Annotated in this window: 51 protein-coding genes, 1 tRNA gene and 3 pseudogenes (1 of these 55 running past the window's edge); 13 read left to right on the top strand and 42 right to left on the bottom strand. The window is 60.3% G+C overall.

Features of this window, described 5'->3' with window-relative positions; translation table 11 throughout:
* The 3 genes in view from HYI44_RS27630 to HYI44_RS27620 are tightly spaced (at most 14 nt apart) and all read left to right on the top strand, a layout consistent with a single transcriptional unit that may run on beyond the window.
* A protein-coding gene (locus HYI44_RS27630) for an ABC transporter permease (RefSeq protein ID WP_225571035.1) crosses the window boundary here: on the top strand, positions 1–1319 show its 3' portion. It extends 277 nt beyond the left edge of the window; the window shows 1319 of its 1596 coding nt (coding positions 278–1596); its start codon lies beyond the left edge, outside the window; the stop codon is at positions 1317–1319.
* Positions 1316–2131 carry an ABC transporter ATP-binding protein gene (locus HYI44_RS27625; RefSeq protein ID WP_225571034.1) on the top strand — a complete coding sequence of 272 codons (816 nt, stop codon included), beginning with the start codon at positions 1316–1318 and terminating at the stop codon, positions 2129–2131. The genes HYI44_RS27630 and HYI44_RS27625 overlap by 4 nt, the downstream gene beginning before the upstream one ends.
* Positions 2132–2145: 14 nt before the next feature.
* The gene (locus tag HYI44_RS27620) at positions 2146–3756 is read left to right on the top strand and encodes an arylsulfatase (protein ID WP_225571033.1); all 1611 of its coding nucleotides are present in this window, start codon (positions 2146–2148) and stop codon (positions 3754–3756) included.
* 121 nt (positions 3757–3877) lie between these two features.
* Here HYI44_RS27620 and HYI44_RS27615 read toward each other — a convergent pair whose 3' ends face one another.
* The gene (locus tag HYI44_RS27615) at positions 3878–4951 is read right to left on the bottom strand and encodes a fatty acid desaturase (RefSeq protein WP_225571032.1); all 1074 of its coding nucleotides are present in this window, start codon (positions 4949–4951) and stop codon (positions 3878–3880) included.
* A 100-nt stretch (positions 4952–5051) separates the two neighbouring features.
* On the opposite strand from HYI44_RS27615, the gene HYI44_RS27610 reads away from it, so the two are divergent.
* Complete coding sequence (locus HYI44_RS27610; RefSeq protein ID WP_225571031.1) at positions 5052–6056, top strand: AraC family transcriptional regulator; 1005 nt, start codon at positions 5052–5054, stop codon at positions 6054–6056.
* Between the two features lie 2 nt (positions 6057–6058).
* On the opposite strand, the gene HYI44_RS27605 is transcribed toward HYI44_RS27610, so the two are convergent.
* Both HYI44_RS27605 and HYI44_RS27600 read right to left on the bottom strand, forming a co-directional pair.
* Entirely contained in the window at positions 6059–6424 is a 366-nt protein-coding gene (locus HYI44_RS27605; RefSeq protein WP_045059466.1) for a response regulator, read from the bottom strand.
* Positions 6425–6478: 54 nt separating this feature from the next.
* Positions 6479–7168 (bottom strand): Crp/Fnr family transcriptional regulator, encoded by a 690-nt coding sequence (locus tag HYI44_RS27600; RefSeq protein WP_225571030.1) that lies wholly within the window; start codon positions 7166–7168, stop codon positions 6479–6481.
* A gap of 84 nt (positions 7169–7252) precedes the next feature.
* On the opposite strand from HYI44_RS27600, the gene HYI44_RS27595 reads away from it, so the two are divergent.
* Positions 7253–7774: a DUF962 domain-containing protein gene (locus HYI44_RS27595; RefSeq protein ID WP_225571029.1), complete on the top strand. Its 522-nt coding sequence runs from the start codon at positions 7253–7255 to the stop codon at positions 7772–7774.
* A 101-nt stretch (positions 7775–7875) separates the two neighbouring features.
* Here HYI44_RS27595 and HYI44_RS27590 read toward each other — a convergent pair whose 3' ends face one another.
* The 6 genes from HYI44_RS27590 to dibA form a co-directional block, all read right to left on the bottom strand.
* The gene (locus HYI44_RS27590) at positions 7876–8865 is read right to left on the bottom strand and encodes a sulfate/molybdate ABC transporter ATP-binding protein (RefSeq protein ID WP_045059469.1); all 990 of its coding nucleotides are present in this window, start codon (positions 8863–8865) and stop codon (positions 7876–7878) included.
* Between the two features lie 3 nt (positions 8866–8868).
* A complete protein-coding gene (gene cysW, locus HYI44_RS27585) occupies positions 8869–9738 on the bottom strand; it encodes a sulfate ABC transporter permease subunit CysW (RefSeq protein ID WP_045059470.1) in 870 nt (289 codons plus the stop codon).
* A gap of 12 nt (positions 9739–9750) precedes the next feature.
* Positions 9751–10569, bottom strand: a complete 819-nt coding sequence (gene cysT, locus HYI44_RS27580) for a sulfate ABC transporter permease subunit CysT (protein WP_122840791.1) — start codon at positions 10567–10569, stop codon at positions 9751–9753.
* A gap of 138 nt (positions 10570–10707) precedes the next feature.
* Positions 10708–11721, bottom strand: a complete 1014-nt coding sequence (locus HYI44_RS27575; RefSeq protein ID WP_122840792.1) for a sulfate ABC transporter substrate-binding protein — start codon at positions 11719–11721, stop codon at positions 10708–10710.
* Positions 11722–11819: 98 nt separating this feature from the next.
* Positions 11820–12002 carry a sulfur starvation response protein OscA gene (gene oscA / locus HYI44_RS27570; RefSeq protein ID WP_008019113.1) on the bottom strand — a complete coding sequence of 61 codons (183 nt, stop codon included), beginning with the start codon at positions 12000–12002 and terminating at the stop codon, positions 11820–11822.
* A 227-nt stretch (positions 12003–12229) separates the two neighbouring features.
* Entirely contained in the window at positions 12230–14149 is a 1920-nt protein-coding gene (dibA, locus tag HYI44_RS27565; protein ID WP_225571028.1) for a phosphodiesterase DibA, read from the bottom strand.
* A 145-nt stretch (positions 14150–14294) separates the two neighbouring features.
* Here dibA and desA point away from each other — a divergent pair, with 145 nt between their 5' ends.
* Both desA and HYI44_RS27555 read left to right on the top strand, forming a co-directional pair.
* Positions 14295–15479 (top strand): delta-9 fatty acid desaturase DesA, encoded by a 1185-nt coding sequence (gene desA, locus HYI44_RS27560; protein ID WP_122840794.1) that lies wholly within the window; start codon positions 14295–14297, stop codon positions 15477–15479.
* Between the two features lie 280 nt (positions 15480–15759).
* The gene (locus HYI44_RS27555; RefSeq protein WP_122840795.1) at positions 15760–16749 is read left to right on the top strand and encodes a GGDEF domain-containing protein; all 990 of its coding nucleotides are present in this window, start codon (positions 15760–15762) and stop codon (positions 16747–16749) included.
* 225 nt (positions 16750–16974) lie between these two features.
* Here the strand turns inward: HYI44_RS27555 and HYI44_RS27550 are convergent, their stop codons facing one another.
* The 3 genes from HYI44_RS27550 to gabD all read right to left on the bottom strand — a co-directional run bounded on the left by HYI44_RS27550 (position 16975) and on the right by gabD (position 21236).
* The gene (locus HYI44_RS27550; protein WP_122840796.1) at positions 16975–18189 is read right to left on the bottom strand and encodes an HDOD domain-containing protein; all 1215 of its coding nucleotides are present in this window, start codon (positions 18187–18189) and stop codon (positions 16975–16977) included.
* Positions 18190–18330: 141 nt separating this feature from the next.
* Positions 18331–19608, bottom strand: coding sequence for a 4-aminobutyrate--2-oxoglutarate transaminase (gene gabT, locus HYI44_RS27545; protein WP_045059477.1), 1278 nt, complete (start codon positions 19606–19608; stop codon positions 18331–18333).
* 185 nt (positions 19609–19793) lie between these two features.
* Positions 19794–21236, bottom strand: a complete 1443-nt coding sequence (gene gabD / locus HYI44_RS27540; RefSeq protein ID WP_122840797.1) for an NADP-dependent succinate-semialdehyde dehydrogenase — start codon at positions 21234–21236, stop codon at positions 19794–19796.
* Between the two features lie 349 nt (positions 21237–21585).
* Between gabD and HYI44_RS27535 the strand changes: the two genes are divergently transcribed.
* Positions 21586–21662 (top strand) — tRNA-Arg (locus HYI44_RS27535).
* A 91-nt stretch (positions 21663–21753) separates the two neighbouring features.
* Here HYI44_RS27535 and HYI44_RS27530 read toward each other — a convergent pair.
* The 5 genes from HYI44_RS27530 to HYI44_RS27510 form a co-directional block, all read right to left on the bottom strand.
* Complete coding sequence (locus HYI44_RS27530; protein WP_225571027.1) at positions 21754–22023, bottom strand: hypothetical protein; 270 nt, start codon at positions 22021–22023, stop codon at positions 21754–21756.
* Positions 22024–22034: 11 nt separating this feature from the next.
* Positions 22035–22592, bottom strand: a complete 558-nt coding sequence (locus HYI44_RS27525; protein ID WP_122840799.1) for a hypothetical protein — start codon at positions 22590–22592, stop codon at positions 22035–22037.
* Complete coding sequence (locus HYI44_RS27520) at positions 22589–23170, bottom strand: RNA polymerase sigma factor (protein ID WP_122840800.1); 582 nt, start codon at positions 23168–23170, stop codon at positions 22589–22591. The genes HYI44_RS27525 and HYI44_RS27520 overlap by 4 nt, the downstream gene beginning before the upstream one ends.
* Position 23171: 1 nt before the next feature.
* Entirely contained in the window at positions 23172–24857 is a 1686-nt protein-coding gene (locus tag HYI44_RS27515; RefSeq protein ID WP_225571026.1) for a vWA domain-containing protein, read from the bottom strand.
* An 85-nt stretch (positions 24858–24942) separates the two neighbouring features.
* Positions 24943–25503 (bottom strand): YbhB/YbcL family Raf kinase inhibitor-like protein, encoded by a 561-nt coding sequence (locus tag HYI44_RS27510; protein WP_201148136.1) that lies wholly within the window; start codon positions 25501–25503, stop codon positions 24943–24945.
* Positions 25504–25642: 139 nt separating this feature from the next.
* Between HYI44_RS27510 and HYI44_RS27505 the strand changes: the two genes are divergently transcribed.
* Positions 25643–27172, top strand: coding sequence for an apoptosis inducing factor family protein (locus HYI44_RS27505; RefSeq protein WP_225571025.1), 1530 nt, complete (start codon positions 25643–25645; stop codon positions 27170–27172).
* A 125-nt stretch (positions 27173–27297) separates the two neighbouring features.
* Here HYI44_RS27505 and HYI44_RS27500 read toward each other — a convergent pair whose 3' ends face one another.
* From HYI44_RS27500 to HYI44_RS27450, 11 genes are all read right to left on the bottom strand, one after another.
* Complete coding sequence (locus HYI44_RS27500; RefSeq protein WP_225571024.1) at positions 27298–28803, bottom strand: YdgA family protein; 1506 nt, start codon at positions 28801–28803, stop codon at positions 27298–27300.
* 296 nt (positions 28804–29099) lie between these two features.
* Positions 29100–29735, bottom strand: a complete 636-nt coding sequence (locus HYI44_RS27495) for a hypothetical protein (protein WP_045059485.1) — start codon at positions 29733–29735, stop codon at positions 29100–29102.
* A gap of 93 nt (positions 29736–29828) precedes the next feature.
* Positions 29829–31277, bottom strand: coding sequence for an efflux transporter outer membrane subunit (locus HYI44_RS27490; RefSeq protein ID WP_225571023.1), 1449 nt, complete (start codon positions 31275–31277; stop codon positions 29829–29831).
* The gene (locus HYI44_RS27485; RefSeq protein ID WP_225571022.1) at positions 31274–32161 is read right to left on the bottom strand and encodes an HlyD family secretion protein; all 888 of its coding nucleotides are present in this window, start codon (positions 32159–32161) and stop codon (positions 31274–31276) included. Before HYI44_RS27485 ends, HYI44_RS27490 begins: the two co-directional genes overlap by 4 nt.
* Entirely contained in the window at positions 32158–32367 is a 210-nt protein-coding gene (locus HYI44_RS27480; protein WP_045059488.1) for a DUF1656 domain-containing protein, read from the bottom strand. Before HYI44_RS27480 ends, HYI44_RS27485 begins: the two co-directional genes overlap by 4 nt.
* Positions 32364–34436, bottom strand: coding sequence for an FUSC family protein (locus HYI44_RS27475; protein ID WP_122840807.1), 2073 nt, complete (start codon positions 34434–34436; stop codon positions 32364–32366). The genes HYI44_RS27480 and HYI44_RS27475 overlap by 4 nt, the downstream gene beginning before the upstream one ends.
* Positions 34433–34861: a MarR family winged helix-turn-helix transcriptional regulator gene (locus HYI44_RS27470; protein ID WP_045059490.1), complete on the bottom strand. Its 429-nt coding sequence runs from the start codon at positions 34859–34861 to the stop codon at positions 34433–34435. Before HYI44_RS27470 ends, HYI44_RS27475 begins: the two co-directional genes overlap by 4 nt.
* 115 nt (positions 34862–34976) lie before the next feature.
* Positions 34977–35258, bottom strand: coding sequence for a type II toxin-antitoxin system RelE family toxin (locus HYI44_RS27465; RefSeq protein ID WP_205893998.1), 282 nt, complete (start codon positions 35256–35258; stop codon positions 34977–34979).
* Positions 35248–35493 carry a type II toxin-antitoxin system Phd/YefM family antitoxin gene (locus tag HYI44_RS27460; RefSeq protein WP_045059492.1) on the bottom strand — a complete coding sequence of 82 codons (246 nt, stop codon included), beginning with the start codon at positions 35491–35493 and terminating at the stop codon, positions 35248–35250. Before HYI44_RS27460 ends, HYI44_RS27465 begins: the two co-directional genes overlap by 11 nt.
* A gap of 78 nt (positions 35494–35571) precedes the next feature.
* Positions 35572–35817 (bottom strand): DUF2789 domain-containing protein, encoded by a 246-nt coding sequence (locus HYI44_RS27455; RefSeq protein WP_045059493.1) that lies wholly within the window; start codon positions 35815–35817, stop codon positions 35572–35574.
* Positions 35818–35935: 118 nt separating this feature from the next.
* Entirely contained in the window at positions 35936–36397 is a 462-nt protein-coding gene (locus HYI44_RS27450; protein ID WP_122840810.1) for an aminoacyl-tRNA deacylase, read from the bottom strand.
* Positions 36398–36597: 200 nt separating this feature from the next.
* On the opposite strand from HYI44_RS27450, the gene HYI44_RS27445 reads away from it, so the two are divergent.
* Together HYI44_RS27445 and HYI44_RS27440 are read left to right on the top strand one after the other, a co-directional pair.
* A complete protein-coding gene (locus tag HYI44_RS27445) occupies positions 36598–37128 on the top strand; it encodes an NfeD family protein (RefSeq protein WP_225571021.1) in 531 nt (176 codons plus the stop codon).
* Between the two features lie 2 nt (positions 37129–37130).
* A complete protein-coding gene (locus tag HYI44_RS27440) occupies positions 37131–37889 on the top strand; it encodes a slipin family protein (RefSeq protein WP_225571020.1) in 759 nt (252 codons plus the stop codon).
* A gap of 179 nt (positions 37890–38068) precedes the next feature.
* Here the strand turns inward: HYI44_RS27440 and HYI44_RS27435 are convergent, their stop codons facing one another.
* The 11 genes and pseudogenes from HYI44_RS27435 to HYI44_RS27385 all read right to left on the bottom strand — a co-directional run bounded on the left by HYI44_RS27435 (position 38069) and on the right by HYI44_RS27385 (position 51322).
* A complete protein-coding gene (locus HYI44_RS27435) occupies positions 38069–40534 on the bottom strand; it encodes a TonB-dependent siderophore receptor (protein WP_225571019.1) in 2466 nt (821 codons plus the stop codon).
* A gap of 101 nt (positions 40535–40635) precedes the next feature.
* Positions 40636–41592, bottom strand: a complete 957-nt coding sequence (locus HYI44_RS27430) for a FecR domain-containing protein (protein WP_122840814.1) — start codon at positions 41590–41592, stop codon at positions 40636–40638.
* On the bottom strand, positions 41589–42098 hold the full coding sequence (locus HYI44_RS27425) for a sigma-70 family RNA polymerase sigma factor (RefSeq protein ID WP_122840815.1): 510 nt from the start codon (positions 42096–42098) through the stop codon (positions 41589–41591). Before HYI44_RS27425 ends, HYI44_RS27430 begins: the two co-directional genes overlap by 4 nt.
* A gap of 71 nt (positions 42099–42169) precedes the next feature.
* Positions 42170–43750 (bottom strand): efflux transporter outer membrane subunit, encoded by a 1581-nt coding sequence (locus HYI44_RS27420; protein WP_225571018.1) that lies wholly within the window; start codon positions 43748–43750, stop codon positions 42170–42172.
* Complete coding sequence (locus tag HYI44_RS27415) at positions 43747–44811, bottom strand: HlyD family secretion protein (RefSeq protein ID WP_225571017.1); 1065 nt, start codon at positions 44809–44811, stop codon at positions 43747–43749. The genes HYI44_RS27420 and HYI44_RS27415 overlap by 4 nt, the downstream gene beginning before the upstream one ends.
* Positions 44812–44836: 25 nt before the next feature.
* Positions 44837–46363 carry an MFS transporter gene (locus HYI44_RS27410; protein WP_225571016.1) on the bottom strand — a complete coding sequence of 509 codons (1527 nt, stop codon included), beginning with the start codon at positions 46361–46363 and terminating at the stop codon, positions 44837–44839.
* 195 nt (positions 46364–46558) lie between these two features.
* Positions 46559–47476, bottom strand: coding sequence for a LysR family transcriptional regulator (locus tag HYI44_RS27405; protein WP_122840818.1), 918 nt, complete (start codon positions 47474–47476; stop codon positions 46559–46561).
* 170 nt (positions 47477–47646) lie between these two features.
* On the bottom strand, positions 47647–48513 hold the full coding sequence (locus tag HYI44_RS27400; RefSeq protein WP_045059499.1) for an ABC transporter permease: 867 nt from the start codon (positions 48511–48513) through the stop codon (positions 47647–47649).
* Between the two features lie 20 nt (positions 48514–48533).
* Complete coding sequence (locus HYI44_RS27395; RefSeq protein ID WP_122840820.1) at positions 48534–49394, bottom strand: ABC transporter ATP-binding protein; 861 nt, start codon at positions 49392–49394, stop codon at positions 48534–48536.
* Between the two features lie 5 nt (positions 49395–49399).
* Positions 49400–50417, bottom strand: a pseudogene (locus HYI44_RS27390) (ABC transporter substrate-binding protein).
* Between the two features lie 17 nt (positions 50418–50434).
* Positions 50435–51322, bottom strand: coding sequence for a TauD/TfdA dioxygenase family protein (locus HYI44_RS27385; RefSeq protein ID WP_225571015.1), 888 nt, complete (start codon positions 51320–51322; stop codon positions 50435–50437).
* A 225-nt stretch (positions 51323–51547) separates the two neighbouring features.
* On the opposite strand from HYI44_RS27385, the pseudogene HYI44_RS29735 reads away from it, so the two are divergent.
* Positions 51548–51625: pseudogene (locus HYI44_RS29735) on the top strand (outer membrane lipoprotein carrier protein LolA); the annotation flags it as partial.
* Positions 51626–51650: 25 nt separating this feature from the next.
* Here HYI44_RS29735 and HYI44_RS27380 read toward each other — a convergent pair.
* The 3 genes and pseudogenes from HYI44_RS27380 to HYI44_RS29730 all read right to left on the bottom strand — a co-directional run.
* Positions 51651–53018 carry an HlyD family type I secretion periplasmic adaptor subunit gene (locus HYI44_RS27380; RefSeq protein WP_045059503.1) on the bottom strand — a complete coding sequence of 456 codons (1368 nt, stop codon included), beginning with the start codon at positions 53016–53018 and terminating at the stop codon, positions 51651–51653.
* Positions 53008–55164 carry a type I secretion system permease/ATPase gene (locus tag HYI44_RS27375; RefSeq protein ID WP_045059504.1) on the bottom strand — a complete coding sequence of 719 codons (2157 nt, stop codon included), beginning with the start codon at positions 55162–55164 and terminating at the stop codon, positions 53008–53010. The genes HYI44_RS27380 and HYI44_RS27375 overlap by 11 nt, the downstream gene beginning before the upstream one ends.
* A gap of 42 nt (positions 55165–55206) precedes the next feature.
* Positions 55207–55355 (bottom strand): annotated as a pseudogene (locus tag HYI44_RS29730) (channel protein TolC); the annotation flags it as partial.
* Positions 55356–55902: 547 nt separating this feature from the next.
* Between HYI44_RS29730 and HYI44_RS27370 the strand changes: the two are divergent.
* On the top strand, positions 55903–56810 hold a 908-nt coding region (locus HYI44_RS27370; protein WP_225571014.1), incomplete at its 3' end, for a retention module-containing protein.

The raw sequence follows: 56810 nt of genomic DNA, 5'->3' as shown, positions 1-56810 counted from the left end.
CTGCCGGCGCTGCATTGGGTGCCGCGCTGGGATTCAGTCAACGTCTTGAGCGCTTGGTGTTCCCGACCTTCGCAGGTCTGGCACAAGTCCCGACCCTGGCGTGGATCCCGCTGTTCATGGTGTTTTTCGGGATTGGCGAGGTACTGAAACTGGTGGTGCTGATCAAGGCCATCGTGGTGCCGGTGACGCTGCACACGCTGGTGGGTGTGCGTGATGCCCAACCCAAATTACGTGAAGCCGCTGCCGTACTGCGATTACCCCCCCGGCTACTGATCCGTCGCCTGGTGCTGCCTGCCGCACTGCCGGCATTCATGGCGGGCGTACGCCTGGCACTGGCCGCCGGGTGGACGTCATTGCTGGCGGTTGAATTGCTCGCCTCCAGTGAAGGAATTGGTTACCTGATGGTGTGGGCACGGCAGTTGTTCATGCTCGACATCGTGTTTGTCTGCATCGTGGTGATTGGCCTGATTGGCGTGATCATGGATCGCGGGATCGGTCTGTTGGACAAGAAGCTGGTCCACTGGCCGCACCCGGCCACGGCGGAGATCCGCAGGGGTCCGAGGTATCAGGGCTGGCAACGTCTACAACCATGGTTGCTGCCTTTTGCGCTAGTGGCCTTGTGGCAATTGACCACGGAACAACAGTGGGTCGACGCCAACATCCTGGTCAGTCCGCTCGAAGTTCTAGCCACAACCGTTAAGGGTTTGCTCGACGGTACGCTGATCAGCGGCATGGCCCTGAGCCTGGGTCGAACACTTGGCGGCCTGGTGCTGGGCGGCGGGCTGGGATTTGCGCTCGGTTTGCTGCTGGGCCTGTCGCGCAACAGCGAACGCGTGCTCGGCCCGACCCTCGCCGCGATCCGCCAGATTGCGATTTTCGCCTGGGTGCCGTTGCTCACCGCGTGGTTCGGTCTCGGGGAATCGGCGAAGTGGGTGTTTGTCGCCCTCGCCGCGTTTTTCCCGCTGTTTATCGCCACTCAACGCAGCGTCGCCAATCTCTCGCCGCAACTCAATGAAGCCGCTCAAGTGCTGCGCCTGAACCTGCGCCAACGCTTGCGTCGACTGATATTGCCGGGGGCTGCGCCGGGGATTTTCGCCGGGCTCAGACTGAGCCTGATTTACGCCTGGCTCGGCACCATCGGCGCTGAATACTTCATGCCGTCCAACGGCGGTATCGGCAGCCAGATGATCGGCGCACAGCAACTGCTGCGCATGGACCTGATCATGGCGGGCATGCTGCTGGTCGGCCTGACCGGTGCGCTGCTCAATCTCATTGGCCAACGCCTCGAAATACGCGCTACTCGCTGGAGACACGCATGAACGCACCGATTGTCAGCTTCAACAACGTAGGCAAAACCTTCGATGTCGACGGCGTCGAACTGGAGGCCATTGGCGAATTCAACCTGGACATTGCCGAGGGCGAATTTGTTGCCATCGTCGGTTCCAGCGGCTGCGGCAAATCCACGTTGCTCAGGCTCCTGGTGGGCCTCGACACGCAGTTCCGGGGGCAGATCAGCGTGGACGGAAAAGCCGTGACCGGCATCGGTGGCGAGCGCGGCATTGTCTTCCAGGAACATCGCCTGTTTCCGTGGTTGACGGTGGCCGACAACATCGGCCTCGGCCTGGTCAACGAACCACTGAGCACCGAACAGAAGCAAAAACGCATCAATGACTTTATCGAGTTGGTGGGCCTGACCGATTTCACCCGCGCTTATCCGCATCAGCTGTCAGGCGGCATGGCACAGCGTGTGGCCATCGCCCGCGGACTGGTGGCCAGCCCGCGAATCCTGCTGCTGGACGAACCCTTCGGCGCCCTCGACGCGCTGACCCGCCAGCAGATGCAGGACGAGCTGTTGACGATCCGCACCCGGGCCAGAATCACCACCATTCTGGTCACTCACGATGTCGAGGAAGCGATTTTCCTCGCTGACCGTGTCGTGGTCATGGAGCCCCGTCCCGGGCGGATCAAGCAAGTGGTCGACATCGCCCTGCCGCATCCGCGCCAGCGCAGCAGTTTCGACTTTCATCAACTGCGCGAAGAACTGCTCCACGAACTGACCAGCGACGGCCATTACCAACCACCCGTACCGGTGCAGGTACGCGACCTGCCGCTGTCCTTCATTGCCTGCTGAACAGGAGATTTTCGATGCCGCAACGTCCCAATTTTCTAGTGATCCTGGCCGATGACCTGGGCTTCTCCGATATCGGAGCCTTCGGCGGCGAGATCGCGACACCGAACCTCGACGCCCTGGCCAGCAACGGCCTGCGCCTGACCGATTTTCATACCGCACCCACCTGTTCGCCGACCCGTTCGATGTTGCTGACCGGCACCGACCATCACATCGCTGGCATTGGCACCATGGCCGAGGCGCTGACCCCGGACCTGATCGGCAAACCGGGTTACGAAGGCTATCTGAATGACCGAGTCGTGGCAGTGCCCGAGCTGCTGCGCGAGGCGGGTTACCAGACCTTGATGAGTGGCAAATGGCACTTGGGCCTGACCGCAGAGCTGGCGCCGCACGCACGGGGTTTCGAGCGCTCGTTTTCACTGCTGCCCGGCGCCGCCAACCATTATGGCTTTGAGCCGACCTATGACGAGCAAACCCCTGGCCTGCTGAAGTCCACCCCGGCGCTGTACATCGAGGACGACATGTTCATCGACGAATTGCCGAAGGATTTCTATTCCTCCGATGCCTTCGGCGACAAGCTTTTGCAGTATCTCAAGGAACGTGACCAGACCCGGCCGTTCTTCGCTTACCTGCCATTTTCCGCGCCACACTGGCCGTTGCAGGCACCGGTCGATGTGGTCGAGAAGTACCGCGGCCGCTATGACGCAGGCCCCGAGGTACTGCGCCTGGAACGACTGGAAAAACTCAAGGCCCTGGGGTTGATTGAGCCGGATGTCGAGCCCCATCCGTTAATTGAGCTGAGCGCGCAATGGGATGCGTTGAGCGACGAGCAACGACAGATCTCCGCACGGGCCATGGAGGTCTACGCGGCGATGGTCGAGCGCATGGACTGGAACATCGGACGCATCGTCGACTACCTGCGCCAGCAAGGGCAACTGGACAATACGTTCATCCTGTTCATGTCCGATAACGGTGCCGAAGGTGCGTTGCTGGAGGCGTTTCCAAAATTCGGTCCGCAATTGCTGACTTATTTGAATCAGCATTACGACAACAGCCTGGACAATATCGGCCGTGCCAACTCCTACGTCTGGTACGGGCCGAATTGGGCGCAGACAGCCACTGCCCCTTCGCGCCTGTTCAAGGCCTTCACCACTGAAGGGGGAATTCGTGTGCCAGCGCTGGTGCACTATCCGCAACTGCCACTCAAGGGCCAGATCAGTCATGGGTTTGGCACGGTGATGGACATCACGCCGACCATTCTCGACCTGGCTGGCGTTCGCCATCCCGGCAAGCGCTGGCGTGGCAAATCAGTGGCAGAAGTTCGCGGCAAATCGTGGCTGGGATTTCTGTCGGGCGAGACCGCGCAGGTCCACGACGAGCACACGGTGACGGGATGGGAGTTGTTCGGGCGCCGGGCTATTCGGCAGGGGCAGTGGAAAGCGGTTTTCATTCCGGGGCCGGCCGGGCCGGCGACCTGGCAGCTGTATGATTTGGGCAGTGATCCGGGGGAAATTCATGATTTGGCGTTGCTTCAGCCAGAGAAACTGAACGCCCTGATCGAGCATTGGCAGAAGTATGTCGATGAAACCGGGGTGATATTGAGTGAGTCGCCTTTCCAGCCGGAGTGATTTGTTGCCTGACGCACCGCTATCGCTGGCAAGCCAGCTACCACAGTGGATCTCGATCGTTCACAGATTGTGTGTTGACCACCGATTCACTGTGGGAGCTGGCTTGCCAGCGATGAGGGCTTCAGACCCGCAGACCCTCCACGGTTTGCCCCTGAACTTCTTCCTTGCGCACAAACCGGTTAGCCCGTTTGAACGTCCCGAAATCATTGAACCGCACCCCCATCTCGCGCATGACCTTATGCGCCACCGGCACCGTCATCTGGCGAATGTAGAAAGGCTCCTTCACCACAAAATGATGAACCCCGTGACTGCTGCCGAAGTTGAAGCAGAACGCCTGCATCGGCCACATCCACCAGGGATTCAGTACCTGTGTCTGCTGCATCACATTGCCCGGCTCCACATCGCCGTAGTAGTGCATGTTCGAGCTGACGAAGTGCAGGCAAAAAGTACGCAGTACGTTCGGCCCGATGATCACGACAGCGGCAATATCGATCACCTGCATCACTGACAACGTGGTGGCCGACCATTCAATGGGGGCGCCCGTCAGATGTGCGACGCCATTGGCTGCATGAAACCCGAGAAACACGTACCAGGCGCCCCAGTGCACCAACGCCAGCGGCGCATACACCTTCAGCGTGCGCTTGATGATGCTGGATTTATGCGCCCAGGTTTTGGCCCGCAGCATGCGAATGAACGCCGACATGATGTTGTCGCCGATCATCAGGAGTCGCGCGAAACCCCAAGGCTCGCCGTTGGTGATGGCACGCTCTTCCATATCGGTTTCCGTACCGGACACCTTGTGGTGATTGAGGTGCAGGTGGCGACGGATCCACGGGTTGATCGTGCTCGGCCGCGCCAGCCACACCAGAGCCATCATCAGGTTGTGCGGGATGCGCTTCTTGCGAAAATACATGCTGTGGATCAGGTCGTGTTCCAGTTCGTGGGTCAGTGAAGCGAAAAATGCGTTGAGCAGCAGGCACACCCACCAGGCCATATGACCGTTGATGTACAGCGCTGCAGAACCGATCATCCCGGCCAGGGCAAAGGCCAGAATGCCCGCGCCCAAGGCGTCTTGATGCTGGAGAATCGGATAGCGCTGACGCAATTCGACGCCCTTGGCCAACACCACTTCGCGTATGTGCGCTGATCGTTGGGATGCATTCAGTCGCTGGGGACTTGCAGAAGTACGGTCCATGCTTCCATCCTCTGGTTATCGATGTTCGCATCCTGCCTTGCGAACCCTCGCAAGGCGGTAGCCGTGAACGCCAACCTGTTGATCGGAAGCGCCAATCAGCATGACTGAACCGACCTCCCTCGCCAGTTGGACCCGTGCCCTGCGCAAGCAACTGGACGCATTGGGCCTCGACAGCACCGCCCTGTGTCACCAGGCGGGGCTCGACCCGCTATGGATGGACGACCCTAACGCCCGTTATCCGTTGTCCGGCACCACTCGGCTGTGGGAACTCGCCGTGCAGGTCAGTGGGGACCCGGCGATCGGCCTGCGGGTTTCACGCTTTGTCAGTCCCACCACCTTTCACGCACTCGGGTACGCGCTGGTGGCCAGCGGTAGCTTGCGCGAAGTGTTCGAACGCATCGTGCGCTATCACCAGGTGGTCAGCGATGCCCTTGAACTCGAATTGACCCGTGGCGAGGATCGCTATCGCTTCCGCCTGAAAGTCCCGCCGGGCAGCCCGGCGCCGGCCTATGAAGCCATCGATGCCTTCACTGCGATTTATGTGCGCACCTGCCGTAACCGGCTGGGCCGCGAATACGCGCCGATGGCGGTGTACCTGCGGCGCCCGGAACCGGCTGATGCGCACCAATGGCACAAGGTTTTCCGCTCACCGGTGCACTTCGCCGCCGACGAGGATCGCCTGGAGTTTTCCCTGGAGGACTTTGAAAGCCATCTGGACGACGCCAACCCGGAGCTGGCCGAGCACAACGAAACCGTGCTCAAGCGCACCCTGGCGCAACTCAAGCCGCTGACCTGGGAACGCAAGGTCCGTGACGCCATAGAAGAACAATTGCCCGAAGGCGAGCCCAGCGCCGAACACATCGCCCACACCCTGCACTTGAGTTTGCGCAGCCTGCAGCGGCACCTGGCAGATGAAGGTTGCCGGTTTGACACGTTGCTCAACGAAAGCCGCGAGAACCTGGCGTTGTTGCACCTGCGGGACCCGCAATGCTCATTGAGCGAGATCAGCTACCTGCTGGGGTTCGCCGACACCAGCAGCTTCAGCCGCGCCTTCAAGCGTTGGACCGGGATGACACCGGGGCAGTTTCGCGATGGGTTGCGGTGATGTTAACGCCCACGATCCCGGCGCAACAATTTGCGCACCCGCGCCACCAGGTCACTCACCTTGAAAGGCTTGAGCAAGTAGTCTTCTTCGTGCAGTTCCAGCCCTCGCAGGCGGTCTTCGATGCCGTCCCTGGTGGTGAGGAATAACACCGGCGTGTCGCCGAGTTTGCGGATCTGTTGCTGCAGCTGCCAGCCGTTGAGGCCCGGCAGCATGACGTCGAGGATGATCATCTCGTACGCGCCGGACTCGATAAAACGTCGGCCGTCCATCCCGTTCAGCGCTACATCGACCGTATAACCCGCTTCACCCAGGCCGTTGGCCAGGAGTTTGGCGGTCTCCGGCTCGTCTTCTACTAACAGCACACGCATGGCACACCTCATTTGTCGTCGCTACAGGCTATGCGCGTTCGGGGACAAAACCCACTAAAAGATGACCGCCAATGCCCGCAGCCGCTCGGCATCGGTAATTTCTATCTCGCCGTACCTCAAGCTGACGATGCCCTGTCCTTCCAGCTCCTTGAGCAACTGGTTGGTCGTCTGGCGCGAGAGTGACAACATCGACGCCAACTGCTCCTGTGGCAGCTGCAGCACACGACGTGGCGGATCGATTTCGCCATAGCTGTCGGCGATCATCAGCAAGCGGTGCGCCAGGCGTGCCGGGGCCGGCAGCAGGCTCAGCTGTTCGAGGTTGATAAAGGTCAGGCGCAATTTCTGGCTCATGAGCAATGCCAGTTGCCGCCAATACAGTGGCTGCTCATCGAGCATCGCCAACAGCGCCGCCTGGGGGATATGCAGCAGGGTGCACTGGCCCAGGCCAAAAGCGTCGTGGGTGCGCGCCTGCCCATCGAACAGGCAGATTTCACCGAACCAGTGCGGCTGCTCTACCAGACTCAACAGCGCTTCCTTGCCCTGCTCGTTAACCGCGCCGATGCGCACGGCACCTTCGAGCACCGCGTACAGCCCGCATGGCGGGTCACCACGTTTGAACAATCGCTGCCCCGCAGACAAGCGTCGCAACCGGGCCGCTGCCAGCAGACTATCCTGTAGAGGAACAGGCAGATGACTGAACCACTGGCCGTTCAGCAAACGCGCACGCCAGACCTGCATGTCCATGAAAACTCCTCGAGATTGTCGCCTGGCTGACAGAGCAAAAAATCCAACCGGTGGATGATCACTCACCCTACAGGAGGAATAACAATGAAAAAAAGCCTGGTTGACCACCTCAGTCAATATGCCGCTTATCACCGCGACCCGAGAAACATCGCCAGTCATTTCATCGGAATTCCGCTGATTGTGGTCGCGGTAGCGGTGTTGCTGTCCCGCCCGCAATGGGCTGGAGGCTGGCTTTCGCCGGCGGTGCTGGTGTCGCTGGCGTCGGCTTGGTTCTACCTGCGCCTGGAACTGCGTCTCGGGCTACTGATGACGGTACTCCTGGGTTTGTGCGTCTGGGCCGGTCATGTGTTGGCCCAGCAAAGCACCCTGGTGTGGCTGGCCAGCGGCATCGGCATGTTTGTGGTGGGATGGGCGATTCAGTTCGTCGGCCATCACTACGAAGGACGCAAACCGGCCTTTGTCGATGACGTGACGGGGTTGATTGTCGGGCCGCTGTTTGTGGTGGCGGAGTTGGCATTTTTGCTGGGGCTGCGACATGGCCTGAAAGAGCAGATCGAGACGCGTGCGGGGGGTGTGCGTCTGCGTCAGAAAAACGCGGCGGCGTAGATCGCTTTCGCGAGCAAGCCCGCTCCCACAGTGGATTGGTGTTGAACACAAACTTGTGACCAACCTCAAACCCTATGGGAGCGGGCTTGCCCGCGATGCTTTTAGATGTTGGCGAGTTTCTGCCAGACCTTCGGCTTGAAGAACAGCGTCTCCCCCTTCGCCAACCCGGTCAGGCTGTCGTGGTCCTTGACCACTTCCGCTTCGATCAGCTCGCTCTGGCCTTCGACTTTGAGCGTCACCCGGGTCGTCGCACCCAGCGGGCGGATATCGCGCACTTCGGCCGCATGGTGATCCTCCAGCTCATGGCGCGACAGCGACACTTCGTGGGGACGGAACAGCACGTGATTGTCTTCGCCCAGGTGCAACCGGTTCGAATCCCCCAGGAAGTGGTACACGAAATCGCTGGCCGGGTTCTCGTAGACGTCACCCGGTGAGCCGATCTGCTCGATCACGCCCTTGTTCATCACCACGATGCGGTCGGCCACTTCCATCGCTTCTTCCTGGTCGTGGGTCACGAACACCGATGTCAGGTTGATATCCTCGTGCAGGCGCGCCAACCACCGCCGCAGTTCCTTGCGGACCTTGGCATCGAGGGCGCCGAACGGTTCGTCGAGCAGCAGGACTTTGGGCTCTACCGCCAGGGCGCGGGCCAGGGCAATACGCTGGCGCTGACCTCCGGAAAGCTGTTCCGGATAACGATCCGAGAGCCAGTCCAGCTGCACCATGTTGAGCAATTCGTGAACCTTGACCGCGATCTGGCTTTCGCTCGGACGCTGGTTTTTCGGCTTCATGCGCAGGCCGAACGCGACGTTGTCGAACACCGTCATGTGGCGGAACAGCGCGTAATGCTGGAACACGAAACCGACGTTACGGTCACGCACGTCGTGGCCGGAAACGTCTTCACCGTGGAACACGATATTGCCCTGATCCGGCGTCTCCAGGCCGGCGATGATCCGCAGCAGCGTGGTCTTGCCGCAACCGGAGGGGCCGAGCAGCGCCACGAGCTCACCGCTCTGGATGTCCAGACTGATGTTGTCCAGCGCCTTGAACGCGTTGAAATTCTTGCTGACGTTACGCACTTCGATCGACATGAATTATTCCTCCGCGGCGCTGGCGCGCAGGCGGTTAATACGATTTTCGCTCCACTGCTTCAGCAGCAGGATGAAGAGCGCCATGATCAGCAACAGGCTCGCTACCGCGAACGCGGCCACGTGGTTGTATTCGTTGTAGAGGATCTCGACGTGCAACGGCAAGGTGTTGGTCACCCCGCGAATGTGCCCGGAGACCACCGACACCGCACCGAACTCACCCATGGCCCGTGCAGTACACAGCACCACGCCGTAGATCAGGCCCCACTTGATGTTGGGAACGGTGACGTGCCAGAACATCTGCCAACCATTGGCCCCCAGCAGCCTGGCGGCTTCTTCTTCCTGGGTGCCTTGCTCCTGCATCAGCGGGATCAGTTCGCGCGCCACGAATGGCACGGTGACGAAGATCGTCGCCAGCACAATGCCCGGCAAGGCGAAGACGATCTGGATGTCATGATCCTGCAGCCAAGGCCCGAACAGGCCTTGGGCGCCGAACATCAGCACGTAGACCAGGCCGGCGATCACTGGCGAAACCGAGAAAGGCAGGTCGATCAGGGTCACCAGCATGCTCTTGCCACGGAATGAGTATTTGCTCACGCACCACGCGGCGCTGACACCAAACACGACATTCAGGGGTACGGAGATCAATACGGCAATCAGGGTGAGCTTCAGCGCGGAGAGCGCATCAGGCTCGAAGATCGCGGTGAAGAATGCACCGATACCCATTTTCAAACCCTGGGAGACCACGATGATCAGCGGCAGCAACAGGAACAGGGCGAACACCAGCCAGCCGAGACCGATCAGCACCCGACGGGAACTGGCACTGCCACGACGGGCAGCGTTCGAGGAAGCAGCAGCAATAGACGATTGGGACATGTGTGCGCCTCCTTATGGGGTTTCGATACGGCGTTGCAGCAGGTTGATCAGCAGCAACAGGACGAAAGAAACCACCAGCATCAACACACCGATGGACGTGGCGCCGGTGTAATCGTACTGGTCGAGCTTGACCATGATCAGCAACGGCAGGATTTCAGTTTTCATCGGCATGTTGCCGGCGATGAAAATCACCGAGCCGTATTCGCCAACCCCACGGGCAAAGGCCAGGGCAAAGCCGGTCAGCCAGGCTGGCAACAGCGCTGGCACCAGGATATGGCGAAATACCTGCAGGGGTTTGGCACCCAGGCACGCCGCAGCTTCTTCGACTTCACGAGGGATATCGGCCAATACCGGCTGTACCGTACGTACCACGAATGGAAGCGTAACGAATGTCAGCGCGAGGGTGATGCCCAGAGGGGTGTAGGCGATCTTGAAGCCGAGGTCTGCCGCCAGTTGGCCAACCCAGCCATTCGGCGCGTACAGGGCAGTCAGCGCGATGCCGGCGACGGCGGTCGGCAGGGCGAAGGGCAAGTCGATCATCGCATCGATGATCTTGCGCCCCGGGAAGGTATAGCGCACCAGCACCCAGGCCAGCAGCGTGCCGATGATGCCGTTGATGATCGCGGCATAGAGCGCAGTGCCGAAGCTCAGCTTCAACGCCGCCAGCACTCGAGGCGCGGAGATGATTGCCCAGAACTGATCCCAGGTGAGTTGAGCGGCGTGCACGAACATCGCCGCCAGTGGAATGAGCACAATCAGGCTGAGGTACACCAAGGTGTAGCCCAGCGTCAGCCCGAAGCCGGGTATGACGGGGGAGATACGACGCGACATAAAAGTCCTTGGTTAAAAACGCATCAATGTGGGAGCGGGCTTGCTCGCGAAGAGGAAGAATCAGTCAACATCCCTGTCACTGAAATACCCTTCGCGAGCAGGCTCGCTCCCACATGTTGGGGCTCGTTTCGAGTGAGATTACTGCGCCTGATAGATCTGGTCGAACACCCCGCCATCATTAAAGAATTTCGGTTGGGCAGTTTTCCAGCCGCCGAAGTCTTTGTCGATGGTCACCAGCTCCAGTTTCGGGAACTGCTGGGCGTACTTGGCGGCGACTTCCTTATCACGTGGGCGGTAGAAATTCTTCGCTGCAATTTCCTGGCCGGCCGGGCTGTACAGGTGCTTGAGGTAGGCTTCGGCGATCTGCTCGTTGCCCTTTTTCTCGGCGTTCTTGTCGACTACAGCCACTGGAGGTTCGGCCAGGATCGACAGCGAAGGCACGACGATCTCGAATTTGTCGGCGCCGCCATCTTCCTTCAGAGCCAGGAACGCTTCGTTTTCCCAAGCCAGCAACACGTCGCCCTGACCGTTGTTGACGAAAGTGATGGTCGAACCGCGAGCGCCGGTGTCCAGCACAGGGACGTGCTTGAACAGCGTCTGCACATATTCCTTGGCCTTGGCTTCGTCACCGCCGTTGGCTTTGAGGCCATAAGCCCAGGCCGCGAGGAAGTTCCAGCGAGCGCCGCCGGAGGTTTTCGGGTTCGGGGTGATCACCGACACATCATTTTTAACCAGGTCGCCCCAGTCCTTGATGCCTTTCGGGTTGCCCTTGCGCACCAGGAACACGATGGTCGAAGTGTAAGGGGTACTCGCCTCCGGCAGACGCTTCTGCCAGTCGGCTGGCAGGGTCTTGCCAAGCTTGGCAATTTCGTCGATGTCGCCGGCCAGGGCCAGGGTCACAACGTCGGCACGCAGGCCGTCGATGACCGCACGGCCCTGCTTGCCCGAGCCACCGTGGGACTGCTGGATTTTCACCGAATCGCCGGCGTGGTCTTTCTGCCAGAATTTGACGAATTCCGCGTTGTACTCCTGATACAGCTCGCGAGTCGGGTCGTACGACACGTTAAGCAGTTCGTAATCCTTGGCAACCGCGGAACCAGCAAAAAGGGCACTGGCCAGGGCGGCCAAAGCGAAATGACGAATCGACGACATGGTGAAAGCTCCTGGAATTCTGATTGTGTTGGCTTTTTTTGATTTTCTGGAATCGCGGTACGGCTTAAAGATCGTTCGGCCAAGCGGGTGATCGGTGATCAGCCCGGCTTGTTGCCCGGCTGCTGCAGACGGAATTTTTCCTTGCGTTCGATCTGCACGACCTGAGCGTTATGCACAGTGATTTCCACTGCCCCGAACCGCAGGTCGCGCAGTGCGCTCTGGATCTCGCGCAAGATGGCTGCTTCGTCCTGGCCGTCAACGCTACGTAGGGATGCGCTCATGGTGCTGCTCCTTCGACTGAGAGGTTGCCTGGCAGTGGCGGCACTGCTTGCGGCGTGGGACCAATAGTAGATAGGTGCGGATATTCTTAAAAAGACTATTTAAGAATGTTTATATAACCAGAAGTGAACTTCATGAACAGCGCCCATCCTCCGCCCCGTAGGAGCTGGCGAGTGAAACGAGGCTGCGATTGATGCTGCGCGATCTTTCAAGCAGACCACGAGAGGGTTTAACCGATATGCGGCGCCCGCGCCCAGTCGAGCTGCGCAGCAGGCATCGGTCGCGCGAACCAATAGCCCTGGCCCAGATCGCAGTCGTGCTCGAGCAGGAAACTGGCCTGCTCGACCTGCTCGATCCCTTCAGCGTGTACCTGCATGCCCATGCTCTTGGCCAACGCGATTATGACCCGCACGATCGCCACGTCGTCGTCGTCCCACGGCAGCCCGGCAACGAAACCCTGGTCGATCTTGAGTTTCTGTACGGGCAAGCGCTTGAGCCGCAGCAAGGATGAATAGCCGGTGCCAAAATCATCGATCGCCAGGCGCACGCCCAGCTCACGCAAGCGATGCATCTGCTCCAGCGCCACTTCCGGGTCATCCATTACCGCGCTCTCGGTCACCTCCAGCTCCAGATACGCCGGGTTGAGCCCTGTGTCGCGTAGCACCTGCGCCACCTGCTGGTACAGCTCACGGCGGGCAAACAGTCGCGCAGACACATTCACCGCAACAAACGACAACACAACGCCAGACTGCTGCCATTGGCACATCTGCTGACATGCCTGCTGCATGACCCAGGCATCAATTTCGGCGATCAAGCCGGTACGCTCGGCGATGGGAATGAACTCGGCAGGCGAAACCAACCCCCGCAGAGGGTGCTCCCAGCGCACCAGCGCCTCGACGCCGACCAGGCGACTGGTCTTCAGGTCGTGGACCGGCTGGTAATACACCCGCAGCTCATCCTGCTCCAGCGCCCTGCGTAACTCGAACGCGGTCTCGACCCGCTGCTGGGCCTGGGCCGTCAGTTCTTCGGTATAAAGCGCATAGCTGTCGCGGCCTGCATTTTTCGCCTTGGACAATGCCGCGTCCGCATTACGCAGCAACTGCGCAGCACTCAGGGCGTCGCTAGGGAACAGGCTGATGCCCACGCTGGCGTTGATGAACAGCTGATTGCCGTCGATCACGAAGGCTTCCTTGAAGCCGTCAATGATCCGCTGGGCCAGGGCCGCCGCATGGACCAGTTGCGGGCACCCCTCCGCCAGGACTGCAAATTCATCGCCCCCGAGGCGGGCCAGGGTAATGCCTGGCCCGAACATCGCCAGCAGCCGCTCGGCCACGGCCTTGAGCATCTGATCGCCCACGGTGTGACCGAGGCTGTCGTTGATCATCTTGAAGTGATCCAGGTCGATCACCAGCAGCGCGCAGCCACGCTTGTGCACCTGTGCCGATGCCACGGCCTGCTCGGCGCGGTCGGTGAACAGCAGGCGATTGGGCAAGTCGGTCAATGGGTCGTGATGGGCAAGATGGGTCAGCACATTCTCGGAATTCTTGATTGCGCTGATGTCGGAGAATACCGCCACGTATTGGCTGACCCGTCCATCATCGTCGCGAACGATACGGATCGTCTGCCATTGCGGATAGATTTCCCCGCTTTTGCGCCGATTCCAGATTTCACCGCTCCACTCGCCAACACTGTTGAGCGTCTTGAACATGGCCTGGTAGAAGCTCGCCGGATGGCGACCGGATTTGAACAGGCTCGGTTGCTGGCCCATCACTTCTTCGCGCTGATAGCCGGTGATCTGCATGAACGCCCGGTTAACGTGAACGATCAATCCTTTGTCATTTGTGACCAGCACGCCTTCGCGGGTGCAATCAAACACGGCTGCGGCCTGACGCAGCCGCTCTCTATCCGCAGAACGCTCAGCCAACTGCGCACCAATCCCAAGGCAGCGGAACAAACGCGTGCGGGCAATGAAAATAATTCCCGCGCTCAGCAATAGCCAGATGTAACCGTTGATCGTTTGCCAGTGCAACGCCTCGGCCGAATCATCGAAGAAACTGTTTAATGCAAAACCGCTGAGCGAAACCCAGAGGACGGAAAGCAGCAGATACAGCAGTGCTGCACGCAGGGCATCGCGATAGGTAGCAGGCATTCGGTCGTCCATGTCCCTCAAAATGATTGGAATTATAGGGCAAAGAAACATTCAGCCACTCTTATCTGAAAGGGTGACTGGTTTTATCTGTGAGCTTGGTGATAATGCGAGGGCTGTTTTTTCTTTATCGAGGGCCCTACAGCCTATGTGGTACGAAGGTTTTCTTGGCTTGTCGCCTTGGTCACTGGTGGCAGTCACCCTGCTGATGACCCACATCACAATCATCGGCGTCACTGTCTATCTGCATCGCTATTCAGCCCATCGCTCCCTTGAGCTCAATGCCGGCCTGAAACATTTCTTCCGCTTCTGGCTGTGGTTGACCACGGCGCAGAACACCCGTGAGTGGACCGCTATCCACCGCAAGCATCACGCTAAATGCGAAACCGTCGATGACCCGCACAGTCCGGTCGTCAAGGGCCTGTCCACCGTTTTGCGCAAAGGTGCAGAGCTGTATCGCGCCGAAGCGGAAAATCCGGAGACCCTGCGCATCTACGGCAAGAACTGCCCGGAAGACTGGATCGAACGTAACCTGTATAGCCGCTTTCCGCTACTGGGCGTGGCAATCATGGGTGTCATCGACGTGTTGCTGTTCGGCACCATCGGCATCACCATCTGGGCCATCCAGATGATGTGGATCCCTGTGTGGGCGGCCGGCGTGGTCAACGGCCTGGGCCATGCCATCGGTTATCGCAACTTCGAATGCCGCGATGCGGCCACCAACCTGGTGCCTTGGGGCATCCTGATTGGCGGCGAAGAACTGCACAACAACCACCACACCTACCCCAACTCGGCAAAACTGTCGGTAAAGAAGTGGGAGTTCGACCTCGGCTGGGCCTGGATCCAGGTTTTCAGCTTCCTGCGCCTGGCCAAGGTTCAGCGGGTCGCGCCAATTGCCCATCGGGTTGAAGGCAAAGGCAACCTGGACATGGATACCGCCATGGCGATCCTCAACAATCGTTTCCAGATCATGGCCCAGTACCGCAAATTGGTCATCGCGCCCCTGGTCAAGCAAGAGCTGGAAAAGGTCGATCACTCCGTTCGCCACCAGTTCCACCGGGCCAAGCGCCTGTTGTCGCGTGAAACCAGCCTGCTGGATGACAAACATCATGTGCGGATCCAGACCATGCTCGAGCACAGTCATGCACTGAAGGTCATCTACGAGAAGCGCCTGGCTTTGCAGCAGATCTGGGTCAAGACCAGTTCCAACGGTCACGACATGCTGGCAGCCATCAAGGACTGGATTCACGAGGCTGAAGCCAGCGGGATTCAATCCCTGCGTGACTTCGCCGACCAGCTGAAAACCTACTCCTTGCGCCCCGCCAACGCCTGAGCCCAGGCAGAGCACCTCGCCCGAGGTGCTCTGCCATAGCAAGCCGCGCTCCTGTGGCGAGTAAGCTTGCTCCCGCTCGCTTTTTGCGCAGCACACGCCCCCTGAACAACCGCTGTACGCGATAAACCCCTTCGCTTACCGCCCGGCGGGCGCATCCCCCTGCTCTCCCCGCCCCGGGAACTTAGTTCCAAATCCCCTATCTCAAAAGCACTTCGCCACCCTGGCGGTCTTCGTTGCAGCCGCTGCCGAACTCGCGGCACGCTCTTTGAGATTAGTGTCGATGGTCGATAAAAACCTGCAGGATTCTTCCCCGCCGCAATGGCCAGAGGCCGCGCAGACCCTGATGGCGCTGATGCAGGCCCGAGGCGAGGTCGCGCGCTTGAGTGAACGCGAACAGCTGTTGAGCTCGCTGCTGGTGAGCGTCAATGCGGTGCTGTGGGCATTCAACTGGGAAACCCGCGAGGTGCTCTATGTCAGCCCGGCCTACGAACGGATTTTCGGGCGCCCCACCGACCCGTTGCTGGCCGACTACAACCAGTGGCGCGACAGCGTTTACCCGGATGACCTGGAAGAAGCCGAGCGCAGCCTGGCCTCCGTGCTGGACAAAGGCTCGGTCGAAGACCGTGAATATCGAATCGTTACCGCCGACGGCCAGGTACGCTGGCTGAGCGACAAGTGCTTTATCAACCGCCAGGGCGAGCCGGGCCAGCCTTTGATCATCGTCGGCATTGCCGAAGACATCACCGAAAAAAAGCACCTCGAAACCGAATTGCAACGCCTGGCCACTACCGACGAATTGACCGAGAGCAGCAACCGCCGGCATTTTTTCGAATGCGCCAACCACGAGTTCGAGCGGGCGCGAACCCAGGGCACCCCGCTGTCGTTCCTGATGCTGGATATCGATGATTTCAAGACCGTGAACGACACCTATGGCCACCAGGAAGGCGACAACGTATTGCAACGCATCGCTGAGTGCGGTCGCGCCGCATTGCGTCGTGGTGACGTGTTCGGGCGCATCGGCGGAGAGGAGTTTGCGGCAGTTTTTCCAGGCTGCGAGCCCGGGGTGGCCATGCAGGTGGCCGAGCGCCTGCAACGGGAAATTCAACAACTGAGCTTCAGCCACGACAGCCGGACTTTCACCATCACCATCAGCCAGGGCCTGACCAGCCTCTTGCCTGAGGATGACAGTGTCGACAGCCTGTTCTCCCGGGCGGATGCCGCGATGTACGAAGCCAAGCGACAGGGCAAGAACCGGATCATCCCCGGCTGATTCGCCCACTGTAGGAGATGCCGAGAGAAACGAGGCTGCGATCTTTTGATTTGGGGCTAACCAAAGANGCCAAGCGACAGGGCAAGAACCGGATCATCCCCGGCTGATTCGCCCACTGTAGGAGATGCCGAGAGAAACGAGGCTGCGATCTTTTGATTTGGGGCTAACCAAAGATTACAAGATCAAAAGATCGCAGCCTTCGGCAGCTCCTACGGGCGGGGGCGGCTATTTTTTGCGCAACCGCACCAACTCCGGCAGGCCGATCTGCAGTAACCTCGCCGTGCGCCCCTTGGCCAGCGCCTCAAGCCCCTCATCCTCGCCCAGGCCCGCCAGTTGAGCCGCCATGTTCATCACCAGCGCTTCGCGGGAATAAACCCCGCCACCGAGCTGATAGACCGCCGCGATCAGCTCTCGCAGTTCCAGCGGCAGGCGCCAGCGGGTGCGCAGCGCCGAACCGTAAGCGGCCGCAAATCCACTCAGCGCCTCGTCGACCTGAGCCAACTCGTCAAGCTCGCCGCCGGCCTGCTTCCATTCCTGCAAACAACGCAGCAAGGCCAGGTCACCCAGCCGATGCAGCATGCCCGCGCAATAACAGCGCTCCTGGTCCAGGTCGAGAAGACGGGCCAGGGTCCGCGCGTATTCGGCGGTATGCAGCGACAAGTCCCAATAACGCTCGGCGTAATCCGCCAGGTACGGGTCGCTGAGCCGCGCGCTGCGCTTGAGGGTCAGCCCCAGAATCAGGTTCATGCTCTGCCCGCAGCCCAGGCGATGCAGGGCCTGGGCCAGGGTTTGCACGGCAGCGCCGCGGTGTTGGGCGGCGCTGTTGGCGGCGGCGATCAGCACGGCGGTAATCTGCGGATCGGTACGCGTTTCCTCTTCGAGGACGGTCAGGTCAAGCCCCCCGGGGTTAAGGCTGCGTTTGACCGCTACCTCCACATCGGTCATCAGTGGTGCACCGTCAGCCAGCGTCCGTCGGCGCTCCAGATACACCGCCAAGGTCATGCCCGCCGCCAGGGCCGGCACTTCACAAAAAACTTCCTGCCCGGCATCAAGCAGCAGATCCTGCAATCGCTGGGTCAGGTTTTCCATGTTCAACGGCTTGGTCAGGTAAGCCGTAGGCGCCAACGGTAAGGCTTCGCGCACGCTGGCGCTGTCATTGCGGCTGCTCATCAGAATGAACGGCAACGGCGGATTGCGCTTGCGCTGGCGAACGCTGCGCAACACATTCAAGCCATCCACACCAGGCAACGCCCAGTCGACGATCACCAGGTCGTAGGCGTTTTCCGCCAGTCGCGACAACGCGTCCTGGCCATCGGCACAGAGATCGATGCGAGCATCGCAGCGCACGTTCAGCAGTACTTGCTGGAGCAAATCCCGCGACCAGGGATCCGCCTCGGCAATCAGCACTCGAGGTACAGCGGGTAACTCAACGGCTCTCATGCAAACAGGCTCTCCTCTCAATGCATGCACCATAGTCAATGCAGGCCACAGGAAACAGCGCTGTGGGTTTCATGTACAAAAAAACCCGCCGAAGCGGGTTTTTTTGTCGATCAGCTCACACTTTCATAAGAGCACTTTAGATCAAAGCTCCGAGAAGCACTCTTCGATGATTGCCAGACCTTGGTCCAGTTGCTCATCCGGCGAAGTCAGTGGTACCAGTACGCGCAGAACGTTGCCGTAGGTGCCGCAGGACAGCAGGATCAGGCCTTTGTCGCGAGCCTTGGCCACAACGGCAGCGACTGCCGGTGCGTTTGGCTTGTGGCTGTCGCCGTCTACGAACAGCTCGACCGCGATCATCGCGCCAAGGGCACGTACTTCACCGATCACTGGATACTTGGACTGGATGGCTTTCAGGCCAGTGACCAGACGCTCGCCGACTGCCTTGCAGCGGTCCAGCAGGTGTTCTTCTTCGAACACTTCCATCACTGCCAGCGCAGCAGCGCACGCGATCGGGCTACCGGCGTAGGTACCGCCCAGGCCGCCTGGAGCAATGGCGTCCATGTATTCAGCCTTGCCGCACACACCCGCCAGCGGGAAGCCGCCAGCGATGGACTTGGCGAAGGTGGTCAGGTCGGCAGAAACACCCATCTGTTCCATGGCGAAGAACGTGCCGGTACGGCCAGCGCCAGTCTGCACTTCGTCAGCGATCAGCAGGATGCCGTGCTGGTCGCACAGGGCGCGCAGACGCTTCATGAACTCTTTAGGCGCGACGTAGAAACCGCCTTCACCCTGAACCGGCTCGATGATGATCGCAGCGATGTCACGCGGCTCGGCATCGTTCTTGAAAATGCGTTCGATGCTGGCGATCGAGTCGTCGACGCTCACGCCGTGCAGTTCGTTCGGGTACAGCGCGCGGAATATGCCGCCTGGCATCAGGCCCATGCCGGCCGAGTAAGGCACGACTTTACCGGTCAGGCCCAGGGTCATCATGGTGCGACCGTGGTAAGCGCCAGTGAACGCGATCACGCCGGCACGGCCAGTGGCGGCCCGGGCGATTTTCACGGCGTTCTCTACGGCTTCGGAACCGGTGGTCACCAGCAGGGTTTTCTTGGCGAAATCACCAGGCACCTTGGCGTTGATTTTTTCGCAAAGCTCTACGTAAGGTTCGTAGGCCAGCACCTGGAAGCAGGTGTGGGTCAGCTTGTTCAGCTGCGCGGTCACGGCGGCGATGATTTTCGGGTGCACGTGACCCGTGTTCAGTACTGCGATACCGCCGGCGAAGTCGATGAACTCGCGACCTTCAACGTCGGTAACGGTTGCGTTTTTCGCGGACTCGGCGAAGATCGGGTGAATCTGGCCAACACCGCGTGGTACAGCGGCTTCGCGGCGTTTCATCAAAGAAGCGTTAGTCTTGCTCATAAAGTCCTCATTCGCCGCTCATCGGGCGGCGTGGTTCAAGGAAAATGCGGCGGGGAGGCAACTACGGCAGCATGCGATGATCGACTGCCATAGCTTTCCCGGCCACAGAGAAAATTCCGGTTGAAACGCAGAAAGGGTCAGCGCTCTCGTGCCCTTTCCGCTTATTGCATTCCCGTCTGCCGAGCTTAGATGCCCAGGCAGAGGTATTTGATTTCCAGGTAATCTTCGATGCCGTACTTGGAGCCTTCACGGCCCAGGCCGGAAGCCTTTATACCGCCAAAAGGCGCGACTTCGTTGGAGATCAACCCGGTGTTGACGCCGACCATACCGTATTCCAGGGCTTCAGCCACACGGAATACACGGCCCAGGTCACGGGCATAGAAGTACGACGCCAGGCCGAACTCGGTGTCGTTGGACATCGCGATCACTTCGGCTTCGTCTTTGAAGCGGAACAGCGGCGCCAATGGGCCGAAGGTTTCTTCCTTGGCCACGGCTGCGTTGTTAGGCACGTTGGTCAGGATGGTCGGCTCGAAGAAGTTGCCTTCGATGGATTTGCCACCCGACAGCACGGTGGCGCCTTTGGCCACGGCGTCGGCAATGTGTTCCTTGACCTTGGCCACGGCTTTTTCATCGATCAGCGGGCCAGTGGTGGTGCCGTCTTCCAGACCGTTGCCGATCTTGAGTTTGGCCACGGCCACTTTCAGTTTTTCAGCGAACGCATCGTAGACCGAGTCCTGAATGTACAGGCGGTTGGCGCAGACGCAGGTCTGGCCGTTGTTGCGGTACTTGGAAATGATCGCGCCTTCGACGGCCTTATCCAGGTCCGCGTCGTCGAACACGATGAACGGCGCGTTGCCACCCAGCTCAAGGGACACTTTCTTGATGTCCTTGGCGCATTCAGCCATCAACTGGCGACCGATTTCAGTCGAGCCGGTGAAGGACAGTTTACGCACGATCGGGTTGCTGGTCAGCTCGCTGCCGATGTCGCCGGCGCTGCCGGAAACAACGCTGAACACGCCAGCAGGAATGCCGGCACGCTGGGCCAGCTCAGCCAGGGCGAACGCCGAGAACGGAGTCTGCGAAGCAGGCTTGAGCACCATGGTGCAACCGGCGGCCAGGGCCGGGCCGGCTTTACGGGTGATCATCGCGGCCGGGAAGTTCCACGGGGTAATTGCCGCGGTCACGCCGATAGGCTGCTTGATCACGATCAGGCGCTTGTCTGGCTGGTGGCCCGGAATCACGTCACCGTAGACGCGCTTGGCTTCTTCGGCGAACCACTCGATGAAGGAAGCGGCGTAGACGATTTCGCCCTTGGCTTCGGCCAATGGCTTGCCCTGCTCCAGGGTCATCAGGCGAGCCAGGTCGTCCTGGTTTTCGATGATCAGTTCGAACCAGCGACGCAGCTTGTTCGCACGGTCCTTGGCGGTCAGTGCACGCCAGGCCGGGAGCGCCTTGTCGGCGGCTTCGATTGCACGACGGGTTTCGGCAGCGCCCATTTTCGGCACGGTGCCCAGAATTTCGCCCGTTGCCGGGTTGTTGACCTTGATCGTCTGACCACTGTCCGCATCGACCCAAGCGCCATCGATGAAGGCTTGCTGGCGGAACAACTGGGTGTCTTTAAGCTGCATGTCGGCTTTCCTTAACAGCACCGCGCCGGGCGCGGAGCAAATTATGATTGTAGAAAGGCGCCTTATAGGCTGCCGTCAGGGAAATCATTCACCGGGCTGAAGCACATAAATAGCGCACGGATTGGACTCGCGCGGTTCAGCACCCAGACAAGAGCGTTTGAAATCTCAAACGAATCCTAGGATCAAAGGGGGTAAAGGACAATAGCCTGTTCGAAAAAAAGAACGAAAACCGTTCATTTGCCCATTTTTTCTGATCAACGTGACAACCGTCCGTTCGGCGGCCAAAAAAACACAGGCGATTCAGCAGCATGGACGCCCGCAGCGCTTATGAGTATCATGGCGCCCGCTTGCACCAGTAGCTCAGCTGGATAGAGTACTGCCCTCCGAAGGCAGTGGTCGTGGGTTCGAATCCCGCCTGGTGCACCATAGTAGAAACGAAAAAGCCCCAGGCCTTAAGGTCTGGGGCTTTTTTTGTGGGTGGTGTCTCGACCTGAATCAGGTTTACCCCGCAGCTCCTTCACTCCGTAGTCCAATCAAACTCATCATATTCATCATCCCCCTCCTCATCCTCGAACACCTCATCATCAAGGTCATCCTCCTCCAAGGCCTGCTCCTTCTCCTGAGCCAACAGGAATTCCTTGCGGCTCTCGGTCACTGCCCGCCTTAGTTCCTCTCCCTTCACCGGGCAGTTGAGCATTTGGGCGATGCGGTCGATTTTTTTCGCCATGGCTTCCTCCAACGCATCGGCTATGGCCCGATAGTGCGCGCTTTCAGGGTTGGTTGCCAAATGGCGGACCGTTATCGGTGCTGGTTTTTCTGCAGTTCCTTGAGCCGGTCGTCCAGGTTTTCGTTGGAGAAACGTTGTTTCAGCGACTCTAACAACTTGTCCGCCGCTGGTTTCTGACCGATTTGCTGCAGGCGCATGACCTCAAGCAACTGCTCATCCAGGCTCTTTGCCGGCGCTGCCATGCGTTTGCTGACTTTGGCTTCGTCGGCCATTTGCGCCCGCATGGATTCACGCTGCGCAGGCGCGGCGAGTTCGGCCATCGGCGCTGCAGGTGCCGGGGCGGAGGCTTTGGGGGTTGGCGCGAAGTCGTAGGCGGGCTCCCGCTCGGGACCGGGTTGTACCAGCGCCAGCATCAGCGCGACGCCGACCAGGCTGGCGAATGCGACTTGCCAGCGCGGCTTTTGGCAGGCTTGCGACCACCGCTGCCAGAGGCTTGCCTTGGGTGCCGGGGTTTCTCGATGCGCTGCGGCGAGGATGAACGCATCCAGGTGTGCCGGTGGCTCGTCGGTAGACTGTTCACGAAAGTGTTTTACCACTTCCTCTTCGGGTGATTTACGGGCGTCAGTCATGTCAGTACCTCCTCGGCCAGCAGCCGACGCAGTTTTTGCTGGGCGTAACGCAAGCGACTCTTGACGGTTTCCAGCGGTGTTTCAGTGAGGGTGGCGATCTGTGGCAAGTCGAGATCGCCGTGGGCACGCAACAGGAACACTTCGCGCTGGTCCGCGGGCAGGGTTTGCAGGGCGGTTTCCAGGCGCTGGGTGTCGCGGCTCAGGCTCAGTAATTGCGCGGGATCGGCGGCGTCATCAGGCAAGGCGTGGACCTGTTCGTCATAGCTGTCGTGCAAAGGGTTACGAATTCCGTGTTTGCGCCAGTGGTCGATCAGTCGATTGCGGGCAATCTGGTACAACCATGTACGAAAATTCGCCCGGCCTTGTGGCTGGCTGGTGCTGCGGATCAGACTCAGCCAGGTGTCCTGGTACACCTCTTCGGCCAGCTCGGCTTTGCCGCTGAGGCCAAGAAGGAATCGGTACAGTCCCTGGCGGTGGCGGGCGTACAGGATCTCGAACGCCGCGCTTTCGCCAGAGCGATAGCGCGACAGCAGCGATTCGTCGCTGCTGGTGGCCGAGCTTGGAGGCGGGGCAGTCATGTCAGTGGTTCTCTTGGATCATTGCCTGATGTTCGGTGGTTTGCAGGCTTTGCGCCAGCTCGACCAACTGCACGAACTCCGCTCGCAGGCCAAACCGGTCTTCGCCCCGAGCGCCACGGGCCAGTGCCTCAGTGTCTTTCAGACTGAAGCTGGCGGTATAGCGCCCGTCCTTCAGCTGCTGGGAAAAAGCTGCCACGGCTGCGGCGAATCGCAGATCGTCAGAGGCGGCTTCGGCTTGGCCTGCAACGATCGGGCGTTCAATCAAGCGACTATTCCCACCTTGCGGCAGCTGATAACGCACGCGCAGCATGGCCATTTCCGTTGTCTTGGCGGCATCAATGCTGGCGGCCTGGCTGTAGCGCAGCGGCTCCAGCCAACCTTTCTCCCCCTTTGGAACAATTTCGTACAGGGCGGTTACCGTATGGCCTGCGCCGATTTCGCCAGCGTCGACCTTGTCGTTGCTGAAATCTTCGCGTTTCAAGGCGCGATTTTCATAGCCCAACAGGCGGTACTCGCTGACCTGGGCCGGATTAAATTCCACTTGCAGCTTCACGTTTTTCGCGACGACCGCGAGGGTTGAACCGAGCTGGTCCACCAGGACCTTGCGCGCCTCGCGCAGGTTGTCGATATAGGCGTAGTTGCCATCGCCCGCGTCGGCCAGTTGTTCCATCAGGTGTTCATTGTAGTTATCCACTCCGAAACCCAATGTGGTCAGGGAAACACCGGACTTGCGCTTGTCCGCCGCCATTTGCTTGAGGCTGTCGAAGTCGCTGATGCCGACGTTGAAGTCGCCATCCGTGGCCAGCAGGATGCGGTTGATACCATTTGCAATGAACGCCTGCCGTGCCATCTGGTAGGCCAGTTCGATGCCTGATGCGCCCGCGGTCGAGCCGCCCGCCGATAACTGATCGATGGCGGTACGAATTTTCGCTTTTTCCCGTCCGGATGTCGGCTCCAACACCACACGAGATTCACCAGCGTACACCACCAGCGACACGCGATCCTGGTCGCGCAGTTGATCGACCAGCAGTTTCAGCGTGCTCTTGACCAGCGGCAGGCCTTCGCGACGGTCCATCGACCCGGAGACGTCGACCAGGAAGACCAGGTTCGCCGGGGCCAGGTCCGCCACGGCACGGTCCGACGCCTTGATGCCGATGCGCAGCAACCGGGTGTGCGCATTCCAGGGGGTTGGCGCCAGCTCCGTGGTCACGCCAAAGGGCGAGCCGTCGGTGGGCAAGGCGTAGTCGTAGGGAAAGTAGTTGACCATTTCTTCCAGGCGCACCGCTCCTTCGGGCGGCAGGCGCCCCTGGTTGAGCAAGCGCCGGACATTGGCGTAGGCGCCGGTGTCGACGTCGGCACTGAAGGTTGAGAGCGGCGTTTGAGCCACGCTGTGAATCGGGTTATCGGCCAGCGCCTGATACTGCTCGCGCTGCTGGTCCTGGTAGCCCGCAGGGGATGCTTCTGGTACTGGGGCAAAAGTCGCCAGCGGCGCTGCTCGCACAGTGCGCTTGGCCGCGGCAGCATCGCCAAGGACCAAGGCTTCGGTCTTCAACTCAGCTTGCGCGGGTGCTGAGGCAATCGAAGCGGAATCTGGCGTGGACGAGACACCGCAGCCGGCCGTCGCCAGCAGCAGGCCCGCGGCGAAACCATGGGCGGCCGGGCGGAGGAAATGCAGAGGGAGGGACATGGGGGCTGACCTCAAGGAAGATGATCCATTCATCCTTTGAGACGGGCAGCCCGGCAGGTTCGGGTTAACTCACCGGAAAAAATATTCAGCGGTGATAACGGCGCACTACGCTGCTGTTCTTCAGCACATGCCCTTTGATCTTTTCCAGCAACTGGGTACGCGTCAGGCCGGCGGGCAAGGCGTCGGGAGCGAGGTCCAGGGCGTAAAGCTGGATGATGTAGTGGTGGGCGCTGTCGCCGACAGGCGGACAAGGACCGACGTAGGCCTTGGTGCCCTTGCTGTTCAGGCCACCGACTCCGTCGAGCGTGGACTTGGTGCCCGCACCTTCGGCAATCTGATGGGTAGAGGCCTTGATGCCGTAATGCAGCCAATGATCGACGCCCTGGCCTTTTTGCCCGTCGGGGTCATGCATCACGATCGCGTAGCTCAAGGTGCCGGCCGGGCCGGCATTCCAGCTCAGTGCCGGGGAAACGTTGTGGCCGCCGCAGCCTTCGGCGTCGCTGGCTGCCGCGGCAGTGAACAGCCGGTCATCGGAGACGCCCGGGATGTTAACGGTGAAACGCTCCTGGGCCTGGGCCGGCAGTTGTACGCAAAAGGCAACTGCAAGGGCCGCCAGCCAAGGGGTCAGAGAGGTCAATCGGGTCATTGCGGAGCACCTGGTGCGGGTGGGGCCAACGTCGGCTTGCGAACTATAGCCGCACCGTTCGCGCCGTGGCAGAGGGATTTGGCTGAACCTCGCGATCGGCCGCCCAGTCTTAATGGAAATGCCTGCCTGGAGAGCGATCATGGCCTTGCAACGCGTCGCCCAATTCGCCGATATACCGGAACACCGTGGTCTGGAAGTCGAGGTCGCGGGGACGAAAATCGTTCTGCTGCGGGTTGGCGATCAGTTGCGCGCCTACCAGGGCGAGTGCCCGCATGCCGGGGCGCCACTGGCGGAGGGAGCGCTGTGCAACGGGCGGCTGATTTGTCCGTGGCACAAAGCCGCGTACCGAATGGAAGATGGCGCCCTCTGCGAACCGCCTGCCCTCGACAGCCTCAAGCGTTACCCGCTGCAAATGCGCGATGATCAGGTGTGGGTCGATGATCAACCGCTACCAGCCGCCAATACCCCACCCGCCGACGATGAGCGAACCTTCTTGATAGTCGGTGCGGGTGCCGCAGGGACAGCGGCTGCGGCTGCGCTGAGGGAAAAAGGCTTCGGTGGCCGAATCCAGCTGGTCGATCGCGAAGAAGAAGCGGGCTACGACCGGACGGTGTTGAGCAAATTTGTGTTGTCCGCTGAAATGTCGCCGCAAGAAGTCCCGCCCCTGCGCGACGAGCACTTCTACCAAGAGCAGCGGATCGAGCGATTGACCGGCGAAGTAGCACGCCTGGACGCCGACAACCAGACTCTGGAGCTCACAAACGGACAGACCCTTGCCTACGACGCCGCCTTGCTCGCCACCGGAGGCACCCCCAATCCGCTCAAGCTGCCCGGCGCCGACCTGCCACAGGTCTTCGTCTTGCGCTCCAGAAATCAAGCGCAAGAGATCATGCAGTCGGCAAAACCCGGACAGAAAGCCGTGATCATCGGCGACAGTTTCATTGCCCTGGAGTGTGCAGGGGCCCTGCGTGAATACGGCCTGGACGTAACGATTCTGGCCCGCCATACAGTGCCCTTCGCCAGGCAGTTCGGCGAAACTGTCGGCAAAGCCATTCGCGCCCGACATGAGGCCCACGGCGTGCGCTTTCATACCGACGGTGAAGCTGCCGGAATCGAAGGCAGCGAAAAAGTCGAAGCCGTGCTGCTGGACAACGGCCAGCGCTTACCCGCAGACCTGGTCCTGGCGGGGATTGGGGTGACTCCCGCGACCGAGGCATTTTCAGATCTGCCCAGAGCCGAAGATCAGTCTTTGCTAGTCGACGGCGGCATGCGCCTAACCGAGGGTCTATGGGCAGCCGGTGATATCGCGACCTTCCCGCTCAACGGCCAGCCCCACCGCATCGAGCACTGGCGCCTGGCCCAGCAACAGGCGCGCATCGCCGCCGCGAACATGCTCGGGGGTGCTGAGCATTACCTCGACGTCCCGTATTTCTGGACCTGGCATTTCGGCAAGAACTACGACTACCTCGGGCACGCTGAAACGTGGGACGAGGTGGAGTTCAAGGGCGACCCCTACCATCCGCCGTTTATTGGGCTGTTTGGTAAAAACGGAGTGGTCGCGGCTGCGGTTGCGTGCGATGAAGAGCGGGCGATGGCGATGCTGGCGGAACGTATGAAACAGCCATTGTCCCTGGATGAGGCCTGGCGACTGATTCGCGATGCTCATTAAATTAGTTGCTGCAACATTCCCCGTAGGAGCTGCCGAAGGCTGCGATCTTTTGACTTACAAGATCAAAAGATCGCAGCCTTCGGCAGCTCCTACGGGGTCAGCGGTTCATCCGCCAGCGCGGGAGCTTACTCGACGGGTGCCGGAGCGCTGATTTTGCTCATGATGAAGCCGACAAACTCTTCAACAGTCATCTTCTGGCCATTGAACTCCACCAGGTTGTTGGCGTAGTGCAGCTTGGTGACGATGTTGTTGCCATCGAGTTTGGCAAACTCGCTGCCCACCGCCATGCTGCCGAACATGTCCGCAGTGGCCGTGGCCTGGTCGGCGATCAGCTTGGCATCGGTCTGGCCATCGATTTGTGACTGCACGCTGAACAGGTCAACCAACATCGGCTTGGACACTTGCACGTTGAGGTCCAGCAGAGCGATCAGCTGCTGAGTCAACTGATCCGGCGGCAGGTCCATCGATTTCGGCTTGGTCAGGTCAAGCACCAGGTTGGCCTTGCTTTCGCCGTTGGCGGTTTTCAGCGAGAGGTTTTCCAGTGCAACCTGCGGCCCGGCGGCCAGCAGTTTTTCCAGGCCGGTTTTTACCTGGGCCTCTTCAGCCGGGGTCAGCACCAGCTCCGGCGCCGGCAAACCTGCCGCTGCTGCTTCAGCTGCGGCCTTTTCGTAAGGTTGCAGTTTGGTCTGGTAAACCTGCATCAACGACATGGTCGCCGGAATATCCAGGTTCTTCAGGCTCATGGCCATCTGCGCGGAGCCGATGGTCTTGCCGTTCAGCGACACCTCGCCCACCTTGTAATCGGCACGGCCTGAAGCGCTGGTGCCCGATTCTTCGGTCTGGTTCTTCATTTCAAACTTCTTCAGGCCCAATACTGACTGGCCGGCGCCGAAGGTGGTCTTGTTGTCGGTCAGCTCGACGGTGTTTTCGCCGACGTAATACCCGTAGCTACCCTTGGTCAGGTTGCTGGCGAAGGTCAGGCCGCCGAGTTCGACTTTAACCGGCGTCAGGTCCTCAGCCACGGTCGTGAGGGTCAGGCTGTCCATGTAACCGTTGGCCTTGACCTTTTTCGCCTGGGCGCTGGCATCGACGTCGACGTTCAATCCGGAAAACTTCAGCTGGGACTTGTCGTCAAGGGCGACGTCCAGCGGCAGCAACTGGAGGTTACCGTTGGTGGATTTGTCGTAGCCGATGTTGACCACGCCGGTGAGCGGGGATTTGTCCTTGGCCGCGGCGAACCATTTGGCGGTGAGTGGGGTTTTTTCCAGTTCGTAGTGACTGGTGGCCATGACTGGCAGCCACTTCAAAGACACGAGGCGGGAGAATGGCAGAGGGCCGTGCTCGATGTGGTCGACGAACAGTAGCTCCACCGGGGCTTCACCGAACATCTCGCCTTCACCCTTGAGGCGGTAATGCGCGGTGCTGCTGAATATGTTGCGCTCCAGCGATACCAGCTCCAGCAACGCGGTGCCGTTGGAACCTACCAGCGCGGCTTGCAGCTCCTTGTTGGCATCGGCGATCGAGGTATTGAGCACGCCTTCAAGCTTGGTGCCGGTGTACCAGGCACCCCCTGCGCTGATTGCACCGATTGCCACGACAATTCCCAGAAGCACGCCTGCTGATTTATTCATGAATTACCCGATCAATGTCCGTTGTTTGAAGGTGTGTCGTCTTCCCTGAACCCGTGACGGGTTACGGACACGACTAAGCTGAAAGTGCGATGGAGATTAGCACCGGGCGCACTGGGTGGCCCAATGATTAAAGGTTAAAGAGTGTCCATGGGACTGTGCAGGGGGTGGAGAGTTTCGGCGCACATTAGATTGCCTTCGCGAGCAAGCTCGCTCCCACAGGTTCAAAGCGGTCGCTGTGGGAGCGGGCTTGCTCTGGGCGGCTTTCCGACGAAGACGTTGGTCCGGCCACCACTGAATCAGGAATACTGCACTTCAATTTCATCGAGCTGATGGTCAAAACTCTTCAGCCGCGCGGTCCAGGTATACACCAGCACCTCAAAATCCCGATTGATCACCGCCCCACCCGTCACCTCCGCGCGCGGGTCGCAGAAGTCCAGCTGGTAACGCTCCCGGGCCATGGCGGTGGCGACATCGGAGAGCTCGCGGGCGTTGCTTAGCCAATGCCGCTCCTCGTCCGACACCTGCTTGTCCAGTGCCAGGCACTGCTTCTTCAAGGTTTCCAGGCTTTTTTCCAGCGGCGTGCCGGTCAGCTCGCCCATGACTTCCTGGAAAGTGCGGCCGGGTTGCCAGTAGCTGCCCCAGAAATAGCGGTCGAACACGGTTTCAACCCGGCGCAAAGCCACCTTGGTGTCCCAGATGAGCACCAGCGTCTTGCCTTGTTCGAGGTGTTTTTTCTTGATACGGGCGCCCTGAACAGAAGCCCAGGCGACCACCACAATCGACAGCACGGCGATCAGCGCCGAGGCACTGTCGAGAAATATCAGGGCCTTGTCGATCTGGTGGGCCAGCATGATGCCGTAGAAATAGGTGGCTGACAGCAGGACCAGTGCGGCTATAGCGCACCAGAAGCCGGGAGCATAAGGGTTTTTCATTATTTTAGTCCCCATGACCAACGCGAGCCTTGATCAGTGGACTGGCGTGGCTCGTGGCGCGTCAGCCCAACAAATCAAAGCATAGCAACGGCCTCAGGGTTTGCTGGAGTTCGAACCTTGCGTTCGTCCGCTTTCCCATCCGCCGCCCAGCGCCAGGAACAAATCGATCTGGCTCATGGCAACCTGGGTGTTCGCGGCGGCCAACTGCGCCCGTACGTCGGTGTAGGTCCGGGTGGCTTGCAGGTCCGCGAGGAACGACGCCCGGCCGGCCTGGAAGAAGCGGTGGGTCTGGTCTGCTGCCTGTTGCGCCGATTGTTCCGCCTCGGCCAGCGCATCGCGACGTTGCAGCAACGCGGAGTATTGGGCCAGGCCGGTCTGGGTTTCGCGAATGGCGTTGAGCACTACCCCATCGAAATGCGCCAGAGCGCCCTGGGTGGTCGCTTCGGCCTCACGAATGCGCGCCCGCGAGCCGTTGGACGGTACGGTCCAGCTCAGTAACGGGCCGAAGCCCCAGCGATTGGTCGCCGGCTTGCCGAGGTTTTCCAGGATGCCGACGGTTCCAACCGACGCGCCGATGCTGATGTCCGGGTACAGCTCGCCCGTGGCGATGCCAATGCCGGCGGTGGAGGCCGCGAGTCGCCGCTCGGCCTGCCGCACGTCGGGGCGGCGCTTGAGCAACGTGGCACCGTCACCCACAGGTAACAGTTGGGTCATTTTTGGCAGCTCGGAGCAAGTCGCCGTCCCGGCGGGCAATTGATCCACTGGCTGGGCGAGTAACATCGACAGGCGGAACAAGCCCGCCTGACGGGCCGCCTCGTAGCGCGGCATTTCGGCACGCAGGGATTTGAATTGAGTTTGCGAGCGGGTCACCTGGGTTTCATCACCCCGTCCCGCATCGCGCAGCCGCTGTACCAGCGTGGTGCCCTGGGCTTGCAGATCCAGGGAATGCTGGGCGATTTCCTGCTCTTCGTTGGCCGCGCACACCTGGGTGTAGGCCCGCACCACATCGGCCACCAGGGTGATTCGTGCAGTATCGGCTGCCGCTTGAGTCGCATCGGCATTGGCCTTCGCCGCCTCGATACCGCGCTGCAAGGTGCCGAACAGGTCGAATTGGTAGGAGGTGGTGATGCCAATATCGCCCACATTGGCCACCGGCACCTTGTCCGCCAGCAGGAATGCTTCGCCGGACTCCTGCAAACGCTGGGCGCCGATTTTCACACCGCCGCTCCAGCCGCCTGCGGCTTGCGCTTCGTCGACCTGTGCCCGGGCCCGGGAAATGTTCGCCGCTGCCATTCGCAGATCGGTGTTGGTGACCATGGCCTGCTGCACCAGTTGATCCAGGCGCGGATCCTGGTACAACCGCCACCAATCACCGGGCACGGGCGCGGAAACGACATTCTTGTCGTTCACCGCCAGCTCGCCCTGCAAATCATCACGGTGCAGGGCGGCTTCGTCCGGCAGGTGGTAATCCGGCCCGACCACCTGGCAGGCCGACAGCAACATGCCCAGGCCGATCACCGCCAAACCCGAAGCCTTGCTCATTGCGCGGGCTCCTGTTGCTGATCCTCGATGATCGATACGGTGGCGGTACGCCCGGCGATCATGCGAAAGTCCGCAGGCACGTCATCGAATGCAATGCGCACCGGAATCCGCTGGGCCAACCGTACCCAGCTGAATGCCGGGTTGACGTTGGGCAGCAGGTTACTGCCGCTGCTGCGGTCGCGGTCTTCGATACCGGCAACGATACTTTCGACATGCCCACGCAATCGCGCGCGGTCACCCACCACCCGGATATCGACGCTCTGGCCGACGTGAATACCGTCGAGCTTGGTCTCTTCGAAATAGCCGTCAATGTGGAACGAGTTGCTGTCCACCACCGACAACACCGGGCGCCCGGCGGTTACGAATTCCTGATGGCGTGGCGCGCGGTCGTTGACGTAGCCGTCCACCGGGCTGCGGATGGTTGAGCGATCCAGGTTGAGCTGGGCACTGTCCACCGCCACCTGGGCTTCCATCAACGCGACTTCGGCGCGGGCGACCCGGGACTGGCTTTCTTCCAGTTGCTCGCCCGGCACCAGGTTGCCCAGGCCACGGTTACGTTTGTGCTCGCGCTGCGCCTGCGCCAGGGTTTCCTGACGATCAGCCACGGCGGCCTTGGCCTGGCGCAACGCAAGTTTGAAGCGGTCCTGGTCGATGCTGAACAGCACCTGGCCACGCTTGACCAATTGGTTGTCGCGCACTTCAACGGTCTGGATGAGGCCGGACACGTCCGGCGCGATCTGCACGATGTCGGCACGGATGTGCCCGTCCCGGGTCCATGGGGCGAACATGTAGTACATCACCATGCGCCAGACGACGACGACGGCGAAGGTCACGATCAGCAGGGTCAGCACCACGCGACCGAGGGTCAAAAAAGGTTTTTTCATGTCATCAGGTATCGACTGAGTGAGTCCACGGCGCCAAGTAGCAAGGCGTAGAGAGCCACGTTGAACAATGCCCGGTGCCAGACCAGACGGTAAAAGTGCAGACGCGTCAGCAGCCCGTGCACCAGCAGGAAAATCACGTAAGTAATGCCCATCAGCACCAGCAGCGTGGGCAGGAAAACACCGCTGATATCCAGATCACCGATCATAAAGGCGCTCCATCGATGCCATGGGGAAGCGGTTCTTCGAGTTCGCCCGTGCCGACAAATTCCACCCCCGGCAACAGTGCCAGGCGTAGCCCGCTCAGGGCGTGGAGCAAGTGCAGGCGCGCCCCTTCGTCACACTCGGTGGTGAGCGCACGGCGGGTACGATCGAGCGTCATCTGCAGGGCCGTCGGCGCGGGCAAGCGTTCGTCCGCCTTCAGGCAGGCCTTGAAGTAGGCGCCAACTTCCGCCACTACCTGGTGCAGCAGCGTCTGCGGAACGCCTGTGACCCGTGGCGTGTAGGCCAGCAAGTCGAGCAGGTTCAACGCCACGCGCACTTCGCGCAGGGCAATGCCGGTGTCCTGACCGGTCATCGCCAGCCGCGGCAGGTGCTGCATCAGGCGATCGAGCATCTGCACGCCCAGGTGCCGATGTTCGGACAGGGTCGCCGGCTCGGTGAGGCTGACAATGTCGCGCCAGCTGAACCGGGTCAGGCGCTTGGCCGCCAGTTCCGCGCCAAATGGCCGGGCAATCAGGGTCCAGACGAACGCGAATAACAGCCCGACCGGGCCGGCCAGATTGGAGTTGGCGAAGCTCAGGAAATCCGCGTCATAGGCTCCCTGGATACTGATGAACGACGAGGTGTTAACCAGCGTCAGCAACATGCCCAGGTAGAACTGCGGCTTGACCGTCAGGGTGCCAATGCAAATGAACGGGACCGCGAACGCCAGCACCAGCATCGGAAAGTCATGCAGGTTGGGCAGGACCAGAAACAGGTACAGGCTGGCGAAAACCACCGACATCGCCGTCCAGAAGAAAAACCGGTAAATCTGCGGCGCCGGGTCGTCCATCGAGGCGAAGAAGCTGCACGCCACGGCCGCAAGAATCACTGCAGCGCCGCCGTCAGTCCAGCCGAGCAGGATCCACAGCACCGACGCCACGATGATCGCAGTGACCGTCGATGCCGCCGAATACAACATCAGCCCACGATCCAGGAATGGCGAGAGCCGGCCCAGGCGCCAGTGCCGATACACCGCGCGCCAGCTGTCCTGGCTTTCGCACTCAATGGCATGCTGCAGGCTGCGGCAGTCCTGCCACAGGTCGATCCATTCACCTAGGCGATAGATGGCATTGGAGAACAACAGTTGCCTGCGATCATCCAGCGCCTCGGCGCCAGGTTGCAGGGCTTCGAGTTGGTTTTTCAGGGCCTGCCAGCGATGCAGGTCGGCGTCCTTGTGTTCGAGCCATTGGGTGGTGGCCGCCAGCAACGGGGCAAATTTCTCCACCAGCTCGGGAGTACGCCGCTCCAGGGCATACAGTGCATCGTCCAGGGCATCAATCACTGGAAGCAGATGAATCATCCGCCCACGCAGCTCTTTGGTATTGCGCACGGTTTGTGGCCGGGCACCCTCGTGAGGCAACTGGCCGATCATCAGTTCCAGGGTGTTGAAGGTCGCGACCATCGAGGCCCGCAGGGCGCTGACTTCATCGGGCTGAACCTGGCGATTGAGAAACCGCAGGCTGTAAGTCGAAGCGTCGGTAAACCATTTGCCCACCGAGTCGTTGAACACCGGCGCCAGCCGGCGCGGCCAGAACATCGCGCCAACCACCGCAGCTACTGCGATACCGAGGAAAATTTCCTCCGTACGCGCTTCGGCCACATCCCACACCGCCAACGGGTTATCCACCACCGGCAAGGCGATCAGCGGCAAGGTGTAGCCAGCGAGCATCAAGGCATAGCTGTTGGCAGTACGCAGGTGCAGGGACAGAAACAGCAACGTCCCGGTCCATAGCGCGATCACCACCACCAGTACGTAAGGGCTTTGCACGAACATCGGCACGAAGAAAACCGCTGCCATGGCGCCTAGAAAAGTCCCGACCGCACGGTACAGCGCCTTGGAACTGGTGGGGCCGACAAAAGGGCTGGAGACGATATATACCGTGGCCATCGCCCAATATGGACGGGGCATTTGCATGAGCATGGCGATGTAGAGCGCGATCATGGAGGCGGCAAACGTGCGAACCCCGTAGAACCAGTCCCGCGCAGGGGGCATGCCGGTAAAAAATCCGCTCACGAGCCAATCACCGACGGCGCGTTCGCCGCTTCGAACGCCCGAAGCACCCGCAACGTGGCTTCCAGGTCACTCTGGTCGATGCCTTCGAGCACTTCATGACGCAAGCGGACCAACTCGGCTTCAACCGCCTGCACCAGCTCCCGCCCGGTTTCAGTCAGGCTCAGGCACTTGGCCCGGCGATCATGGGCATCTTCGGTACGCCGTACATAGCCGGAATGACAAAGCTGATCGAGCAAGCGCACCAGCGAAGGGCTTTCCATCCCCGCCGCCTGCGCCACCGTCACCTGACGCACACCCTCACCCAAACGCCCGATCATCAAGAGCGGGACGGCGCAGGCTTCGGAAATTCCATAATTGACCAGCGTGGTCTGGCAGATTTTGCGCCAGTGCCTGGCGGCTACCACCATGGCACTGCTGATGTTCATTTGGAGGGCGTCGAGGTTCTTCGGCACGAGACAATGCACACACTGTTAGTTTGCTAACTATCAATATCGCATTTGCGGGGAATGCTGGTCAAGTTTTGAAACAATTTGGCTGCGTTCAGCGTTTTCGAGCTCGCTCGTAGACTTCGCTGCGCTCGCGCTTACCTACCGCCACAACTGAAACGACTACACGCTCATCCACTACTTGATAAACCAGACGATATCCCGATGCCTTCAGTTTTATCTTGTAGCAGTCAGACATTCCATGCAGTAGGTCCGAAGGTATTCGAGGCACCTCTAATCTTTCTGCCAGCTTTTTCTTGAATTGCTCGCGCAATGTATGTCCCAGCTTGTCCCACTCCTTGCGGGCAGATGGCAGAAACTCGAGCTTATAAGTCATCCAGCGTGACCGGCACCGGTGTCTCATGAAGACGCGAGCGAACGATTTCTGCCAACTCGAGATCGTCGAGGCGTTCAACCATGCGTTCGAAAACATCCGCGGGAACCATGTAACCCATGACGCGATTATGATTGAGCACTGCGACAGGACCACCCAATGAGCCGTTCAGAACGGCTGAAGGATTTTTCTTCAACTCTGAAACACTGACAGCCATATCGGCTAGAACATTTTGCATAATTAAGACCTCTTTTAGGTCTTAATTCTGGTCTTTTTTCTGACGGCCAGCAACCCTGGAGTAACTTTTCTCTGCCTGTTAAACGCCCCTTCCCTTTCTCAACAACACATTCAACTGGTCAACCACCTCCGCCCAGTCCGCATCATCCAGAATTTCGTCCCGCAGAAACGTTGCCTGGCTCTGGGTCCAGAAGAATGCGTCCGCCAGGTGCAGTTCCGGCTTGAGCGGCGAGTGGGTGGCGATGAACTGGTCGATGCTGACCGGATCGTCGGCCAGCCCCAGCTGCTTGAACAGAGAGGGCAAGCTATGTGTTGGGGATTCCATGTCAGGCTTCCTATGGTGATCAAGAAGTAATCGCGAGCAGACTCGTCCCCACAGTTGAGCGCATTTTCCCTGCGGGAGCGAGCCTGCTCGCGAATAGAGGTCGCTGACGCCGCAGAATTCAATCACTCACCTCGACGACCTGCGCGTGCGGCACCATTTTCAAGTACTGCGGCACACTCATGTGCAGCAGGTTGTTGTGATTACCCGCCTCCAGGTAGATGTCTTTTTGCCGCGTCAGCAACGGGTCGATGACCATGTCCAGGCCGTAGGACTCACCCAGCGCCGGCACCGCTCCGCGTTCGCAGTCATTGAACAGGTGCGCCAGGTTGCTTTCACGAGTGATCTGCCACTCCCCGCTGCCGCGGACCTTGCTCAAGTCCAGGTGCCGACTGGCCGGCAGGACGGCCATCAGGTAACGCCCATGGTGATCATCCAGGATCACCGACTTGGCCACTCGTTCGGCCGGAATACCGGCGACACGCGCGGTTTCCAGGCTGCTGGCCGAGTGAGGGTGACTGACGATGTCAAATTCGCAGTTGGCCTTTTCCAGGCTGCTCTGCACAGTTTTTGCCATACGCATGATGCACCTCGGTGTCCGCATGGATTACCCGCGGACGATGGTTAAACCCATTGGCTCCATTACAAAAGTCTAGGCCCGCCAAGGCGATCGCGGGGGAAATCCGCTCATCGGGCCAGTGTGCCGATTGATCAAAATTCATACAGCCGAGCCCTCAACTAGACTGAATACAGAGCCACTTGTTGACTCTCCAGGAGGGTCACGTGAACACCCGTTGTTGTGCGACTGCAATATTACTGGTGAGCGGATCAGCTTTCGCGGCGGACCCGGTCGTGCTGCTGGGCGCCAACCCGATCGGCGTTTGGCTGATTATCTTCGGCCTTGGTTTCCTGATCGCTGAAGCAGCCCTGCCTAATTATGGGGTCATGGGCCTGGGCGGCATCGTGATGTTCGTAATTGGCGCGGTGATCCTGACCAATACCGAAGTCCCGGTACCAATGATGCTCGGCCTGGGGCTGGTCAGCGGGTTGCTGCTGGTCTTCCTGCTGGTGCGCGCCCTCAAAACCCGACCGCGCCACACCGTCAGCGGTGATGCCGGGCTGGTTGGCAGCGTGACTGCGATCACCGCCCTGCAGTCCGGCAGCAGCTTGACCGGCTGGGTTCACCTGCAAGGTGAACAGTGGCAAGTCCACAGCGCCACGCCACTGCAACCCGGACAGCGGGTGCGCGTGGTGGCGCGCAAGGGACTAATGCTGCAAGTCGCCGCAGCTGATACTTCGCCGCCAGGAGAATAGCCATGGGTATGCAACTGGGTTTTGCCGCGCTCTTGCTGTTGCTGATCGCACTGGCGGGGTCGACCTTTCGCATCCTGCGAGAATACGAGCGCGCAGTGGTATTCCAGCTCGGTCGCTTCTGGCAAGTCAAAGGGCCAGGCCTGATCCTGCTGATTCCGGTGGTCCAGCAGATGGTCCGAGTTGATCTGCGCACCGTGGTACTGGATGTGCCGTCCCAGGACGTGATCACTCGCGACAACGTCTCGGTCAAGGTCAACGCCGTGCTGTACTTCCGCGTCCTCGATCCGCAGAAGGCCATAATACAGGTGGAAGACTTCCTGATGGCCACCAGCCAACTGGCACAAACCACCTTGCGTGCAGTGCTGGGCAAGCACGAGCTTGACGAACTCCTCGCCGAGCGCGAGCGCCTGAACATCGACATCCAGCAAGTCCTGGACGCCCAGACGGATGCCTGGGGCATCAAGGTCGCCAACGTCGAGATCAAGCACGTCGACCTCAACGAATCGATGGTCCGCGCCATTGCCAAACAAGCCGAAGCCGAACGCGAGCGCCGGGCCAAAGTCATCCACGCCGAAGGCGAACTGCAGGCCTCGGAAAAACTCATGCAGGCCGCCGAAATGCTCGGCCGTCAACCTGGGGCGATGCAGTTGAGGTATATGCAGACGTTGAGTTCGATTGCGGGGGACAAGAGTTCGACGATTGTGTTTCCGCTGCCGATCGAGTTGCTCAAGGGAATGGCGGATTTGTCTGGGAAGGGTTGAAGAGCCGGCCGCGGCAGATGCGGTTCCCTCGGGAGCGGGCTTGCTTGCGAAAGCGCTGCCTTAGTCAGCATGGATACTGAATGTGACGGCATCTTTCGCGGGCAAGCCCGCTCCCACAGGGATTTGTGGTGTCGATTCGAGTTGAGTCGTTCGAGCTCCCACAGTTTCTGCAATTCGCCTTACCAATCGTAAGTCAGGCTCGACACCACAGTCCGGCCATCGCCGTAGTAGCAATCCCACTCACTGACGCAACTGGCGACGTATTCCTTGTCCGTCAGGTTCTTCACGTTCAGCGCCAGCTTCACGCCTTTGAGGCGAAATGCCGAGGTGCCGAGGTCGTAAGTCAGGCTGGCGTCGTACACGGTGTAGGACGGGATCTGGAATGCGCCTTCGTAGTCATCGCCGTAACTGCCGCGGGCATAACGCGCACCCAGGCCGGCGCCCAATCCTGACAAGGGTGTATCGCCGAGCAAGGTGTAGTTGACCCAGAGCGCGGCTGTCAGCGGTGGATTGCCCGCCGGGTGGCGACCTTTGCGGCCGTCGTTGTCCTTGGTGTACTTGATGTCGTTGCGCGACGCCGAAGCGATCACGTCCAGTGCCTCGGTCAGCTCTGCCTTGGCTTCGAGCTCGATGCCTTTGGAGCGTATGGCGCCGCTCTGGTTGCTGAACCCGGGGTTGCCAAGATCGGTGGTCAGGATGTTTTCCTGTTCCAGCTCATAAGCGGAAATCTGCACGAAGCTGTTCTGCCCCGGTGGCTGGTATTTCACGCCCGCCTCGTACTGCTTGCCGGTGGAAGGGTCGAACGCTTTGCCCTGGACGTTGGTGCCACTGAGCGGCAGGAACGATTCCGAGTAGCTGATAAAGGGTGCCAAGCCGTTATCGAACAGGTAGACGATGCCGCCGCGGCCGGTGAATTTCTCATCCTTGCTGCTGGTGTGAGCGCCGCTGAGCGGTTGCTTGTTATCGGTCTCGGCCCAGTCGTAACGACCGCCGAGGACGAAGATCCACTGGTCGAGCTTGATCTGGTCCTGGGCGTATAAACCGGTCTGGGTGATGGTGTTGTCCCAGCGATAGTTGTTGCCGAAATTCAACGGCTGGCCATAGGTCGGCGTGAACAAGTCGATGATCGGCGGGTTGTAGTCGTACAGGCCGTCGAACTTTGAATTGAAGTGGTAGTAATCAAGGCCGACGATTGCCGTATGGCTGAATGGACCGGTATCGAATTCGGCCTGGGCGATGTTATCCACGCCGAAGACTTTGTTGTCCTGTTGCCAGTCCACGCCGTAGCGGGTCTGGTAACGCTGGTCGTTCTGCCCGGTGATGGGGTTGGTGACGAACCGGTAACCGTGCAGCGGCGCGGTGTAGTGGTCGTTGACACGGGCGTAGCGCGCATTCTGCTTCAAGGTCCAGACGTCGTTCAGGCGGTGGGAAAACTCGTAGCCGAACGCGTACTGCTCACGGTGGTAGTCGTTGACGCCGGGCTCACCGAGGAACAGGTCACGGTCGATCTTGCCGTTGGGGTTGTCGAACAGCGTGCCGACTGCTGGCAAGCCCTGGGCCTCGGGCACGCCTTTGTCTTTCTGGTACTGGGCGAACACTGTCAGGCTGGTGTCTTCACTCGGCCGCCAGGTGAAACTGGGCGCGATGAACTGACGCCGTTCTTCGACGTAATCGATTTCGTCATTGCTGTCGTTGGCCAGGGCGGTCAGGCGATAGAGGAACTTGCCCTCGTCATCCAGCGGGCCACCGAGGTCGATGGCCGCACTCTTATGGTCATAGCTACCGGCCTCGAATTTGATTTGATGCAGGGGCGTTTCGGTCGGGCGCTTGCTGACCAGATTGACGATACCGCCTGGCTGATTCTGCCCATACAGCACCGACGCCGGGCCCTTGAGCACCTCGATCCGCTCGAGCGAGTAAGGCTCGATCTGCAGCGCACCACCGGTACTGCCGCCGCCATAGGGCAGGTGCAGGCCATCGAGGTACAACGGTGTAGGCGAGAACCCGCGCGAGGTCGGCTCATCGAAAATCTTCACCCGGTCAGAGAACCCCCCGCCCGTGATGCCCGGCGTATAGCGCAGGGCTTCGGTGACACTTTGCGCGCTGCGAGAGTTGATCTCGGCGGCGGTGACGACGTTGATGGTTTGCGGAATTTCTACCAGCGCCGCATCGGTCTTGGTCCCGGTGGCACTGCGCTTGGCAACGATGCCAGCGACCGCGCCCCAGGCATTTTCCAGCGCCTCGGTGGCATTCACCTGGGTAACGCCCAGTTGTAGCGGACCGTCTTGCGCGACGGCTTGCAACGACCAGCCGCCCTGAGCGTAAACGGCCTGCAAGCCACTGCCTGCCAGCACGCCCTCAAGACCTCGCGCCACATCGAACCGCCCCTGCAACCCGGTGCTGCGCTTGCCCGAGGTGAGCTGAGCGTCCACCGACAGTAGAATCCCCGCCTGACTGGCAAAACGATTCAGGACCTGATCGAGATTGCCGGCGCCGATGCTGTACTGGCGCACCTGGCTGACGCTTGCCTCTTCAGCCCAAGACAGGGACGGCAGCATCGGTGTAGTGGCCAGCAGGGTGGCGAACACGCCGCGGCGCATTACACCATTCAAAGGAAAAATCTTCTGTGTCGGGCGGTGTGGCATTCCGGAACTCCCCATGAGAATGCTTCTTGATTTGCTTTCAAGAGGTATCCCGAACGGGGGATGAAAACCGACAAGCATTTGGTTAATTTATTTTTTCAGCATCAGGCGCGACGTTTTACCGTCACCCAGTAACGGGTCACGGACTCGACATGCACCGGCAACGTGCGCTCGAGGGCGGCCAGCACCGCGTCGGTGTCATCGAGCGGGAACACCCCGGTCAACAGCAGCTGGGAGGCCGCCTCGTCGCAACGAATCCAGCCCGGTCGATAACGCGCCAGCTCGGCCAGGAAACGCCCCAGCGGTTGCCGCTCGGCCACCAGCCGGCCCTGGCTCCAGCTGCTGTCATCCGGATTTGCAGGTTGCTTGTGGCCCGCACCGTCGCTGCTGAACCAGAGGCTGTCGCCGGCATTCATGTGTGCGGTGGCGCCATGGCGCGGGCTGATGCGCAATTGGCCTTCGTACAGTTCAACTCGCGCCCCGTCGTCCATTTCACGCACCGAGAAGCGGGTCCCCAGCGCCTGGACATCGCCGCTGGCGGTTTCCACGATCAATGGGCGGATCGGATCGTGCCCACTGCTGAGCAGGATTTCGCCGCTGAGCAAGCGAATACGGCGCTCCTGCGCGGTGAAGCGCAGGTCGACTGCCGTGTTGCTATTGAGGTCGAGCCGGGTGCCATCGCTCAGGGTCATGTGCCTGATTTCACCGGTCGCCGTGCGGTGCTCAGCGAACGTCGAGCGCCAGGACACCTGGTTTTGCAGGAGATATCCGCTGCCGCCAGCCACCAGCAACAGGCCGAGCATTTTCAGCGCTGCCCGGCGCTGCGGATCGGGACTGTCTCGCAGCACCGCCCGAGCGCACCCTGCAGGTACCGCGCCGAAGGTTTCCTGCAGCTGCTGCAATCGCTGCCAGGCGCGCCGATGCTCAGGATGGGCGTGCTGCCAGTTGGAGAATGCCTTGCGTTGGTCCGCATCCAGTTCGCCGCCCCAATGCAGCATCAGCCATTCACTGGCCTGCTCGACGATCGCGGTATCGATCGGAGCATCAAGCGCACGGCTCATGATTCGTAGACCAACTGGTAGCAGGCAAGGATCGCCCGGGTCATGTACTTCTGCACCGAGCTGACGGTCACCCCGAGCCGCTCGGCAATCTGCGCATAGCTCAGGCCTTCGAATTGCGACAGCAGGAATGCCTGGCGTACGTTGTCCGGCATACGGTCGAGCATCGCGTCGATCTGGGTCAGGGTTTCGAGGATCAGGGCGCGAGTCTCCAGGGACGGCGACTCAGGCTCCGGCAGATGCGCGATGCTTTCCAGATAGGCGCGCTCGATCCGCAGCCGCCGCCACTGGTCGATCACCAGGTTGCGGGCAATCTGCGTCAGATAGCTGCGGCTCTCCAGCGGGCCGGGCAGGCGCCCGGATACCAGCAGGCGCAAAAACGTATCCTGGGCCACATCCGCCGCATGCTCACGATCACCCAGGCGCTTGCGCAGCCAGCCTTGCAACCAGCCATGGTTATCGCGGTAAAGACGATGGAGAGAGTCGTTGCCGTCAGTTGCTGCGTCCATGGGTGGTCTACGCGTGTGATTGATAGCAATTATCATTACACTTTACGCAGCAACTGGCAAAACGACATTGATCAACGGCTAACTGTGGCTGCCTCAAGCGGATACACCGACTCCCATCCACCGCCCAGCGCTTTGTACAAGCCAACCATCGCCAACGACACCCCGGTCGAGCTTTCCACCCACTGTTCCTGGGTCGCCAGCAGTTCGCCTTGTACGGTGAGTACGTTGACGAAATCGACTACGCCCTCGACGTATTGCCGTTGCGCGGTGGTCAGTGCGATCTGGTTCTGGCGCACGGCTTCGGCCAGGCTGTCGCGACGCCGTTGGCTGGCATTGTAGGCGCTCAGCTGATCATCGATTTCGTGCCACGCGCGCAGGACAATTTGCTGATAGGCGATAGCCGCTTCCTGTTGCTGGGCTTCGCGCAGGTTGAGCACGCCGCGCAGGCGACCGCCGTCGAACAAGGGCAGGCTGAACTGCGGACCGATGCCGAATGCGCGAGAACCCCAGCTACCGAAATCACTCAACTGCATCGCTTGGGAGCCGACGTTGCCTGACAAGGTAATCCGTGGATAAAAATCGCCTTTGGCCACGCCAATACTCGCGGTGGCGGCGTGCAGGCGTGCTTCGGCCTGACGGATATCCGGTCGTCGCTCGGCCAGTTGCGAAGGCAAGCCAATGGCGATCTGGCTTGGGCTCTGCGGTACCGGTGCATCGGCGGCCAATTCAGCGGACAGCGCATGGGGCGGTTCCCCCATCAACAGGCTCAACCCGTTGATCAACTGCGACTGGCGTTGCTCAAGCGCCGGCAGGCGCGACTCGATGGCGGACACTTGCGCAGCGGCTTCGGCGACGTCCAGGTCCGTGGCGACGCCGTCGGCCAGGCGCAGCTGTGACAGCTTGAGGCTGTGCCGGGCGACGTCGAGGTTTTGTTCGGTGACTGCTCGTGTGCCTTGTACTCCGCGCAGCTGGATGTAGTCCCGGGCGGTTTCGGCGAGCACCGACAGCAGTACCCCGCGACGATCATTTTCGGCGACTTCGAGGGTGGCATCGGCAGCCTCGGTCTCGCGCCGCACCCGGCCCCAGAAATCCAGCTCCCAGGACGCCGAGAAGCCGGCGTCCCACAAATTGAAGGCCGAGTCACCGTTGTTGCCCGAAGGGTCGTTCAAGCCTTCGCCGCTGTTGCGTTTACGCCCATAGCTGCCGGTGGCGGCGGTGTTGGGGTAACGGTCGGCGGTGATCACCTGGCGTGCTGCGCGGCTTTGCTGCAGGCGACTGCTGGCGAGTTTGAGGTCCAGGTTGTCGGTCAGGGCACGCTGGGTGAGCGCTGAAAGTTTGGGATCGTTGAAGACTTCCCACCAGCGCTCGTCCATGTTTTCGGCGACCGCCTGACTCGCGGCCGCCTTGGTGGGCTGCGACCAGTCGGCCATTTGCTGTACCTGGGGTTTCTGGAAGTCGGGGCCGACCGTGCAGGCTGAGAGGCTTATTACCAGTAAGGCACAGAGGGTGAGTTTTGGCTTGCGGCCTCTTCGCGGGCAAGCCCGCTCCCACAGGTGATCAGAGTCCAGGCAAAACGTGGGGGAATGAATCAGGCCCCTTGTGGGAGCGGGCTTGCTCGCGGAGGCGCCGGCCCAATCAACCAATCCTTTCATCGTTGCGCCACCTCATGCTTATCGGTCGCGGCAGTGTCGATACTCGCCTCCACCGACATGCCAACTCGCAGCCGCTCGGCCGACGGCTGCCCTGGATCAAGCACAATCTTCACCGGAATCCGCTGTACCACCTTGGTGAAGTTACCCGTCGCGTTGTCCGGCTTGATCGAGGCAAACGTCACCCCGGTGGCCGGTGCAATACTTTCGACACGCCCCGTCAGCGCCTCGCCGTCCAGGCTGTCCACGCGTACCTGGACGTGCTGCCCGGGCCGCACGTCGGCCAATTGGGTCTCCTGAAAGTTGGCCACCACATAAGCCTGCGCCAGCGGCACCACTGCGAGGATTTTGCTGCCGGGCGTGACGTACGCGCCGACTCGCACTGCGCGCTCGCCAACCATGCCGTCCTGGGGCGCAACGATGCGTGTGTACGACAGCTCAAAACTGGCAATTTCCAACGCAGCCTGTGCACGCTTGAGGCCACCTTCAGCCGCATCCCGCTGGGCGATGAGGATGTCCACCTGCTTGCGCTCTGCGGCCAATACAGCCGTGACATTGGCCAGCTTCGCCGACGCCTGGTCGATGCGAGTGCGGGCTTGCTGTGCGTTCTGTACCGTGCCGGCACCGACGCCAGCGAGGTGGTTGTAGCGGTTCAGTTCATGTTCGGCGAAGTCCCTTTCTGCCTTGGCCGATACCACGCTCGCTTGCGCCTGGGCGATCACGGAGGCCTGGCGCTCCAGCGTTGCCCGCACATTCTGCAATTGAGCCCTGGCGACCAGCGTTTCCGCGTCGGCGGCCTGGGCGGCTGCGCGCAGGTCCCGGTCATCGATCAGCGCCAGCAACTGCCCGGCCTTCACCTGCTGGTTGTCTTCCACCAGCACTTCCTTGATGAACCCGGCAACACGCGGGACCACCAGGGTGAAGTCCGCAGAAACGAAAGCATCATTGGTGGTCTGGTGTGTACGTTTGCCGAACAAACCGGGTGCCAGCAGGTAAATCAATACGCCGAGCGTAACCACCGCCGCGATGCCGACGGCCGCTTTTTTCCTGGAGAGAGTCGTCATAAAAACCTTCTGTTTCGTGGAGCGTTCAAGTCGGGGCCCGGGGCGGATAGATCCGCGTTGGCATCCAGAAAATCAGCAGGATCAGCGCCATTGCGACGCCGGCCATGCACAGGTAGAGATCCGATGCGGTGAGCACGACGACCTGCTGGTGCAAACGGTGAGCGAGGCCGGGGCTGTCACTGTCCGCCAGGGGCGAATTGCCGAGACGGTCGACCAGCATGGTCGAGTGAAAATGTTGTCTTGCGGTGGTCAGCGCCTCAATCACGCCGGTGGCGATCACCGCCGACAGGCCCTTGACCGTGTTGAACCAGGCGGAGGCGAACGGCCCTTCCATCGGGCTGATACTGCCGGTGGACAGCATCAACAACGGCAGCACCGACATGGGCTGGCCGAAAATCTGCAGCAGTTGCAGCGGGTAGAAATCGTCGCGAATCCACACCGACGTCAGCTGCGAGCCCCCGATGCATGACAGCACCAACATGCCGAGGCCAATCCCCAGCACCCATCGGCAATCGACCCAGCGCAGGTTGCACAAGGCCGCCACCAGTGGCAGCGCGATCAACTGTGGCAGTGCTGCCAACAAGGTGATTGGCGCGGTCTGGATCGGGCGATAACCCTGGACCTGCGCCAGATAGCTGGACGGAATAATGATCACCGCCAGCAGGATCACCAGCACCCCGGCCAGGGTGAGCAACGCGAAGGCCAGGTTACGGATACCCAGCATCTGCATCTTGAAAAACGGCATCGGTTGCGACCATTCGTTGATCAGGAACAGCACTAGCAGCAGCAACCCCCCGCCGAGCAACATGCAGATCAGGCTCGACTCGAACCAGTCCAGGCGATTGCCCTGCAGGATGCCGATCACCAGCATGCAGATCGCCGGGAATCCCAACAGCAAACCGCGCCAGTTGAACTGTTTGCAGCGCTCAAGGCGCAGCGGATCCTGAGGCAAACCGTAAGCCACCGCGGCCATGGCGATCAGGCACGGCACGACGATTTGCCAGAAGGTCCACTGCCAGCCGACGTACTCGGTCCACAGCCCGGCCAGCGGAGTGCCGAGGCCGGGACCAAAAGTGGCGGTCAATGCATACCCTGCCAGCCCATAGAGCTTCACGTCGGCCGGCAGGAAGCGCAGCGCGACCGTCATCAGCATCGGCGGCAACGCTCCCCCCGCCAGGCCTTGCAAAGTGCGCATCAGCAGCAGGCTTTCGTAGTTCGGGGCGAACGGACACAGCACACCCAGCACGGTAAATACGCCGATGGCCCAGAGCGTGAACCGGCGCAGAGAGAAGGTCACCGAACACCACGGAGCGAAGGCCATGGCCGCCACCGATGTAGCGGTGTAGCTGGCGATCAACCAGGTACCTTCGTCGTAACCAATGGCCAGCGCACCGCGGATGTCGGCGAGGGCCACCTTGGTGACCATCTCGTTCAGGCCGGACACCAGCACGGCGATGAGCACGCCGACCAGGCCGATGATAATTCGCGGGCCGAATACCGGGGGCGAAGCAGCGGCCGTGGCGACAGGTGCCGGGACCGTGAGGGAAGTCATGTACTGCAGGCTCCGGGATTTGAATACCCGGCTATTTTATGAAGGGTGGCAGCTGACGAAAATCAACTTATTGGCAGGTTATAAGTGCGTGGGGCGCAATCGTTATAAAAGATCAAAAGATCAAAAGATCAAAAAATCGCAGCCTTCGGCAGCTCCTACAGGCATACCTGAAGGTGACTGCGATCCTCTGATCTTTTAAGGCTGCGCTGCCGACCAAGTCTCATCACAACACGACTTCAACGTCTCACGCAGCCAGCGATGCGCTGGATCCTTATCGAACCGCGGATGCCAGGCCTGGGTCAGCATGATGGTCGGTAGCGGTATCGGCAGGGTAAACGAGCGCAGCTTCAGGCCCAGGCGCCGGATGCTCAGCAACGCTTCCTTGGGCACGGGCAGGATCAAATCGGAATCCGGCAACGCAAACATCGCCGCATGGAAACTTGGCGCAATCACCGCCACCCGCCGCTCCAACCCCAGGGCATTGAGCGCCGTATCGATCGGCCCACGGGCAATACCACGGCGCGACATGCTGATATGGGAAAACCCCGCATATCGCTCGGCAGTGATCTCTTCATCGAACAATGGGTGATCCTCACGAACCAGGCCGACGAAGTGCGTGGCGAACAGATTCTGCACTTTCACCTCAGGCATCAGCGGGCGATTGTTGCTGACGCTCAGATCGATCCGCCCCTCGCGCAAGGCCTCGTCATCCCCATCCCCCTCAGGAACAAAACGCAGCTCACAATGCGGGGCCTGGCGCTCCATGGTGTCGAACAGCTTGCCGCCGTAGACGCCCACAAAGAAGTCATTGGCGCGAATGCTGAAACGTCGGCGCAAGCTCCCCAGATCCACATCATCGGCCGAGCGAAACAACAACGAGGCCTGCTCCACCACATCCCGCACCTGCTCACGCAATTCCAGCGCCTTGGGCGTCGGCACCAGGCCACGCCCCGCCCGCACCAGGATCGGATCGCCAATGGCTTCACGAATACGCGTCAGCGTCCGACTCATCGCTGCCGGGCTGAGATTCATCCGCCGCGCAGCGCCCACCACACTCCCCTCGTCGAGCAAGGCGTCGAGGGCGACCAATAGGTTCATGTCCGGAAGCTGCATACTGAGCACTCGTAAACGATCAGGATTGACTTAGCCGCAATCCTAACAGTGAAGGCGCACCCTGTAGGAGCAAAGGTTGCTCGCGATGAGCGATGACGCGTTGATCAGTTAGACAGCGTTACGGCAATCGCGAGCAAGCTTTGCTCCCCCAGGTTAAGAGAGGTGAAGGCTTACCGCTGCATCCCCCACCGCTTCACTGTCACTCTTTCCAACGTATCAAACACCAGGTTCTCCACGAGCAGCCCAATCAGAATCACCACCGCCAACCCGGCAAACACCTTATCGGTGTACAGCTCATTGCGATTCTGAAAAATGTACCAGCCCAACCCACCCTTGCCACTGGTCGCTCCGAACACCAGTTCAGCGGCAATCAGCGTACGCCAGGCGAAGGCCCAGCCTATTTTCAAACCCGCGAGGATTGAGGGCAGCGCGGCGGGGATGAGGATGAACAAGACAAATCTCATCCCCTTGAGCCCGTAATTGCGCCCGGCCATGCGCAGGGTTTCCGAGACCCCGAGAAAGCCGGCGTAGGTGTTCAACGCCAATGCCCACAACACTGAATGCACCAGCACGAAAATCAGGCTGTTCTGCCCCAGCCCGAACCACAGCAGTGCCAATGGCAGCAGTGCAATCGCCGGAAGCGGGTTGAACATCGAGGTCAGGGTGCTGAGCAGATCGCGGCCGAACTGGGTCGATACCGCCAAGGTGGTCAAGCCGAATGCCAGGACGATGCCGATCAGGTAGCCCTTGAGCAGCACTACCAGAGAGATCCACACCTTGCCCAGCAACTCGCCACTGAGCAGCCCTCCATACAGGGCGTTGGCGGTTTGCATGAAGCTGGGCAGCAGCAGGTCGTTGTTCTGGATTCGCGCAATCACCTCCCACAGCACCGCGAGCATTATCAGGATCAGACTTTTGCGCAGCCAGCCTTGCTGCCACAAGCGCTGGCGCAACGGCAGCTCGCGCTCCACCGGAACACTCAACAGTGGCTGCAGGTCAGTTTCAAACTCTTTACGCGGGGATGATAAAAGGCTCATCGGGCACTCCTCTCAATGGCTCAATAAGCGATGCGGATATCGGAAAAATCCAGCTCACGCTCGGTTTCCGGCGACTGGCCTTCATCGAACAGCAACCGGTGAATCCGGCGCGCCGACGCTTGAAATTGCGATCCTCCGAGGCTGTGCAAATCGTATTGATGGCTGTGAACTTCCGCCCGCACTCGTCCCGGATGGGGCGACAGGAGGAGGATGCGATTGCCCACCACCAACGCTTCTTCGATGGAGTGAGTGACGAACAGCAAGGTGAAGCGCACCTCTTCCCATAGCAGCAGCAGCTCTTCCTGCATCTTGCGTCGGGTTAGGGCGTCGAGGGCGGCGAAGGGCTCGTCCATGAGCAGGATTTTGGGCTGCATGGCCAAGGCGCGAGCGATGGCGACACGCGCCTTCATGCCACCGGACAGGGTATGCGGATAGGCATCGGCGAACGCACCCAGACCAACCTTGTCGAGGTAGTGCAGCGCGCGCTCTTCAGCTTCTTTGCGCTTGAGGGTTTTAGAGGCCAGCAGCGGAAACATGACGTTCTGCTTCACGGTTTTCCAGGGCGGGAGCTGGTCGAATTCCTGAAACACCACGATGCGGTCCGGGCCTGGTGCGTGGACCGTCTGCCCCTGCAAGCGGATCTCGCCTTCGCAGGGCTCAATGAACCCGGCGACAGCTTTGAGCAGGGTGGATTTTCCGCACCCTGAAGGGCCAAGGAGTACGAAACGGTCGGCCGGATCGATCTCGAAACTGACCTGGTGGGTCGCTCGAACCACACGCTGGGGCGTGCGGTATTCGAGGCTGACTTTATCGACCGACAGCAACGCCTGGGTTGCTGCGCTCGGTTTGCTGACCGTGTGGCCTTGCAAGGGGGCGTTCATCTTGATCAGCTCCCCTGCAGCGGTTTGGCATCCTGGAAGAAGTAATCTTTCCAGGAATCCGGTTTGTTTTTAATCGCGCCGACGCGGTACAGGAACTCGGCCAGCGGATAAGTATTTTTCGGCGTGACGCTGAATTCGTACTGCGGGTTATCGATGATTTTCAGCAGCTCGGCACGGTCGATTTTCGCCTTGGTCACACGGATGTAGGTATCAGCCGCAGCTCCTTTGTCGTTCTGGGCGAACTGCGCCGCTTCGGTCAACGCATCGACAAAGGCCTTGTAGGTCTTGGGGTTCTCGTCGCGGAATTTCTCGGTGGCAAACAGCACCGTCGGCGAGTTTGGACCGAGCAGGTCGTAGGTGTTCAGTACCACGTGCACGTTGGGATTTTCCAGGGCCTGATCCTGGAACGGCGGATTGGAGAAATGCCCGCTCAGCTCGGTACCACCGGCGATCAGCGCAGCCGTGGCGTCCGGATGGGGCAGCGCGATGGTGTACTTGTCGAGACGATTGAATTCCTTATCACCCCACTGCCTGGCGGCGGCGTATTGCAGGAAGCGCGACTGCACGGAAACCCCGACCGCCGGCACCGCGATGCGGTCCTTTTCAGGCGATGGTCTTGACCTTGGGATTGTTGCTCACCAGGTAGTACGGAAAGTTGCCCAGGGAAGCGACGGCCTTGACGTTCTGCTTGCCGTGGGTGCGGTCCCAGATGGTCAGCAACGGTCCTACGCCGGCGCCGGCGATGTCTATGGAACCCGAGAGCAAGGCGTCGTTGACTGCCGCGCCTCCGGACAACTGGGTCCAGTCGACCTTGATATCGATGCCCTGCTCTTTGCCGTGTTTCTCGATGAGATTCTGATCGCGCACCACGTTGAGGAGCAGGTAAACGATGCCGAATTGTTCAGCAATGCGGATTTCACCTTCGGCGTGGGCTGCGGCGGGCGCTACCAGGCTGCCGGCGATCAGGCTCAAACCCAGGCCGATAGCGGCAGCCAGGGGTGCAAATGGAAGACGTCTGGACATGGTGTTTCTCCGGCAAATCAGAAAGGCGCATCGCCCTGGATGGTGGTGCGATACAGCTTGCGGCGCAGATGACTTGGGCACCCGGCGGCGAGGTGGATCAGCGAGCGGTTGTCCCAAAACACCAGGTCATGGGGCTGCCATTGATGGCGATAGATGTTTTGCTCGAGCACACTGTGGGCGTACAGCTCGGCCAACAGTTGCCGGCTTTCGTCTTCAGGCAGGCCGACGATGCGCGTGGTGAAGCCTTCACTGACGAACAACGCCTGGCGCCCGCTTTCCGGGTGGGTACGAACGATGGGGTGCACGACTTCGGCGACTTGGGCGAGCTGCTCCGGTGTCAGGGTGGGACGCCAGTTGCCTTCGAACTTGGTCTCGCTGTAGCGCGCCGTGTACGAATGCGCAGCCGAGCGGCCTTCCACGGATTTGCGCAGCGCGTCCGGCAGGTTGTCCCAGGCTTTGTGCATGTCGGCGAACAGCGTATCGCCGCCTTCGGACGGCAGCTCCTGGGCATGCAGCATCGAGCCCAGGCTTGGAAGTTCTTTATAGGAAAGGTCGGAGTGCCAGAACTTGCCAGCGTCACCGAGACCGATGGATTGGCCGTTTTCGATAATGTTGGAAACGATGAGGATTTCCGGGTGGCCGGTGAGCAGAAACTGCTTGAGGACATGGATTTGCAGCACGCCGAACCGTCGGCTGAAATCAATCTGTTGTTCGGGGGTGATGCGCTGGTCGCGAAATACCACCACGTGATGGTCAAGGTGCGCTCGGTGAATGCGGGCGAAATCCTGATCATTGATCGGGCGGGACAGGTCAAGGCCGATGATTTCGGCACCGACAGCGCCAGTGAACGGGCGAATGTCGAAGGTTTGTGGCGCGATGCTGCTGGAGGCGGATACGGCGGACATAAAAATCACTCCCACGCACGGCACGCTCAAAGGCGCGCGCGTCGATCAAGAAACTCACGGAGGTCCCGTGTTGGTTCGTGTCGTGCGGCGCGCCGATTGGTCGGCAGGTACGCAGGGAAGTGACTTTATAGATATAAGAATTAGAATTTAAATACCGTTATTGAATAACGATATGGCTTTTGTCTCGTGAGGCTTGGGCCTCCTGCAGGAGCGGGCTCGCTCGCGATGGTCGTCAACGATAACGCTGGCTTCCTGACACCCCGAGGCGCCCTCGGGGTTTTCGCGAGCAAGCTCGCTCCTACAGGGATGGGTGCATCGCGGATGAGGTCTACCGCTCGTGCAAGGCCTCAGCCCGAGCGCGAATGATCGGCTTGAGCAGATAGCTGAGCACCGTTTTCTTACCCGTGATGATATCCACCGAAGCCACCATTCCGGGGATAATCAGCAGCGGCTTCTCATCTGTGCCCAAGTGGCTCTTATCGGTGCGCAGCTTGATGATGTAGTAAGTGGTTTTCTTGTCTTCATCGGTGATGGTGTCTGCACCAATCTGCTCAAGCTTGGCTTTCAGACCGCCATAGATGGTGTAGTCGTAGGCAGTGAATTTCACCGTCGCTTCCTGCCCCGGATGCAGGAACGCGATGTCCTGCGGACGAATCTTGGCTTCCACCAGCAAGGTGTCGTCCAGCGGCACGATCTCGATAAGATCACTGCCCGGCTGGATCACCCCACCAATCGTGTTCACCAGCAGCTTGTTGACGATGCCGCGCACAGGCGATGTCACCAGGGTCCGGCTGACACGGTCTTCCAGCGCCTTGCCGGTAGCCTGGGCCTTGTTCAGGTCCGTGCGGGCTTCGTTGAGCTGGGTCAGCGCTTCGCTGCGGAATTTGCCCCGGGTCTCATCGATCTTGCGCGCCACTTCCTTGATGGCCGACTCGGCACGCGGGATAGCCAGCGTCATCGCGTCCAACTGGCCACGGGTTTCAACCTCCGCGCGCTTGAGTCGCAGCACCTCTACCGGCGACACCGCACCCTGGGCCACGAGCGGCTCGGACATGTTGATTTCCTGACGCTGCAAGGCCAGCCCATTGCGGTACTGGGACTGCTTGGAGGTGAACTCGCGCAGCTCCTGCTGGCGCTGGATCAACTGCTCTTGCAGGCCGCCGATCTCATCGTGCAGCTGCTGGCGACGGCTGATGTACAGCGACTCCTCGCTGGCGGCCTGACCCGGAACGGCCTTCAGCACGTCAGCCGGGAATTTCAGTGGCCGGTCATCGACTTCGGCGCTCAGGCGCTCAACACGCAGCAGCATCGCCAGGCGATCAGCTTCGGTTTCACCAACGTTGGAGGCGAAACGCGTGTCGTCCAGGCGGATCAAAGGGGCACCAGCCTCGACGATCTGCCCTTCCGAGACAAACAGCTCGGCAACGATACCGCCCTCAAGGTTCTGGATTTTCTGGATCTTCGACGAAGGAATCGCCTTGCCGTCGCCCTTGGTGACCTCATCGATCACGGCAAAATTGGCCCAGATCAGGAGGAACAGGAAAAAGCCGATGATGCCCCAAATGGTCAGGCGCACCACGCGCGGAGCATCTTCGATGAGGGCCTTGTTAACCTCCGGAAGCGGCTGCCCATGCAGTGAATCGGTGCCTTTGAAATAGCGGCGGATGGAACCTTTGATCCCGGACTTAAGCAACACTGATTTGCCCCTTTTTCAACGCTTCCATCACCACGGCTTTCGGCCCATCGGCGAGTATCTGCCCACGGTCGATGACGATCAGGCGATCGACCAGCGACAACAGCGAGGCACGGTGCGTCACCAGCACCACGGTCTTGTTTTCAATCACCGCTGCGAGGCGTTGCTTGAGGCGTTCTTCACCGGTGTTATCCATGGCGCTGGTCGGCTCATCGAGCAACAGTATCGGCGGGTTGAGCAGCAGGGCCCGGGCCAGGGCCACGTTCTGCCGCTGACCGCCAGACAGGTTTTGCCCCCGCTCACCCACCTGCAACTCATACCCCTGCGGGTGCAGGCGGGCGAACTCGTGCACGCCGGCCAGCTCGGCGGCTTGCAGGACCATTTCGTCTTCCACGTAACGTGCGCCGGAGACCAGGTTGTCGCGCAGCGTGCCGGACAGCAGCTGGATATCCTGGGCCACGTAGCCAATGCTGTGGCGCAACTCGCTGACGTCGATCTGGCGAATGTCGACACCGTCCACCAGCAACGCGCCGTCATCCGGTTGATACAGGCCCACTATAAGCTTGGCCAGCGAGCTCTTGCCCGAGCCGCTGCGACCGATGATGCCGATTTTCTCGCCCGGCTTGATGACGAGGTTGATATTTTTCAGCGCCGGGTTCTGTTGTTGCGGGTAGGTGAAGTTCAACTGACGGCATTCGATGCCACCCTGCAATACCTTGCGGCTCAGCGGACGCTCTTCGAAATTGCGCTCCTGGGGCAACTCCATCATCTGGTCGACCGAGGTCATGGTGACCCGCGCCTGTTGATAGCGGGTCAGCAGGCCGGACAGCGACGCCAGCGGGCTGAGCGCGCGACCACTGAGCATGTAGCAGGCGATGAGACCGCCCATGCTCAAGTTGCCAGCGATGATCTGATACACGCCGAACACAATCATGATCACCCCGGCCAGTTGCTGGATCAGCAGGGTGATGTTCATGGCCAGGCCGGAGAGCATTTTCACCCGCAGCTCAAGGCGGCTGAGGGTGCCGATGGTTTGTTCCCACTGGTACTGGCGTTCGCTTTCAGCGTTGTTGACCTTCACTGCATCCAGGCCGGCCAGGGTTTCGATCAGGCTCGACTGGCGCTCTGCGCCGAGCGCCATGGTGCGCTCCATGGTCGCGACCAGTGGCTTCTGCAGCGCATAACCGATCAGCAAGGCAATCGGGAAGGCCAGCACCGGAATCCACACAAGGTGCCCGCCGAGGATCGCGATAACCATGAAGATCAGCAGCGTGAACGGCAGGTCGATCAGGCTGGTGAGGGTCAGCGACGCGAGGAAGTCGCGCAGGCTCTGAAACTCGTGGATGTTTTGCGCGAAGCTGCCGACCCGGGCTGGCCGAAACTTCATCGACATACCCACAATTCGCTCGAACAGCGTTGCCGAGATGATCAGGTCGGTTTTCTTACCGGCAAGATCCAGGCACAGGCTGCGCAGGCTCTTGAGAATCAGGTCGAACATGTAGGCACCGCAGATACCGATGGCCAGCACCCAGAGGGTGGACTCGGCCTGGTTCGGCACTACGCGGTCGTACACGTTCATGACGAACAAGGGCGCCGCCATGGCGATGATGTTGATCAGGAAACTGGCGGCGATCGCATCGGCATACAGCCAGCGGGAACGCTTGAGGGTGTCGCGAAACCACGACCGCGCGCGGGGAATGAGCGTGCCGTGATTGACGTCGAATTTATGTTGGGGTTGGGCGAAGAACACTTTGCCAATGTAGTCGTCGGCCAGCAATTCTCGAGCGACGAGACTCTCGCCGCCGTCGCTTTCGCTCAACAGCAGGCGAGCCTGGTCTTCGCCATGCCAGCCGAGAAGGACGGCGCTTCGACCGTCCTTGAGCAGCAGCAGCGCGGGCATTGCGATCTCTGGTATCTGCTCCAGCTTGCGCACCAGCACTCGCCCTTGCAGGCCAGCACGGGCCGCAGCGCGCGGCAGCAACTCAACACTCAGTCGCTGCTTGGGCAATGGCAGGCCTGTGGTCAACATCGCGGCGCTGGCGGGCTTCTGATGCAACGTGCAAAGGGCTAGCAGGCCGTCCAGTAATGGATCGTCATGCAACGCGCGTGGATCATGGATGAGATGAACTCGACTGACTTCTGATTCCACGCTCGGCACTCTTGGCTAACAATTGAACGATTAAGGTTCTGCTCAATCCGTACCGGGCAGTTGGACCTTGGCTTCACGCTGTTTTGCACAACGGATGCCAACGGTGCGACCACTCCCTGGCTCTTGAGCAACTTGCCCATGGTCGCCTTGATTCGGTACTGAGTAAATAACTGAATGTTTCTGATCCATGCAGAGCACGGATTGTTGACGCGTTGCTGAGAAGTACGCCGCAAATCCGGCAACAGCAACTTGCGACATCCCTGAACGTCATGCGGCGCGATTCAATTCCTGCGAATACCCCCAAGACCCAGTCCAGGGAAAAATGAGGCAAAACGAGCAATCAGGAGAAATGGTCGGACTGGATTGTTCGTCAATGGGCAGTCTGGATACTTGATAATTCGTTGTCCTGAATCACTGCAAAACGTGCAGTCACAGGGGATCCTGAGCAGACCCTATACCGTTTGTCGGAAAGTGCAAAATGGGTACTGCATCACACGGTTCGGCACCGGTTGCCAGCCGAATATCAATGTGACATTACCGGGGCGATTGTTTAGGATGGCACCCATAAGGTCAATAGTTTGGCATATGGTTTATAGCCGAAAATCATTGACAAAATATTGACGCTAGAAAGCGTCAAAGTTGTAACTATTATTGCAGGAAAGAGCGTCCAGACTGATTAGGCAACAGTGCCGTCAGGTCCATGGAAGTCTACTGAACGTGACACCCGGAGAGTCTTCAATGAGCAGTGTTGTTGCCATCGTCAAAAGCATTGTTGGTCAAGTTTTCGTGGTGTCCCCAGAGGGCATCCGGCGCGTGCTTGTTGAAGGCGATCGCCTGTTCGTCGGCGATCAGGTCGACACCGGCCTGGCCGGCGCCGTCACCCTTGAGCTGGCCGACGGCCGCACACTGGACCTGGGTCGCGAGACGCAATGGAGCGGCAGCGCTCCTGACTCCATCACGGACCTGGCCGAGGCCACCGCGCAAGCCGCGCCATCGGTTGAAGAACTGCAACAAGCCATCGTAGCCGGCGCCGACCCGACTAAAGATCTGGAAGCCACTGCCGCAGGCCCTACGGCTACCGGCACGGGCGGCGCGGCAGGCGGCGGTCATAGCTTCGTGATGCTGGAAGAAACCGCCGGCCGGGTCGACCCGATCATTGGTTTCCCCACCGACGGCCTTGATTTCGCTGCCACGATCAGCACGCTCGATACCGGCATCCAGGACACCACAACCACCAACGCTCAGAGCGTACTGACTGCTGATACTGGCACACAGGCCGAAGACAGCGTCGCGACCGGCAACGTACTGAACAACGATAGCGATTCCGACACGCCCCTCAGTGTCGCCAGCTTCACCGTCGCCGGCATGACGGGCAGTTTCACCGCAGGCCAGACGGCGTCCATCATCGGCGTCGGTACGTTGACCATCGGTACTAACGGCAACTACACCTTTACTCCGGACGCAAATTACAACGGCGCCGTACCGCAAGTCACCTACACAACCAACACTGGATTGACCAGTACACTGGATATCAGCGTCATCCCGGTCGATGACAGCTTCACCGATCTCGGCGAATCCGTGACCACCACCGAAGATGCCCCAGTTTCCGGCAGCGTGCTGACCGGAACTTCCAGCGTCGACGGCCC

Source organism: Pseudomonas sp. Y24-6, assembly GCF_020295325.1.
In the GTDB taxonomy this organism is placed as follows: Bacteria; Pseudomonadota; Gammaproteobacteria; order Pseudomonadales; family Pseudomonadaceae; genus Aquipseudomonas; species Aquipseudomonas gregormendelii.
Note: the sequence above shows the minus strand (reverse complement) of the source record. Positions and strands in the feature narration are given on the sequence as shown.

What these genes read in the sequence shown, in the direction of transcription:
- HYI44_RS27625 (WP_225571034.1), top strand. Translation starts at nt 1,316, where the DNA reads ATGAACGCACCGATTGTCAGCTTCAACAACGTAGGCAAAACCTTCGAT.
- HYI44_RS27620 (WP_225571033.1), top strand. Translation starts at nt 2,146, where the DNA reads ATGCCGCAACGTCCCAATTTTCTAGTGATCCTGGCCGATGACCTGGGC.
- HYI44_RS27615 (WP_225571032.1), bottom strand. Translation starts at nt 4,951, where the DNA reads ATGGACCGTACTTCTGCAAGTCCCCAGCGACTGAATGCATCCCAACGA.
- HYI44_RS27610 (WP_225571031.1), top strand. Translation starts at nt 5,052, where the DNA reads ATGACTGAACCGACCTCCCTCGCCAGTTGGACCCGTGCCCTGCGCAAG.
- HYI44_RS27605 (WP_045059466.1), bottom strand. Translation starts at nt 6,424, where the DNA reads ATGCGTGTGCTGTTAGTAGAAGACGAGCCGGAGACCGCCAAACTCCTG.
- HYI44_RS27600 (WP_225571030.1), bottom strand. Translation starts at nt 7,168, where the DNA reads ATGGACATGCAGGTCTGGCGTGCGCGTTTGCTGAACGGCCAGTGGTTC.
- HYI44_RS27595 (WP_225571029.1), top strand. Translation starts at nt 7,253, where the DNA reads ATGAAAAAAAGCCTGGTTGACCACCTCAGTCAATATGCCGCTTATCAC.
- HYI44_RS27590 (WP_045059469.1), bottom strand. Translation starts at nt 8,865, where the DNA reads ATGTCGATCGAAGTGCGTAACGTCAGCAAGAATTTCAACGCGTTCAAG.
- cysW (WP_045059470.1), bottom strand. Translation starts at nt 9,738, where the DNA reads ATGTCCCAATCGTCTATTGCTGCTGCTTCCTCGAACGCTGCCCGTCGT.
- cysT (WP_122840791.1), bottom strand. Translation starts at nt 10,569, where the DNA reads ATGTCGCGTCGTATCTCCCCCGTCATACCCGGCTTCGGGCTGACGCTG.
- HYI44_RS27575 (WP_122840792.1), bottom strand. Translation starts at nt 11,721, where the DNA reads ATGTCGTCGATTCGTCATTTCGCTTTGGCCGCCCTGGCCAGTGCCCTT.
- oscA (WP_008019113.1), bottom strand. Translation starts at nt 12,002, where the DNA reads ATGAGCGCATCCCTACGTAGCGTTGACGGCCAGGACGAAGCAGCCATC.
- dibA (WP_225571028.1), bottom strand. Translation starts at nt 14,149, where the DNA reads ATGCCTGCTACCTATCGCGATGCCCTGCGTGCAGCACTGCTGTATCTG.
- desA (WP_122840794.1), top strand. Translation starts at nt 14,295, where the DNA reads ATGTGGTACGAAGGTTTTCTTGGCTTGTCGCCTTGGTCACTGGTGGCA.
- HYI44_RS27555 (WP_122840795.1), top strand. Translation starts at nt 15,760, where the DNA reads ATGGTCGATAAAAACCTGCAGGATTCTTCCCCGCCGCAATGGCCAGAG.
- HYI44_RS27550 (WP_122840796.1), bottom strand. Translation starts at nt 18,189, where the DNA reads ATGAGAGCCGTTGAGTTACCCGCTGTACCTCGAGTGCTGATTGCCGAG.
- gabT (WP_045059477.1), bottom strand. Translation starts at nt 19,608, where the DNA reads ATGAGCAAGACTAACGCTTCTTTGATGAAACGCCGCGAAGCCGCTGTA.
- gabD (WP_122840797.1), bottom strand. Translation starts at nt 21,236, where the DNA reads ATGCAGCTTAAAGACACCCAGTTGTTCCGCCAGCAAGCCTTCATCGAT.
- HYI44_RS27525 (WP_122840799.1), bottom strand. Translation starts at nt 22,592, where the DNA reads ATGACTGACGCCCGTAAATCACCCGAAGAGGAAGTGGTAAAACACTTT.
- HYI44_RS27520 (WP_122840800.1), bottom strand. Translation starts at nt 23,170, where the DNA reads ATGACTGCCCCGCCTCCAAGCTCGGCCACCAGCAGCGACGAATCGCTG.
- HYI44_RS27515 (WP_225571026.1), bottom strand. Translation starts at nt 24,857, where the DNA reads ATGTCCCTCCCTCTGCATTTCCTCCGCCCGGCCGCCCATGGTTTCGCC.
- HYI44_RS27510 (WP_201148136.1), bottom strand. Translation starts at nt 25,503, where the DNA reads ATGACCCGATTGACCTCTCTGACCCCTTGGCTGGCGGCCCTTGCAGTT.
- HYI44_RS27505 (WP_225571025.1), top strand. Translation starts at nt 25,643, where the DNA reads ATGGCCTTGCAACGCGTCGCCCAATTCGCCGATATACCGGAACACCGT.
- HYI44_RS27500 (WP_225571024.1), bottom strand. Translation starts at nt 28,803, where the DNA reads ATGAATAAATCAGCAGGCGTGCTTCTGGGAATTGTCGTGGCAATCGGT.
- HYI44_RS27495 (WP_045059485.1), bottom strand. Translation starts at nt 29,735, where the DNA reads ATGAAAAACCCTTATGCTCCCGGCTTCTGGTGCGCTATAGCCGCACTG.
- HYI44_RS27490 (WP_225571023.1), bottom strand. Translation starts at nt 31,277, where the DNA reads ATGAGCAAGGCTTCGGGTTTGGCGGTGATCGGCCTGGGCATGTTGCTG.
- HYI44_RS27485 (WP_225571022.1), bottom strand. Translation starts at nt 32,161, where the DNA reads ATGAAAAAACCTTTTTTGACCCTCGGTCGCGTGGTGCTGACCCTGCTG.
- HYI44_RS27480 (WP_045059488.1), bottom strand. Translation starts at nt 32,367, where the DNA reads ATGATCGGTGATCTGGATATCAGCGGTGTTTTCCTGCCCACGCTGCTG.
- HYI44_RS27470 (WP_045059490.1), bottom strand. Translation starts at nt 34,861, where the DNA reads ATGAACATCAGCAGTGCCATGGTGGTAGCCGCCAGGCACTGGCGCAAA.
- HYI44_RS27465 (WP_205893998.1), bottom strand. Translation starts at nt 35,258, where the DNA reads ATGACTTATAAGCTCGAGTTTCTGCCATCTGCCCGCAAGGAGTGGGAC.
- HYI44_RS27460 (WP_045059492.1), bottom strand. Translation starts at nt 35,493, where the DNA reads ATGCAAAATGTTCTAGCCGATATGGCTGTCAGTGTTTCAGAGTTGAAG.
- HYI44_RS27455 (WP_045059493.1), bottom strand. Translation starts at nt 35,817, where the DNA reads ATGGAATCCCCAACACATAGCTTGCCCTCTCTGTTCAAGCAGCTGGGG.
- HYI44_RS27450 (WP_122840810.1), bottom strand. Translation starts at nt 36,397, where the DNA reads ATGCGTATGGCAAAAACTGTGCAGAGCAGCCTGGAAAAGGCCAACTGC.
- HYI44_RS27440 (WP_225571020.1), top strand. Translation starts at nt 37,131, where the DNA reads ATGGGTATGCAACTGGGTTTTGCCGCGCTCTTGCTGTTGCTGATCGCA.
- HYI44_RS27435 (WP_225571019.1), bottom strand. Translation starts at nt 40,534, where the DNA reads ATGCCACACCGCCCGACACAGAAGATTTTTCCTTTGAATGGTGTAATG.
- HYI44_RS27430 (WP_122840814.1), bottom strand. Translation starts at nt 41,592, where the DNA reads ATGAGCCGTGCGCTTGATGCTCCGATCGATACCGCGATCGTCGAGCAG.
- HYI44_RS27425 (WP_122840815.1), bottom strand. Translation starts at nt 42,098, where the DNA reads ATGGACGCAGCAACTGACGGCAACGACTCTCTCCATCGTCTTTACCGC.
- HYI44_RS27420 (WP_225571018.1), bottom strand. Translation starts at nt 43,750, where the DNA reads ATGAAAGGATTGGTTGATTGGGCCGGCGCCTCCGCGAGCAAGCCCGCT.
- HYI44_RS27415 (WP_225571017.1), bottom strand. Translation starts at nt 44,811, where the DNA reads ATGACGACTCTCTCCAGGAAAAAAGCGGCCGTCGGCATCGCGGCGGTG.
- HYI44_RS27410 (WP_225571016.1), bottom strand. Translation starts at nt 46,363, where the DNA reads ATGACTTCCCTCACGGTCCCGGCACCTGTCGCCACGGCCGCTGCTTCG.
- HYI44_RS27405 (WP_122840818.1), bottom strand. Translation starts at nt 47,476, where the DNA reads ATGCAGCTTCCGGACATGAACCTATTGGTCGCCCTCGACGCCTTGCTC.
- HYI44_RS27400 (WP_045059499.1), bottom strand. Translation starts at nt 48,513, where the DNA reads ATGAGCCTTTTATCATCCCCGCGTAAAGAGTTTGAAACTGACCTGCAG.
- HYI44_RS27395 (WP_122840820.1), bottom strand. Translation starts at nt 49,394, where the DNA reads ATGAACGCCCCCTTGCAAGGCCACACGGTCAGCAAACCGAGCGCAGCA.
- HYI44_RS27385 (WP_225571015.1), bottom strand. Translation starts at nt 51,322, where the DNA reads ATGTCCGCCGTATCCGCCTCCAGCAGCATCGCGCCACAAACCTTCGAC.